The following is a 56,992-nucleotide window of genomic DNA, read 5'->3' on the forward strand; positions in this document are numbered from 1 at the left end:
TCCCCGTCACCCGCGCATACCCATGGTAGAGCGGGGCCCGGCCCCCCCCGGGGGGGGGGGCGGCCCCCCCGGGGGGGGGGCCCCCGGCCCCCCCCCCCGCCCCCCGGCGGGCCCCCCGGGGCGCCCCGGGGGGCCACGGCCGTCGCAGCGGTGCCGGAGGCGCGGGGCGCGTCAGACGTTGAAGCCGAGGGCGCGCAGCTGCTCGCGGCCGTCGTCGGTGATCTTGTCCGGACCCCACGGCGGCATCCAGACCCAGTTGATCTTCAGCTCGTTGACGATGCCGTCCGTCGCGGCCTTCGCCTGGTCCTCGATCACGTCGGTCAGCGGGCAGGCCGCGGACGTCAGCGTCATGTCCAGCGTCGCGATGTTCGCGTCGTCGATGTGGATGCCGTAGATCAGGCCGAGGTTGACCACGTCGATGCCCAGCTCGGGGTCGACGACGTCGTACAGCGCCTCGCGGACCTCTTCCTCGGTCGCCGGCGTGACCGAGCCGGTCCCGCCGACGGCCGCCGGCTGCGCGCCGGCCGTCACGCTCGCCGCCGCCGGCTCGGGGACGGTCGTCTCGCCACCGGCCGCGAGCTCGGCGGCCGTGTCGTTCTCAGTCATGCGCTCTTCCTCTCCGCGCCCTCACCCATCGCCTGGGCCGTCGCGTCCTTCCAGGCCATCCAGCTCAGCAGGGCGCACTTCACCCGCGCCGGGTACTTGGAGACACCGGCGAACGCGATGGCGTCCTCCAGCACCTCCTCCATGGCGTCGTCCGGCTCGATCCGGCCCTTGGACTGCATCAGCTCCAGGAAGGTGCCCTGGATCCGCTGCGCCTCGGCGAGTTCCTTGCCGACGAGGAGTTCATTCAGCACGGAGGCGGACGCCTGGCTGATGGAGCAGCCCTGGCCCTCGTACGACACGTCCGCGACGCGCGTCCCGTCGTACCGCACGCGCAGGGTGATCTCGTCGCCGCACGTCGGGTTGACGTGGTGCACCTCGGCGTCGCCGTCCCGCAAGCCCCGCCCGTGCGGGTTCTTGTAGTGGTCCAGGATGACGTCCTGGTACATCGAATCCAGCTTCACAAGCAGCCGCCTCTACCCGAAGAAGTTACGGACGTGCTCCAGGCCCGCGACCAGGGCGTCGACCTCGGCCGGAGTGGAGTACAGATAGAACGACGCCCGCGTGGTCGCAGGAATTCCGTACCGCAGGCAGACGGGCCGCGCGCAGTGGTGGCCCACGCGGACCGCGATGCCCTGCTCGTCGAGGACCTGGCCCACGTCGTGCGGGTGGATGTCACCGAGCGTGAAGGAGATCGCCGCGCCGCGGTCCTCGGCCGTCACCGGGCCGATGATCCGCAGGTCCGGGACCTCCTGGAAGCGCTGGAGCGCGTACTCCGTGATCGCGTGCTCGTGCGCGGCGATCCGGTCCATGCCGATCGCGGAGAGGTAGTCCACGGCCGCGCCCAGGCCGACGGCCTGCGCGATCGGGGGCGTACCCGCCTCGAACTTGTGCGGCGCGGGGGCGTACGTCGACGAGCTCATCGAAACGGTTTCGATCATCTCGCCGCCGCCGAGGAACGGCGGGAGGTCCTCCAGCAGCTCCTGGCGGCCCCAGAGCACGCCGATGCCGGTCGGGCCGCACATCTTGTGGCCGGTGAAGGCCACGAAGTCGGCCTGGAGGGCCTGGACGTCCAGCACCATGTGCGGGGCGGCCTGCGACGCGTCGATCAGCACCAGGGCGCCGACCTCCTGGGCGCGGCGCACGATCGCCTCGACGGGGTTGAACGTGCCCAGGATGTTGGAGACCAGCACGAAGGAGACGATCTTCGTCTTCTCGGTGATGACCTCGTCGATGCGGGAGAGGTCGAGGCGGCCGTCGTCGGTCAGCCCGAACCACTTCAGCTTCGCGCCGGTGCGCTGCGCGAGCAGCTGCCACGGCACGATGTTGGAGTGGTGCTCCATCTCCGTGATGACGATCTCGGTCTCGCGGTCGACCCGGTAGGGCTCATCGGCCCAGCCCAGCATGTTCGCCACGAGGTTGAGCGACTCGGAGGCGTTCTTGGTGAAGATCACCTCGTCGCGGCTCGGCGCGTTGATGAACGCGGCGACCTTGTCGCGCGCGCCCTCGTACAGCGCCGTGGCCTCCTCGGCCAGCACGTGCACACCGCGGTGCACGTTGGCGTTGTGCTGCTCGTAGTACTCACTGAGCACGTCGATGACCTGGCGCGGCGTCTGCGAGGTCGCCGCGTTGTCCAGGTACACGAGCTTCTTGCCGTCGTGGAGCACCCGGTCGAGGATCGGGAAGTCCTTGCGGATCGCCTCGGTGTCGAGAAGGCCCGGCAGCTGTGTCACGCTGCGCCCCTTTCGTTCGTCTCTCCGCCCGCGAGGCGCACCTGCACGTCGCACGTCGTCTGCGGGCCGGTGGCCTCCCGCGCGTCACTCACTGGGATACGCCGCCCTTCGTGTACGACTCGTAACCCTCGGCCTCGAGCTTGTCGGCGAGCTCGGGGCCGCCCGACTCGACGATGCGGCCGCCGGCGAAGACGTGGACGTGGTCCGGCTTGATGTAGCGCAGGATGCGCGTGTAGTGCGTGATCAGCAGGGTGCCGACCTCGCCGCTCTCGCGGACGCGGTTGACGCCCTCGGAGACGATGCGCAGCGCGTCGACGTCCAGGCCGGAGTCGGTCTCGTCGAGGATCGCGATCTTCGGCTTGAGGAGCTCGAGCTGGAGGATCTCGTGGCGCTTCTTCTCACCGCCGGAGAAGCCCTCGTTCACGTTGCGCTCGGCGAAGGCGGGGTCCATGTTGAGGCGCTCCATGGCCTCCTTGACCTCCTTCACCCAGGTGCGCAGCTTGGGGGCCTCGCCGCGGACGGCGGTGGCGGAGGTGCGCAGGAAGTTGCTCACCGAGACGCCGGGGATCTCGACCGGGTACTGCATGGCGAGGAAGACGCCGGCGCGGGCGCGCTCGTCGACGGACATCTCCAGGACGTCCTCGCCGTCGAGGGTGACGGTGCCGCCGGTGATCGTGTACTTGGGGTGGCCCGCGAGCGAGTACGCGAGCGTCGACTTGCCGGAGCCGTTGGGGCCCATGATGGCGTGGGTCTCACCCTGCTTCACGGTCAGGTCGACGCCCTTGAGGATCTCCTTCGTGGCGTTGTCGGCCTCGACGGAGACGTGCAGGTCGCGGATTTCAAGCGTTGCCATGGGTGACTCAGGACTCCTGGGTGACGGAGACGAGCACATCGTCCCCTTCGATCTTTACGGGGTATACGGGGACGGGGCGCGTCGCGGGAAGGCCGGACGGCTTGCCGGTGCGGAGGTCGAAGGCGGAGCCGTGGAGCCAGCACTCGATCTGGCAGTCCTCGACCTCGCCCTCCGAGAGCGAGACGTTCGCGTGCGAGCAGATGTCGTGGATCGCGAACACCTCCCCTTCGGTGTGGACGACGGAGACCGGCGTGCCGTCGATCTCCACCCGCTTCGGGGTGTCCTCCGCCAGCTCGCTCAGCCCACAGGCGCGGACGTAAGGCATCAGACCGACGCCTCCAGCTCGGCCTCGATCTTGGCCATGAGGCGCTCCTCGACGTCCGGCAGGCCGATCTGCTGCACGAGCTCGGCGAAGAAGCCGCGGACGACGAGGCGGCGGGCCTCGGTCTCCGGGATGCCGCGGGCCATCAGGTAGAAGAGCTGCTCGTCGTCGAAGCGGCCCGTGGCCGAGGCGTGACCGGCGCCGGCGATCTCGCCGGTCTCGATCTCCAGGTTCGGCACGGAGTCGACGCGGGCGCCGTCCGTGAGGACCAGGTTGCGGTTCATCTCGTAGGTGTCGGTGCCCTCGGCCGCGGCCTGGATGAGGACGTCACCGATCCACACGGCGTGGGCGTTCTCGCCCTGCAGCGCGCCCTTGTAGGCGACGTTGGACTTGCAGTGCGGGGTGTTGTGGTCGACGAGGAGGCGGTGCTCCTGGTGCTGGCCCTGCTCGGTGAAGTACAGGCCGAACAGCTCGGCCTCGCCGCCCGTGGCGGCGTACCGCACGCGCGGGTGGAGGCGGACGACGTCTCCGCCGAAGGTGACGACGACCGACTTGAAGGAGGCGTCGCGCCCGACGAGCGCGTTGTGCTGGCCGACGTGGACGGCCTTCTCGTCCCAGTCCTGGATCGAGACGACGGTGAGCTTGGCGCCGTCGCCGAGCAGGTAGTCGACGTTGGCGGCGAGCACCGCGTCACCGGTGTGGTCGATGACCACGACGGCCTCGGCGAACGCGCCGAGCTCGACGACCTGGTGGCCGAAGGCGGTGCCGCCCTCGCCGTGCACGGAGATCCGGATCGGCTCGGTGAGCACGGTCTCCTTGGGCACGGTGACGACCGAGGCCTTCTCGAAGGCGGAGTACGCCTGGGCGGCGACCCGGTCCACCGGGGTGCCGGCCCTGCCGAGCCGCGCGTCGTCGCGGCCGACGGTCTCGACGGTGACGCCCTCCGGCGCCTCCACCTCGACGCGTACGCCGTCGCCGGTGGCGACCGCGGTGCCGTCGTGGAGACCGCGCAGCCGCTCCAGCGGCGTGAACCGCCACTCCTCCTCACGGCCGTGCGGGACGGGGAAGTCCGCGACGTCGAAGGACGGGGGGGCGCTCATGCGGGTGGCGACGGTGGACTCGGCGGCCACCGCGATGGAGCCGGCGGTGGTGGAGCCCGCCGGGATGGTCCCCGTCGGGTTGTTCTGGGCCTCAGCCATGGCTGTCGTGTTGCTCTCTTCCTACGTAAAGACCGGGTACGGACGGCGGGACGGCGTCAGCCGACCGCACCCTCCATCTGCAGCTCGATCAGCCGGTTGAGCTCCAGCGCGTACTCCATGGGCAGTTCCTTGGCGATGGGCTCGACGAACCCGCGCACGATCATGGCCATGGCCTCGTCCTCCGACAGGCCGCGGCTCATCAGGTAGAAGAGCTGGTCCTCGGAGACCTTGGAGACGGTCGCCTCGTGGCCCATCGACACGTCGTCCTCGCGGACGTCGACGTACGGGTACGTGTCCGAGCGGGAGATCGTGTCGACGAGCAGGGCGTCGCACAGCACGTTGGACTTGGAGCCCGGGGCGCCCTCGCCGATCTCGATGAGACCGCGGTAGGAGGTGCGGCCGCCGCCTCGCGCCACCGACTTGGAGACGATGTTGGAGGAGGTGTTCGGGGCCATGTGGACCATCTTGGCGCCCGCGTCCTGGTGCTGGCCCTCGCCCGCGAAGGCGATGGACAGGGTCTCGCCCTTGGCGTGCTCGCCCATCAGGTAGACGGCCGGGTACTTCATCGTCACCTTGGAGCCGATGTTGCCGTCGACCCACTCCATGGTCGCGCCCTCGTAGGCCACGGCGCGCTTGGTGACCAGGTTGTAGACGTTGTTCGACCAGTTCTGGATCGTCGTGTAGCGGCAGCGGCCGCCCTTCTTGACGATGATCTCCACGACGGCGCTGTGCAGCGAGTCCGAGGAGTAGATCGGGGCGGTGCAGCCCTCGACGTAGTGGACGTAGGCGTCCTCGTCGACGATGATCAGCGTCCGCTCGAACTGGCCCATGTTCTCCGTGTTGATGCGGAAGTAGGCCTGGAGCGGGATGTCGACGTGCACGCCCTTCGGCACGTAGATGAACGAGCCGCCGGACCACACCGCCGTGTTCAGCGACGCGAACTTGTTGTCGCCGACCGGGATGACCGTGCCGAAGTACTCCTGGAAGAGCTCCGGGTGCTCCTTGAGCGCGGTGTCCGTGTCGAGGAAGATCACGCCCTGGGACTCCAGGTCCTCGCGGATCTGGTGGTACACGACCTCGGACTCGTACTGCGCGGCGACACCGGCGACGAGGCGCTGCTTCTCCGCCTCGGGGATGCCGAGCTTGTCGTACGTGTTCTTGATGTCCTCGGGCAGGTCCTCCCAGGAGGCCGCCTGCTTCTCGGTGGAGCGGACGAAGTACTTGATGTTGTCGAAGTCGATGCCCGACAGGTCGGAGCCCCAGTTCGGCATGGGCTTCTTGTCGAAGAGGCGCAGACCCTTGAGGCGGAGCTTCAGCATCCACTCGGGCTCGTTCTTCTTCGCGGAAATGTCGCGGACGACGTCCTCGGAGAGACCGCGCTTGGCGGTGGCACCGGCCGCGTCCGGGTCGGCCCAGCCATATTCGTACCGACCCAGGCCCTCGAGCTCGGGGTGGCTGATCTCGGTGGTCATGCGGGGTTCCTCCCGGCCGTGCTTGCGGATGCTGTTGGTGTGGTGTGCGGGATGTACGTCGTGCAGACACCGTCGCCGTGGGCGATGGTCGCCAGCCTCTGCACGTGGGTGCCGAGCAGGCGGCTGAAGACCTCGGTCTCCGCCTCGCACAGTTGCGGGTACTGCTCCGCGACGTGGGCCACCGGGCAGTGGTGCTGGCACAGCTGCTGTCCGACCGGCGCGTTGCGCGCCGTCGCAGCGTACCCGTCGGCGCTCAGTGCCCTGGCGAGCGCCTCGGCGCGCTCCTCGGGCGCCGCGGCCTCGACGGCCTCGCGGTACGCCTCCGCCTGTGCCTCGACCCGGTCCCGGGCGAACGCGGCGACGGCGGCCTCCCCTCCGGCGTTCTGCTCGATCCAGCGCAGGGCGTCGACGGCGAGCGTGTCGTACGACTGGTCGAACGCGTCCCGGCCGCAGTCCGTCAGCGCGAACACCTTGGCCGGCCGGCCGCGGGTGCGGGCGCCGTAGACGCGCTGCTCTCGGGGGGCGACGACGTCATCGGCGACGAGCGCGTCGAGGTGGCGGCGGACGGCGGCCTGAGTGAGGCCGAGCCGCTTGGCGAGCTCGGCCACCGTGGAGGGCCCGTGATCCAGGATGGACCGCGCGACCCGGTTGCGCGTGGAGCGCTCCCCGGTCGCGAGCTCCTCCACCGGAGCGTCGTGAGCCTGTCCGACGTTTTTCACAACGCCATTGTTGCGTAATTCTCCGAAGAGTGACAAGCGAGGCCCATCCGGCACCACGGTGCCGTACGTCACTAAGGGAAACCTAACCTGACCTGCGGAAACGATCATTGGTGGGATGTTTCCGCCGACCCCCTCCCCCGGCCTCTGACCGGCCCTTATCCCACTCGCACCGGTGCCGGGCACCCCCGCCGGGGGCTGCCCGCGGCGCCGGCCCGGGCGGGCCGGGGCGGGCGCGCGGGAGATTCCCTCTTCCGGCCGATGCCCCCACCCCGGCCCCGTCCACCGCCCCGCGCTCCTTAGACTTCCCCGCATGCGATACGAGTCCGTCGTACAGGTCCGGGGCCTCGTCAAGCGGTACGGGACCAAGACCGCCGTCGACGGGCTCGACCTCGACGTCCGCGCGGGTACGGTCACCGCCGTCCTCGGGCCCAACGGCGCCGGCAAGACCACCACCGTCGAGACGTGCGAGGGCTACCGCCGCGCCGACGCCGGCACCGTCCGCGTGCTGGGGCTCGACCCGGTCGCCGACGCCGCCCGTCTGCGCCCCCGCATCGGCGTGATGCTCCAGTCCGGCGGCGTCTACTCCGGCGCCCGCGCCGACGAGATGCTCCGCCACATGGCCAGGCTGCACGCCCACCCGCTCGACGTCGACGCGCTGATCGAGCGCCTCGGCCTCGGGTCCTGCGGCCGGACGTCCTACCGCCGGCTCTCCGGCGGCCAGCAGCAGCGCCTCGCGCTGGCCATGGCCGTGGTGGGACGGCCCGAGCTCGTCTTCCTCGACGAGCCGACCGCCGGACTCGACCCGCAGGCCCGGCGGGCCACCTGGGCCCTCGTACGCGAGCTGCGCGCCGACGGCGTGGGCGTCGTCCTGACGACCCACTTCATGGACGAGGCCGAGGAGCTCGCCGACGACATAGCGATCATCGACGCGGGCCGGGTGGTCGCCCAGGGCAGCCCGGAGGAGCTGTGCCGCGGCGGCGCCGAGAACACCCTGCGCTTCACCGGCCGCCCCGGCCTCGACCTCGGCTCGCTGCTCAAGGCGCTGCCGGACGGCACCGCCGCCGCCGAGCTCACGCCGGGTGCGTACCGGATCAGCGGCACCGTCGACCCCCAGCTGCTCGCCACGGTCACCACGTGGTGTGCGCAGCACGGGGTGATGCCCGACCGCATCTCCGTCGAGCGGCACACCCTCGAAGACGTCTTCCTCACCCTCACCGGCAAGGAGCTGCGCCCATGAGCGCCGGGACCTACACGCCCAAGCCCGGCGCGGCACCCGTCGGCCGGATGATCGCCGCGCAGGCGGCGCTGGAGACGAGGATGCTGCTGCGCAACGGTGAGCAGCTGCTGCTCACCGTCGTCATCCCGTCGCTCCTGCTGGTGCTGTTCTCGACGGTGGACATCGTCGACACCGGCGACGGCGCGGCGGTGGACTTCCTCGCCCCGGGCGTCCTCGCGCTCGCCGTGATGTCGACGGCCTTCACCGGCCAGGCGATCGCGACCGGTTTCGAGCGGCGGTACGGGGTCCTCAAGCGCCTCGGCGCGTCGCCGCTGCCCCGCTGGGCGCTGATGGCGGCCAAGACGCTCTCCGTCCTGGTCACGGAGGTGCTGCAGATCACCCTCCTCACGGTGATCGCGCTGGCGCTCGGCTGGTCGCCGCGGGGCAACCCCCTCTCCGTCCTGCTGCTGCTCCTGCTCGGTACGGCGGCCTTCTCGGGGCTCGGCCTGCTGATGGCCGGCACGCTGAAGGCGGAGGCCACGCTGGCCGCCGCCAATCTGGTGTTCCTGCTGCTCCTGGTGGGCGGCGGGGTGGTCGTCCCGCTGGACAGGTTCCCGGACGCGGCGCGTGCGGTGCTGGAGCTGCTGCCGATCTCGGCGCTCTCGGACGGACTGCGGGAGGTGCTCCGGCACGGCGCCCCGATGCCGTGGGACGCGGCCGCCGTGCTCACCGGCTGGGCCGCCGCCGGACTGGCCGCGGCGGCGCGTCTCTTCCGCTGGGAGTGACCCTCGTGAATCCGTGCACAAGCGGGCACCTACGATGGATGCCGTGTTGACCCCCCTCGCCTTCATCGCCCAGCGCTGGACTCCCTCCCCCAGGACGGTCCGGCGCGCCGCGCTCTCCGCCGTCGTCATGACGGTCGTCATCATCGTGACGGGCGGCGCCGTCCGGCTGACCGGTTCCGGGCTCGGCTGCGACACCTGGCCCAAGTGCACGGACGACAGCCTCTTCACCACGTCCGAGCAGGGCATCCACGGAGCGATCGAGTTCGGCAACCGCATGCTGACGTACGTGGTGTCGGCGGCGGTGGGCTGGTTCATCGTCGCGGCGCGCGCGGCCAAGCCGTGGCGGCGTGAGCTGAGCCGGCTGGGCTGGCTGCAGTTCTGGATCGTGGCGCTCAACGCCGTCATCGGCGGCATCACGGTGCGCCTTGAGCTCAACCCGTGGACGGTGGCCGTCCACTTCCTCGCCGCCAACGCGCTGCTGACGGTGACCACGCTCAGCTGGCTGCGCACCGGCGAAGGCGACGGCGCGGCCCGCCCCCGCGTGCCGGGGCCGGTACGGAAGCTGGGCTGGACGCTGGTGGTCGTCGCCGGCCTGCTGGTCGCGGCGGGCACGGTGGTGACGGGCTCGGGCGAGCACGCGGGCGACAGCAGCGACGTACCGCGCATGCCGTTCGACTACGCCTCCGTCGCCCAGGTCCACGCGCTCTTCGCCTGGGCGGTGTGCGCCCTGGCGCTGGCCGTGTTCTTCGTGCTGCGGGTGGTGGACGCCCCGGACGACACCCGGGCGCGCGCCCGCGACCTGCTGCTGGTGCTGCTGGCGCAGGGCGGGATCGGGTACGTGCAGTACTTCACCGGTGTGCCGGAGATCCTGGTGGGCCTGCACATGCTGGGCTCCTCGCTGATGTGGATCGCCGTGCTGCGGCTGGCGCTGAGCCTGCGCGAGCGGCCGGCCGCCGTGCCGGACGCGCCCGGGCGGCAGCCGGACGCGGTGAGCGTCACGGCGACCGCCTAGACACCCCCCGGGCCGGCCCGCAGCCCGTACACCCGCCGGGCGTTGCCCGCCGCGATCATGTCGGCGACGCGTTGCGCGTCCGTACGGGACCAGGCGCCGGCGCGCACCCAGTCGGCCAGCACGTTCCCGAGCGCCTCGCGGAACACCCGCGCGCCCACCACGTGCAGCTCGGGCAATCCGCCGGCGCCGCTGGAGAACAGCAGCTTGCCGAAGGGCGCCAGCTCCAGGATCTCCGCGAGCACGGCCGACGCCCGGGGGCCGGTGCGGGCCAGGGCGGCCCCGAGGTCTGCGTACACGTGGGGGAAGACGCTCGTCAGGTGGGCGGTCCGCCGGTGGTGCGGGGAGCCGTGCAGCAGCACCAGATCCGTACCGAGCCCGCTGGTGGCGGCCGCGAAGTCGGCGAGCCGTATCGGGTCCTCGACGTCCACGTGGAGCTGGAGCGGCCGCCCGGAGGAGACCGCGATCCACAGCAGGTGGCGCAGCAGGACGGGGTCGGTGAGCGGCTCGCCCGCGCGGCGGCCCGCCAGCCAGCGGCCGGCCGCGCCGCGCACCTCGCCGGGGCCTGGCGGATCGGGGGCGTACACCAGGCCGTGCCGCACGGCGGCGACGGAGGCGAAGGCCACGGCGGAGACGGCCGCGCCGTGGACGGCCTCGGCCAGGTTGGACAGCAGCCCGTCGACCGTGCCGGAGGTGTCGGCGACCTCTTCGGCGAGGAGTTCGAGGCGGACGATCTCGTGGGCCTCCGCGTCAGCCGCGGCGGCGATCTCCACCGGATCGGTGAGGTCGCCCGGCAGTCCGGTGTCCACCAGATAGGTGGAGATCCCGGTCGCGCGCAGCAGTCGCCGGCCCGTCTCCAGGACGCCGAGCTCACGTCGGCGGGCCAGGTACCGGGCGGGCGGGCAGTGCGGCTCCAGGCCGAGGAGCGGCGGGCACCAGCGCCGCACCGCGAAGCCGGTCTGCGTGTCGAAGAACGTGGTGCCCGGCGCGGGCGGACCCGCGGTCGTGCCGAGACGGGCCTCGAACGTGCCGAGGCCCAGTTCCGTGCGGAGCACCCCGTGGCAGTACTGGTCCACCAGCGTCGGGGTGTCGATCATTGCGGGGGCTCCCTGCGGTGGCTGAACCGTCACAGGTCCTAACGGGTGACCCCCGCCCGAGGTGTTGCCCCGGATGCCGCCTCAGTCGTTGGAGGGGCCGCCGATCTGGATGCCGGCCATGCGCGTCCACTCGTACGGGCCGGTGCGCACCTTCGCCGCCAGGTCGCCGTCGAAGTCGTCGTGGAGGGTGAGCCCGGCCTTCTCGGCTGCGGACTTCGCGACCTCGTGCGTGGGGGCGACGAGGTCGCCCCAGCCGCCGTCCTCACCGACGAGCACGATGCGGGTGCCCATCTGGCCGATGTAGGCCAGCTGTCCCTCGGCGCCGCCGTGCTCCTCGGAAAAGGCCCGGATCTGCTTGGCGAGCCGGGAGATCCTGCGCTCGGCCTGCTTGCCGCCCTGCTTGTCCGCCTGCTTGGTGTCTGCCATGAACAGGATGCTACCGACCAGTAGGGAAACTGGCCAGAGTCATCGGCGCCACACGCCTCAGCGCAGGAACGGGTCCACCGCGACCGCCACGAACAGCAGCGACACGTACGTGATCGACCAGTGGAACAGGCGCATCTCCTTGAGCTTCGCGCCCGTTTCGCCCGCCTTCGCGCGCGCCTGGAGCGCGTGCGCCTCCCACAGCCACCAGCCGCCCGTCGCGAGCGCCACCGCGGTGTAGAACCAGCCGGTGTAGCCGAGCGGCGTCAGCAGCAGGGAGACGGCGACCATGACCCAGCTGTAGAGGACGATCTGGCGGGCCACCACCTTGTTGGAGGCGACGACGGGGAGCATGGGCACGCCCACGCGCGCGTAGTCCTCCTTCACCTTCATCGACAGCGGCCAGTAGTGCGGCGGCGTCCAGAAGAAGATGACGAGGAAGAGGATGACGGCGGCCCAGGACATCGAGTCGGTCACCGCCGACCAGCCGATGAGGACCGGCATGCAGCCGGCGATCCCGCCCCACACGATGTTCTGCGCGGTACGGCGCTTGAGGATCATCGTGTAGACGACGACGTAGAAGAGCAGCGCGCCGAGGGACAGCCAGGCGGACAGCCAGTTGACGAGCAGGCCGAACCAGACCGTGGAGACGACCGCGAGGACGAGGCCGAAGACCAGCCCCTCGCGCGGCGAGACCATGCCCGTGACCAGCGGCCGCTGGGACGTGCGGTCCATCAGGGCGTCGATGTCGCGGTCGATGTACATGTTCAGGGCGTTGGCGCCACCCGCGGAAAGGTATCCGCCGAGGCAGGTGTTGACCACCAGCCACAGGTCGGGCACACCCTGCTCGGCCAGGAACATCACCGGAACGGTGGTGATGAGCAGCAGCTCGATGATCCGCGGCTTGGTCAGAGCCACGAACGCCTTGACGCGGGCCCCGAATGGCCGGTTGCCGGTGCTCGTCCCGAGAACACCCTCCCCCAGAGCCCCAAGGGCCTGGGAGGTCCCCCCAGGACGGGATTCGACGGCCGTCACGCACACCCCTGACAGAGACATCCCAGCAAGTCGCGCCGGGCGTGAAGGCCCGGTAAAGACTCGCGCGTACCACGCCACTCTAGACGTTGCCCATACCTCGCCCTCCTCGGGGGTCGGTCGTGTTGGACCGGGTGCCGGAAGGGGCTGCGGAAAGGGGTGTGGAAGGCGTGCGGGAAGAGGTGCGGAAGGGGGTCGCAAAGGGCGGTCGCCATGCTCGGTTGAGCACTCGGCTGAGCGGCTCCGTATTCATATGACAAACGCCGGAGTGGCCGGTCGGGAGGCGGGCCGCACGCGATGCCCGCACTCTGGAATGACTCGAAAAAATGCGCGTTCTCACGGGGGTAGGCTCGACAGCGGCCGGTGAGATCGACGTCACCGGCATTCGACATGTGGAGAGGAGCCCTGACCCAGGGTGAGCACCAAGCCGACCACCACAGACCTCGAGTGGACCGAATTGGACCAGCGGGCCGTAGACACCGCCCGCATCCTGGCCGCGGACGCCGTACAGAAGGTCGGCAACGGCCATCCCGGTACGGCCATGAGCCTGGCCCCCGCCGCGTACACCCTCTTCCAGAAGGTGATGCGGCACGACCCGTCGGACCCCGACTGGACCGGTCGTGACCGGTTCGTGCTGTCCGCGGGCCACTCGTCGCTGACGCTGTACACCCAGCTCTACCTGGCCGGGTTCGGCCTGGAGCTGGACGACCTGAAGGCCTTCCGGACCTGGGGCTCCAAGACCCCCGGCCACCCGGAGTACGGCCATACGGCGGGCGTCGAGACGACGACCGGGCCGCTGGGCCAGGGTGTCGCCAATGCCGTGGGCATGGCGATGGCCGCGCGCTACGAGCGGGGCCTGTTCGACCCGGAGGCCGCGCCGGGGGCGTCCCCGTTCGACCACTTCATCTACTGCATCGCCGGTGACGGCTGCCTGCAGGAGGGCATCTCCGCGGAGGCGTCCTCGCTGGCCGGGCACCAGAAGCTCGGGAACCTGGTCCTGCTGTGGGACGACAACCACATCTCGATCGAGGGCGACACGGAGACCGCGGTCTCCGAGGACACGATGAAGCGGTACGAGGCCTACGGCTGGCACGTGCAGCGCGTGGAGCCCAAGGAGAACGGCGACCTCGACCCCGAGGCGCTGTTCGCCGCCCTCCAGGCCGCCAGGGCCGAGACCTCGCGCCCGTCGTTCATCGCGATGCGCTCGATCATCGCCTGGCCCGCGCCGAACGCGCAGAACACCGAGGCCGCGCACGGCTCGGCGCTCGGCGACGAGGAGGTCGCGGCCACCAAGCGCGTCCTGGGCTTCGACCCGGAGCGGACCTTCGAGGTCGCCGACGAGGTCATCGCGCACACCCGCGAAGCCGTGGACCGCGGCCGCGAGGCCCGCGCCGCGTGGGAGAAGCAGTTCGAGGAGTGGCGCAGCGCCAACCCGGAGCGCGCGGCGGAGTTCGACCGCGTCGCCGCGGGCGAGCTGCCCACGGGCTGGGAGGAGAAGCTCCCGGTGTTCGAGCCCGGCAAGGGCGTCGCGACCCGCGCCGCCTCGGGCAAGGTGCTCCAGGCGCTGGGCGCGGTCATCCCCGAGCTGTGGGGCGGCTCCGCCGACCTGGCCGGCTCGAACAACACGACGATCGACAAGACGTCGTCGTTCCTCCCCGCGGGCAACCCGCTGCCGGAGGCCGACCCGTACGGCCGGACCATCCACTTCGGCATCCGCGAGCACGCGATGGCCGCGGAGATGAACGGCATCGCGCTGCACGGCAACACCCGCATCTTCGGCGGCACCTTCCTGGTGTTCTCCGACTACATGCGCAACGCCGTCCGCCTGTCCGCGCTGATGCACCTGCCGGTGACGTACGTGTGGACGCACGACTCGATCGGTCTCGGCGAGGACGGCCCGACGCACCAGCCGGTGGAGCACCTGGCGTCGCTGCGGGCGATCCCGGGCCTGAACGTCGTGCGCCCGGCGGACGCCAACGAGACGGCGGTCGCGTGGCGCGAGATCCTGCGCCGCTGGACCAAGGAGTTCGGCAAGGGCACGCCGCACGGCCTGGCCCTCACCCGGCAGGGCGTCCCGACGTACGAGTGGAACGACGACGCCGCGCGCGGTGGCTACGTGCTGTTCGAGGCGGAAGGCGGCGAGCCGCAGGTCGTGCTGATCGGCACGGGCTCCGAGGTGCACCTGTGCGTCGAGGCGCGCGAGCAGCTCCAGGCCGCCGGCATTCCGACCCGGGTCGTCTCGATGCCGTCCGTCGAGTGGTTCGAGGAGCAGGACCAGGGGTACCGGGATGCGGTGCTGCCTCCGTCGGTGAAGGCGCGGGTCGCGGTCGAGGCCGGGATCGGCCTGACCTGGCACCGGTACGTCGGTGACGCGGGCCGCATCGTCTCGCTGGAGCACTTCGGCGCTTCCGCGGACGGCAAGGTCCTGTTCCGCGAGTTCGGCTTCACCGCCGACAACGTGGCCGCCGCCGCCCGGGAATCGATCGAAGCCGCAGCGCGCTGACGCCGGTATACGTACGAGTAGGAGATGCAACTCTCATGACAGACGCACTCAAGCGCCTCTCCGACGAAGGCGTCGCGATCTGGCTGGACGACCTGTCGCGCAAGCGGATCACCTCCGGCAACCTGGCCGAGCTGATCGACCAGCAGCACGTCGTGGGCGTGACGACCAATCCCTCGATCTTCCAGAAGGCGATCTCGGAGGGCCACGGCTACGACCAGCAGCTGGAGGACCTCGCCGCCCGCAAGGTGACCGTCGAGGAAGCCATCCGCATGATCACGACGGCGGACGTCCGTGACGCCGCCGACATCCTGCGGCCGGTGTTCGACGCCACCCAGGGCCAGGACGGCCGCGTGTCGATCGAGGTCGACCCGCGCCTGGCGCACGACACCAAGGCCACGGTCGCCGAGGCCAAGCAGCTCGCGTGGCTGGTGGACCGCCCCAACACGCTGATCAAGATCCCGGCGACCGAGGCGGGCCTGCCGGCGATCACCGAGGTCATCGGCCTGGGCATCAGCGTCAACGTCACGCTGATCTTCTCGCTGGAGCGCTACCGCAAGGTGATGGACGCGTACCTGGCCGGCCTGGAGAAGGCCAAGGAGCGCGGCCTGGACCTGTCGAAGATCCACTCGGTGGCGTCCTTCTTCGTGTCCCGCGTGGACACCGAGATCGACAAGCGCCTGGACGGCATCGGCACCGACGAGGCCAAGGCGCTGCGCGGCAAGGCCGCGCTCGCCAACGCGCGCCTCGCGTACGAGGCGTACGAGGAGGTGTTCTCGTCGGACCGCTGGGCCGCGCTGGACAAGGCACAGGCCAACAAGCAGCGTCCGCTGTGGGCCTCGACCGGCGTCAAGGACCCGGCGTACAAGGACACGCTGTACGTCGACGACCTGGTCGCGCCGGGCACGGTGAACACCATGCCGGAGGCCACCCTGGAGGCCACGGGCGACCACGGCGAGATCACCGGCAACACGATCGCGGGCACGTACGAGCAGGCGCGCGCCGACCTCGCCGCGGTCGAGAAGCTCGGCATCTCGTACGACGATGTGGTCCAGGTCCTGGAGGACGAGGGCGTCGAGAAGTTCGAGGCGGCCTGGAACGACCTGCTCAAGTCGACCGAGGCGGAGCTCAAGCGCCTCGCCCCTTCGGAGGCGTAAAACCTTGAACGCAGTTCATGGAGCGAATCCGCTCCGTGACGCCGCCGACCGACGGCTCCCGCGCATCGCGGGGCCGTCGGGCCTGGTGATCTTCGGCGTCACGGGCGATTTGTCCCGTAAAAAGCTGATGCCCGCGGTGTACGACCTCGCCAACCGCGGCCTGCTGCCGCCGGGCTTCTCGCTGATCGGGTTCGCCCGTCGCGAGTGGCAGGACGAGGACTTCGCCGACGAGGTGTACCAGGCCGTCAAGCAGCACGCCCGCACGCCCTTCCGCGAGGAGGTGTGGCAGCAGCTCAGCCAGGGGATGCGGTTCGTCCAGGGCAACTTCGACGACAACGAGGCCTTCGAGACCCTCAAGAAGACGATGGAGGAGCTCGACCAGGCGCAGGGCACCGGGGGCAACTTCGCCTTCTACCTCTCCGTGCCGCCGAAGTTCTTCCCCGTGGTCGTCCAGCAGCTGAAGAAGCACGGGCTGGCCGACCAGAGCGACGGCTCCTGGCGGCGCGCGGTCATCGAGAAGCCCTTCGGGCACGACCTGGCCTCCGCCAAGGAGCTGAACTCGATCGTCCACGAGGTGTTCGCCCCGGAGCAGGTCTTCCGGATCGACCACTACCTGGGCAAGGAGACCGTCCAGAACATCCTGGCGCTGCGGTTCGCCAACACCCTCTTCGAGCCGATCTGGAACCGGTCGTACGTCGACCACGTGCAGATCACGATGGCCGAGGACATCGGCATCGGCGGCCGCGCCGGGTACTACGACGGCATCGGCGCCGCCCGTGACGTCATCCAGAACCACCTGCTCCAGCTGCTGGCCCTGACCGCGATGGAGGAGCCCGCCTCCTTCGACGCGGACGCCCTCGCGGCCGAGAAGACCAAGGTGCTGGGTGCGGTGCGGCTGCCCAAGGACCTCGGCAAGTCGACGGTGCGGGCCCAGTACTCCGCCGGATGGCAGGGCGGCGCGAAGGCCGTCGGTTACCTGGAGGAGGAGGGCATCGACCCCAAGTCCAAGACCGACACGTACGCCGCGATCAAGCTGGGGATCGACAACCGCCGCTGGGCGGGCGTCCCCTTCTACCTGCGCACCGGCAAGCGTCTGGGCCGCCGCGTCACCGAGATCGCGGTGGTCTTCCAGCGGGCCCCGCACTCCCCCTTCGACCACACGGCGACCGAGGAGCTGGGGCACAACGCCCTGGTCATCCGCGTCCAGCCGGACGAAGGCGTGACCATGCGGTTCGGCTCGAAGGTACCGGGCACCTCCATGGAGGTGCGGGACGTCTCGATGGACTTCGCGTACGGCGAGTCCTTCACCGAGTCCAGCCCCGAGGCGTACGAGCGGCTCATCCTCGACGTCCTGCTCGGTGACGCGAACCTCTTCCCGCGCGTGGAGGAGGTCGAGCTGTCCTGGCAGATCCTCGACCCCATCGAGCAGTACTGGGACAAGCACGGCAAGCCCGCGCAGTACCAGGCCGGGACCTGGGGGCCGGTCGAGGCGGACGAAATGCTCGCACGAGACGGACGGAGCTGGCGCCGGCCATGAAGATCGACCTTACGGACACCACGTCCGGCAAGATCAACAAGGCCCTGGTGCAGGGCCGGCGGGCCATCGGCACGCCGGCCGTCGGCATGGTGCTCACCCTCGTCATCGTCACCGACGAGGAGAACGCGTACGACGCGCTGAAGGCCGCCAACGAGGCGTCCCGCGAGCACCCGTCGCGCACCCTGGTCGTCATCAAGCGGTTCTCGCGCTCGCCGCGGGACCGGGCGAAGGCGCGCCTGGACGCCGAGGTGCGGGTGGGCGCGGACGCGGGCACCGGCGAGACGGTGGTGCTGCGGCTGTACGGCGAGGTCATCAACCACGCCCAGTCGGTGGTCCTGCCGCTGCTGCTGCCGGACGCGCCGGTCGTGGTGTGGTGGCCGGTCGACGCGCCGACCGACCCGGCGAAGGACCCGCTGGGCGCCCTGGGCCAGCGGCGGGTGACCGACACCTACGCCGGTGAGCACCCGATCGAGGAGCTGAAGGCCCGCGCCGAGGCGTACACGCCGGGTGACACGGACCTGTCCTGGACGCGGATCACGCCGTGGCGTTCGATGCTCGCGGCGGCCCTCGACCAGATCCACTGCGAGGTCACGTCGGCCGAGGTGGAGGGCGAGGAGTTCAACCCGAGCGTCGAGCTGCTGGCCATGTGGCTGGCCGACCGGTTGAAGGTCCCGGTGAAGCGCTCGCAGTCGCAGGGGCCCGGGCTCACGGCCGTACGGCTGGCGACCGACTGCGGTCCGATCGTGCTGGACCGCGCCGACGGTTCGCTGGCCACGCTGTCCATCGAGGGGCAGCCCGACCGGGCGGTCGCGCTCAAGCGGCGTGAGACGGCTGAGCTGATCGCCGAGGAGCTGCGGCGGCTCGACCCGGACGACACGTACGCCTCGGCGCTGCGGTACGGGATCGACCGGCTGGGCCGGCACGGGGGCTCCGAGACCGCCGGGCCGGAGCCCGCCGCCGCGGCGGCGTCGCCCGGTGACGGCTCCACCAGGAAGGCGCCGGCGAAGGCCGCGGCGAAGAAGGCGGCCGCCAAGTGAGCGCACCGCAGCTGGTGGTCCACCGCGACAAGGAGCTGATGGCGCGGGCCGCGGCGGCCCGGCTGATCACGGCGGTCGTGGACGCCCAGGCCGCCCGCGGCTCCGCCTCGGTGGTCCTGACGGGCGGCCGCAACGGCAACGGCCTGCTGGCCGCGCTGGGTTCGTCGCCCGCCCGGGACGCGATCGACTGGTCGCGGCTCGACCTGTGGTGGGGCGACGAGCGGTTCCTCCCGGAGGGCGACCCCGACCGCAACGACACGCAGGCCCGCGCCGCCCTGCTGGACGCCGTCCCGCTGGACCCGGCGCGGGTGCACACCATGCCCGTGTCGGGCGGTGCGTACGGCACGGACGCGGACGCCGCGGCCGCCGCGTACGCCGAGGAGCTCGCCACGGCGGCCCGGGCGGGCGGCGCGAGCGCCGAGGTGCCGGCCTTCGACGTGCTCATGCTCGGCGTCGGCCCGGACACGCACGTCGCGTCGCTGTTCCCGGAGCACCCCGCGCTGCGGGAGACCGAGCGCACGGTGGTGGGCGTGCACGGCGCGCCCAAGCCGCCACCGACCCGGATCTCGCTGACGTTCCGGGCGATCCGCGCGGCGCGTGAGGTGTGGCTGCTGGCGGCGGGCGAGGACAAGGCGGAGGCGGCCGCGACCGCCCTGTCGGGTGCGGACGAGCTCCGGGCCCCGGCCGCCGGGGCGTACGGCCTGGCCCGGACGCTGTGGCTGCTGGACGCCGCGGCGGCCGCGGAGCTCCCGCGCTCGCTGTACGCGCCGGCCTGAGCAACGGCCCCCGTCGGGTACGCGCAGAACGGCCCGGTCCACCGCGAGGTGGGCCGGGCCGTTTCGTGCGTGCGGGCTCAGCGCGCGGCGGAGGCGGCGTCGCGGCGGCGCCTGCGCAGCAGCAGGCCTTGTCCGGGCAGCTCCACCGCGTGGTACAGGACCGCCGACAGGGCCAGCGACACGGCGAGGAGGAGCGCGGCCGCGCCGACGGAGGCGAAGCCCTCGGCGTGCGGCGTGCGGCCGAACCACAGCCCGGCGGCGGACAGCACCAGCAGGTGGATCATGTAGAAGGCGAAGGACCACTCGCCGAGCCGGACGAGCCGGCGGCCGCGCCACGGCGACGGCGTGCCCCGGACGTCGGCGACCGCGCCGGCCGCGATGAGCAGGGCGAAGCCGAGCACGGTGGCCGAGGCGTACGCGCCGCGCAGCTCCGGTACGAGGAGGTAGCCCGCCGCCGTGACCGCCAGCGAGACGCCGGGCCCGGGGCCGTACCACCGGCCCAGTGCCACCAGCCGGGCGAGCGCCATGCCGAGGACGAACTCGGGCAGCCGGACGGGCGGGAAGTTGAAGGCCAGCCCCAGGTGCCAGGCCGATTCGACGCCCGGCAGGGACATCACCGTAACGGCGCACAGTGCCGCCAGGACGTGGAGCCCCCCGGGGCCCAGCCGGCGGACCACCGCGAACAGGGCGGGGAACGCGGCGTAGAAGAACGCCTCGCAGACCAGCGACCAGCTGACCGGGTTGACGGCCTGCCACCACTCGGTCCGCCAGGCGCTCACCAGCAGCAGGTTCGCCACGACCTCGACGTGACCGTCCCGCGGCCGCAGCCCCGGCAGCACCGTGAACGCCAGCAGCAGGGTGACCGCCGCCGTGACCAGGTGGACCGGGTAGACACGGGCGATGCGGCGGCGCCAGAACGCCGGTGCCCGGTCGCCCGGCCGGGCCGACCACGCCAGGACGAAGCCGGAGAGGACGAAGAAGAAGGACACGCCGACGAGGCCCGGCGCGAACGCCCGGTTCACCCATGCGTGGTCCCGGCCGCCGAGGTAGCCGGCGTGCCATACGTGGTAGAGGAAGACGAGGAGGGCCGCGGCCCATCTCATCCCGGTCAGCGAGGGCAGCCGGCCGCCCCGCGGGGTCCGTGCACTCCTTTCGGCGGCTCGTGACGTCGGCTCGGCGAGCCGGTGGTCGTGGAGCGAGACAGACAACGCGCTGTTCCGTTCAGCCGTCCTTCGGGTGGGCAGCGCCTGCGGGGGCAGGCGCGGGAGCCAGCCACGATACGTGCCGGAGCACCGGACGGCCCCGCTGGTGCGGCGCCGGATGGCCCAATCTCACCGCTGGAGGAACGGCTCCAGCAGCTCCGGCACCGCGTCCGCGGCGAAGCGCAGCGCCTCGCTCCCGTCGGCGTCGTGGACGTGGTACGCGCCGGCTCCCGCCGCCGTCGTCGCGGTGAGCGTGACCAGTCCGGCGCGGCGCTGGAGCCACGACTGCCTGACCGTCCAGCCGATGACGCCGCCGCGCTGCAGGGCGACCGTCGCGCGGCGGACCGTGCCGGAACGGGTGAGGAGGTAGCCGCCGCTGATGCCGTGGCCCAGGGCGCGGTACGCGTCGAGGGCGAAGGCGACCGCCACCGGCGTCAGGAGCAGGGCGCAGCCGGCGGCCGCGTAGGCGAGGACGTCCAGGCCGGCGGCCACGGCGAGGACCGCCAGCAGCAGGGCGGGGGCGAGTGCGGCTCCCACCGCACGGCGCAGCCTGCGGGTCCGGGCCGCGCGGGGGTGCGCGGTGAGGGGCCGGGCCGTCAGGGGCAGCGCCGGCAGCGGCTGTCCGGTGAGGGGGTGCGCCGGGAGCCGGGTGTCCGTGGCGGCCGGCGCCTCGCGCAGCACCCGGGCGGCCACGTCGTGGGCCAGGGCGCGCGGGACGGCGGGCAGCAGCGCCCGGTGGTCGGCGTGCTGGTCCTCCTCGTCCTGGGTGAGTCCGGTGGCGATGGCGTCGACCCGGGCGGCGCCGCACAGGCGCGCGCCGAGCGGCTCGACCAGCTCGACACCGCGCAGCCGGCGTTCCTCGATGGACAGGGAGCGTGCGGTGAGCAGTCCGCGGCGGACCCTGAGCGTGCCGCCGGGCTCGCGCTCCAGCCGGTAGTTCCACCACATCTCGACCCACAGTCCGAGGGCGCCGACCACCCCGGCGGCCGCTGCGGCCGCGACGAGCACGAGGACGGTCCACACCAGGGGCGTGTCCCGGAACCGGTCGCCGATCCAGTCGATGACCTCCCGCTGGGCCCCGAACCAGTCGCTGACCTGGAGCACGGCCCCGGCCGCCGCACCGCCGAGCAGCGGGGCGACGAACGAGACCGGGGCGTACCGGATCCAGGCGGGGTCCAGCGCGGCCAGCTCGCCGTCGGCCGGGGTGCCGTCGGCGCGGGCGAGCGTGCGGTCGAGCAGCTCGCGCCGCAGCCGCTCGCCCTCGGCCCGGGTGACGGGGTCGAGCTCCAGGGTGGAGTCGCCGCCGGTGTGCTCCCCGGTGCCCATGCGGACCTTGACCAGCCCGAGGACGCGCAGCAGCGGATGGGCCGTCAGGTCGACGCTGCGGATCCGCTCGCGGGGCAGTGAACGGCGCTTGACGAGCAGCAGCCCGGTGTGGAGCTCGGCGCGCTCGGGGCCGATGCGGTAGCGGGTCCTGCGCCAGCGCACATGGTCGACGGCCGCCGCACCGGCGATGAGCGCGACCGCGCCGGCCAGGACGAACGCGCACGCCTGCCACACCGCCATCGCCCCGGCGAGCCCCAGGAACGCGGGCACGGCTCCACCGGCCGCGACACCGGCCGTCACCAGGGCGGTGACGGCGACGGTCCGCCGGTCGAGCCGCCGCCAGTCGTCCTCGCCGCGCCCGCCGGGAACCACCTGCACAGCGGGAACGGCCTGCCCGGCGGATGCCGTGTCCTCGGTGCCGGCGGCCGTCATGTCGCGTCCCCGGGGGTGGCCCGGGTGAGCACGGTCAACCGCTCGGCGAGCTCCGCGGCCAGTTCGTGGTCGAGCCCCTCGATCCGGAGGGCGCCCTTGGCGGAGGCGGTGGTGACGGTCACCGTGGCGAGCCGGAACGCCTGCTCCAGCGGCCCGCGCACGGTGTCCACGGTCTGGATCCGCGACATCGGCGCGATCCGCCACTCGCGCAGGAAGTAGCCGGTGCGGACGTAGACGGCGTCGTCCGTGACCTCCCACCGGTGGACGCCGAACCACCAGCGGGGGAGGAACGCGGTGCAGGCCAGCCCCAGCACGGCCACGGCCGCCGCGGGCAGCAGCAGCCAGGTGCGCACGGGCGCGATGAACACGCCCAGCAGCACGAGGACGGCCACGGGTGCCGCGGTGAGCAGCGCCAGCTGCGCCCGCCACCAGCCGACGGCCCGCTCGCTCGGCGGGTGGGCCGGCGGCCGCAGCCGCACCGCGTTCTCCCCCGTCATCGGACCTTCCCCCTAGTCCTTGCGCCCGCGCCGCGCCCGGTACCGGCCGGCCAGTGCGGCGGTCGAGCTGTCCAGCTCCTCGCCGCCCCTGCCCTCGGTCAGCACGGGCTCGATCCTCTTGGCCAGCACCTTGCCCAGCTCGACGCCCCACTGGTCGAAGGAGTCGATGTTCCACACGGCGCCCTGGACGAAGACCTTGTGCTCGTACAGCGCGATCAGCTGGCCCAGCACCGACGGGGTCAGCTCGTCGGCGAGGATGGTGGTGGTGGGGTGGTTGCCGCGGAAGGTCTTGTGCGGCACGAGCTCCTCCGGGACGCCCTCCGCCCGTACCTCCTCGGGCGTCTTGCCGAAGGCGAGCGCCTGCGTCTGGGCGAAGAAGTTGGCCATGAGCAGGTCGTGCTGGGCGGCCAGGCCCGGCGGCAGATCGGCGACCGGCTCGGCGAAGCCGATGAAGTCCGCCGGGATGACCTTGGTGCCCTGGTGGATCAACTGGTAGTAGGCGTGCTGCCCGTTGGTGCCGGGCGTGCCCCAGACGACCGGACCGGTCTGCCAGTCGACGGGGTTGCCGTCGCGGTCGACGGACTTGCCGTTGGACTCCATGTCGAGCTGCTGGAGGTACGCCGTGAACTTGGACAGGTAGTGGCTGTACGGCAGGACGGCGTGCGACTGCGCGTCGAAGAAGGCGCCGTACCAGACACCCAGCAGGCCCAGCAGCAGCGGCGCGTTCTCCTCGGGCGGCGCGGTGCGGAAGTGCTCGTCGACGAGGTGGAAGCCGTCGAGCATCTCGCGGAAGCGGTCCGGTCCGATGGCGATCATCAGGGACAGGCCGATGGCCGAGTCGTACGAGTAGCGGCCGCCGACCCAGTCCCAGAACTCGAACATGTTGGCCGTGTCGATGCCGAAGTCCTCGACCTTCCCGGCATTGGTCGACAGCGCCACGAAGTGCCGGGCGACGGCCTCCTGGCCGGCGTTCAGCTCGGTGAGGAGCCAGTTGCGGGCCGAGGTGGCGTTGGTGATGGTCTCGATGGTGGTGAAGGTCTTGGAGGCGATGATGAACAGCGTCTCGGCGGCGTCCAGATCGCGGATCGCCTCATGGAGGTCGGCGCCGTCGACGTTGGAGACGAAACGGAACGTCAGGTCCCGCCGGGTGTAGGAGCGCAGCACCTCGTACGCCATCGCCGGGCCCAGGTCCGAGCCGCCGATGCCGATGTTGACGATGTTCTTGATGGGCTTTCCGGTGTGGCCGGTCCACTCGCCCGAGCGGATCCGCTCCGAGAAGGCGGCCATCCGGTCGAGCACCGCGTGCACGCCCGGCACCACGTTCTCGCCGCCGACCTCGACGACGGCGTCGCGCGGGGCGCGCAGCGCGGTGTGCAGGACGGCGCGGTCCTCGGTGGTGTTGATGCGCTCGCCGCGGAACATGGCGTCCCGCAGTGCGGCGACCCCGGTCGCGGCGGCCAGTTCCCGCAGCAGCCGCAGCGTCTCGTCGGTCACCAGGTGCTTGGAGTAGTCCAGATACAGGTCGCCGACCTGCAGGGTGTAGTCGGTGCCGCGCGCCGGGTCGGCGGCGAACAGGTCGCGCAGATGTGTCTGCCCCAGCTGCTCGCGGTGCTTGCCCAGAGCGGTCCACTCGGGCATCCGATTGAGCCTGGTGCGTCCTTCTGCTGCATTCATCTCGGACATCAGCCCACTTCTTCTCGTACCTGCCTGCTTGCCCCGCTGCGACTCCCAACCTAATTGATCTGCGGCGTCAGTGACGCGACGGCGAGCGCGAACAGTCCGGCGGCCAGCAGGGCGGGGGTGTTCAGCCCCCAGGCCGCCGCCACCGCGCCGCCCAGCATCGCGCCGAGCGGGGCGCCGCCGATCGCCAGCGTGCGGAAGGCGGCGCTCGTCCGGCCGATCATGCCCTCCGGGCTGCGCTCCTGCATGAGCGTGACCTGGTGGACGTTCCACACCATGCCCATGAGTCCGAACACCGCCATCGCGACGACGGCGACCCACAGTTCGCGTACCGTGCCCATCGCCACCAGGGCGCCCGTCTGTACGGTCCCGGCGACGAGCACCGCCCGCATCCGCCCGATCCGGGCGCCGATCCGCCCGGCCACCGCCCCGCCGGCCAGACTGCCCGCCGCGTACGCCGTGATGGCCGCCGCGAAGCCGGCGTCGCCCGCGTCCAGCCACCCGGTGATGTGCAGCACCAGCGTCGCGATGAGCGCGCCCACCCCGACGTTCGTCAGGGTGGTGGCCACGCACAGGGCCCGCTGGGTGGCGTCCCGCCACAGCACCCTCAGCCCCTCGGCCATCTCCGCCCGCAGGGTGGAGCCGGGCGCACGCGGGGCGCGCTGCGGCGCCGCCACCCGCAGCGAGGCCACCAGCAGCGCCGCCAGGACGTACGTGACGGCGTCCGCCGCGTACGGCACGGCGGCACCCGCCACCAGCAGCACCGGCACCAGCGGCGCGGCGAGGAACCCGCCGGCGAGCTGCTGCCCCGTCATCAGCCGGGCGTTGGCGCTCGCCAGCGTCTCCGCCGGCACCAGCGACGGCAGCAGCGCGGTGGCGGCGTTGTCGAAGAGCGTCTGGAGCGTGGTGAGCGCGAACGCGAGCGCGATCAGCAGGCCTATCGAGGCGTGCCCGAGGGCGATCGCGACCGCGAAGCCCGCCATCAGCACACCGCGGACCAGGTCGACGGCCCACATGGCGCGCCGCTGGTCGATCCGGTCGGCGACGGCCCCGCCCAGCAGCCCGAAGAGCAGCCACGGCAGATAGCCGCACGCGGACACCGCGGCGATCAGCAGCGGGTCACGGGTCAGCGAGGCGGCCAGCAGCGGCAGCGCGGCGGTGCGCAGCGAGTCGCCGAACTTCGAGACGACCGCGGCGGCCCACAGCCGCCCGAACCCACCGCGCCACGCGGGCACGCCCCGCACCGGCCGTACAGCCTGAGCTTCCGCCACAACTCCCCCTCCGCGCCGGGCCGTCCGGCCCTGCCAACGGTAGGGGGCGGCACTGACAGCGGGGCTCGGCCGGCTGCGGGGGCCCTACGGCGACGGGCTCCGCCGGTGGTGTCCACCGGCGGAGCCCGTCACTCACACATCAGATCTCGCCCCGCAGTTTGGCGAGCGCCTCGGCCAGGATCGCCTCGCCGTCCGCGTCGCTGCGCCGCTCGCGCACATACGCGAGGTGCGTCTTGTACGGCTCCGTGCGCGGCGGGTCCGGCGGGTTGTCCCGGTCCTGTCCGGCCGGGAACCCGCACCGCGGGCAGTCCCAGGTGTCCGGAACCTGCGCGTCGCTGGCGAAGCTGGGCTGGGTCTCGTGCCCGTTCGAGCACCAGAAGGAGATCCGGAGACGCGGCGCGGATTCGCCCCGCTCGGCCTCCCCCATCGGCCCCGCCCCGACCCGGCTTCCCCGGATCGCGTTGCCACTTGCCACGGTCGTAACTCCCTGCGTGATGGTGCTCGAAGATGCCCCAGTCTACGTAAGGCCCAACGCGCGTCCAGTGATTGGAGTTACACCCGGCCACCGGACGCGGAACCGCCGGCTCAGCCGTCCAGCTTCACCAGCAGCGCAAGTACGACAATGCACGCGAACCACAGCAGACCGACCACTACGGTGATGCGGTCCAGGTTGCGTTCGGCGACGGACGAGCCACCGACGGACGACTGCATGCCGCCACCGAACATGTCGGAGAGGCCGCCGCCCTTCCCCTTGTGCATCAGCACCAGCAGCATCAGCAGCAGGCTGAAGACGATCAGGGCGATCGAGAACCCCATAACCACGGCTGGACCCTACTTCCTGGCAATTCTCGGACTTCTGGACTTCTACGGACGACGGGGGCCGGGCTCACCCAGAGCCCCGGCCCCCGCAAGGGTACGACGGATCCGCCCTACCGCATACTCACACCTGCCGGTCCGCCCCGAGGGCTCCGGGGCACCGGCTCACTGGTCGCGGAAACGGACGATCCTGACGAACTCGTCGGCGTCCAGTGCCGCGCCGCCCACGAGGGCGCCGTCGACGTCCGGCTGCGCCATGATCGCGGCCACGTTCGAGGCCTTCACGGAACCGCCGTACTGGATGCGGACCTTGTCCGCCAGCTCCTGCGAGTACAGCTCGGCCAGCCGTCCGCGGATCGCCCCGCAGACCTCCTGGGCGTCCTCGGGCGTGGCGACCTCGCCGGTGCCGATGGCCCACACCGGCTCGTACGCGATCACGATCGACTCGGCCTGCTCGGCCGGGACGTCCTTCAGCCCGCCGTCGAGCTGGGCGAGCGTGTAGGAGACCTGGTCACCGGCCTTGCGGACGTCCAGGCCCTCGCCGACGCAGAGGATCGGGGTGAGCCCGTGCCGGTACGCGGCCTTGACCTTGGCGTTGCAGAGCTCGTCGGTCTCGGCGTGGTACTGCCGGCGCTCGGAGTGACCGACCGCCACGTACGCGCACTTCAGCTTGGCCAGCATGGCGCCGGAGATCTCACCGGTGTACGCGCCGGAGTCGTGCGCCGAGATGTCCTGGGCGCCGTACTTGATCTTGAGCTTGTCGCCCTCGACGAGGGTCTGCACCGAACGCAGGTCGGTGAAGGGCGTCAGGACCGCGACCTCGACGGCGTCGTAGTCCTTGTCGTTCAGGGCGAAGGCGAGCTTCTGGACGTGCGCGATGGCCTCGAGGTGGTTGAGGTTCATCTTCCAGTTGCCCGCCATCAGCGGGGTACGGGTGCTGCTCATGTAAGGGTCAGTCCTCCAGTGCGGCGAGGCCCGGAAGCGTCTTGCCCTCGAGGTACTCGAGGCTCGCGCCGCCGCCGGTCGAAATGTGGCCGAAAGCGTCCTCGTCGAAGCCCAGGATCCGCACGGCGGCGGCGGAGTCGCCACCGCCGACGACCGTGAAGGCCTTGGAGTCGACGAGCGCCTGGGCGACGGCCTTGGTGCCCTGGGCGTAGTCGGGGTGCTCGAAGACGCCCATCGGGCCGTTCCAGAAGACGGTGGCCGCGTCGGCGAGCTTCGATGCGTACAGCTTGCGGGTCTCCGGACCGATGTCCAGGCCCTCCTGGTCGGCCGGGATCGCGGTGCTGGCGACCGTGGTGGGGTGGGCCGGGGCCTTGGTCTTCAGGTCCGGGAACTCGGAGGAGACCAGGACGTCGACGGGGAGGACGAACTCCACGCCCTTCTGCTCGGCGCGCGCCAGGTACTCCAGGCACACCGGGACCTGGTCCTCCTGCAGCAGCGAGATGCCGACCTCGTGGCCCTTGGCCTTGAGGAAGGTGTACGCCATGCCGCCGCCGATGAGGATGCGGTCGGCCTTCTCCAGCAGCTGGTCGATCACGCCCAGCTTGTCGGAGACCTTCGCGCCGCCGAGGACGACGACGTACGGGCGCTGGACGTCCTCGGTCAGCCGCTTGAGGACGGCGACCTCGGAGGCGATCAGGTAGCCGGCGTAGCCCGGGAGCAGCCGCGGCAGGTCGTACACGGAGGCGTGCTTGCGGTGGACCGCGCCGAAGCCGTCGCCGACGTACACGTCCGCGAGGGCGGCGAGGCGGGCGGCGAACTCGGCGCGCTCGGCGTCGTCCTTGGACGTCTCGCCGGCGTTGAAGCGCAGGTTCTCCAGGACGGCGACCTGGCCGTCCTCGAGGTGGCCGACGGCCGAGTGGGCCTCGGAGCCGATGGTGTCGCCCGCGAAGGACACCGGGCGGCCGAGCAGCTCACCGAGGCGGGAGGCCGCGAACCGCAGGGTGTAGGCGGGGTCCGGGGCACCCTTGGGGCGGCCGAGGTGGGAGGCCACGACGACCTTGGCACCGGCCCCGGTCAGCGCCTTGATGGTGGGCAGCACGGCGCGGATGCGGCCGTCGTCGGTGATGGTGGTGCCGTCCATGGGCACGTTGAGGTCGGCGCGGACGAATACCCGCTTGCCCTCCACCCCTTGGCGGAGGAGTTCATCGATCGTCTTCATCTGTCCCTGTTGCTCCTTGGAGAATCGACGCAAGCGACAGGGCCCGTACAGCGCGGCGTTGCGCTGCCCGAGCCCTGTGCTCACACCGGGATGCCTGCCCTGGTGCTCAGACTGTCAGAGCTGACCGCCGACGAAGACGGTGAGGTCGACGAGGCGGTTGGAGTAGCCCCACTCGTTGTCGTACCAGCCGACGACCTTGACCTGCTTGCCCTGGACCATCGTGAGCTGCGAGTCGAAGGTGCACGAGGCCGGCCAGTTGACGATGTCGGAGGAGACGATCGGGTCCTCGGTGTACTCGAGGATGCCCTTGAGCTGGCCCTCGGCGGCCTTCTGGAAGGCGGTGTTGATCTCGTCCTTGGTGACCTCGCGGTCGAGTTCCAGGACGAGGTCGGTGACCGAGCCGGTCGGGACCGGGACGCGCATGGCGATGCCGTCCAGCTTGCCCTTGAGCTGCGGGAGGACGAGCGCGGTGGCCTTGGCGGCGCCCGTGGAGGTGGGGATGATGTTCTCCGCGGCGGCGCGGGCGCGGCGCAGGTCCTTGTGCGGGAAGTCCAGGATGCGCTGGTCGTTGGTGTACGCGTGGACCGTCGTCATCATGCCCTTGACGATGCCGAAGTTCTCGTCGAGGACCTTGGCCATCGGCGCCACGCAGTTGGTGGTGCAGGAGGCGTTGGAGATGATGTGGTGGCTGGCCGCGTCGTACTTGTCCTGGTTGACGCCCATGACGATGGTGATGTCCTCGTCGGTGGCCGGAGCCGAGATGAGGACCTTCTTCGCGCCGCCGGCGATGTGCTTCTCGGCGTCGGCCTTCTTCGTGAAGATGCCGGTCGACTCGATGACGATGTCGACGCCCAGCTCGCCCCACGGGATGTCGGCCGGGTTGCGCTCGGAGAGCACCTTGATGGTGTGGCCGTCCACGGTGATGGTGTCGGCGGTGTGGGTGACCTCGGCCTTGAGACGGCCGAGGATGGTGTCGTACTTCAGCAGGTGAGCGGTGGTCGCGGTGTCACCCAGGTCGTTGACAGCCACGATCTCGATGTCTGCACCCTGCTCCAGCAGCGCGCGGAAGTAATTACGACCGATGCGGCCAAAGCCGTTGATGCCTACGCGGATCGTCACGAACCGATCTCCTCGTTAGGTACGCCGGGTTTCGACGCCGGCGAGTTTTATTAGGGATGTCCCCGACCGCTTACGACCCTACCTCTCCGGCAGCGCCGGAGTGACATCGAGCGCACCCGTGGGAAGCCGGAACCCGTATCTACCGATGAGTACGGGTTCCGGCCCCCCGGGACGGCTACGCAGGGTCAGCGGCGCAGTGCGGTGAGCGCCTTTTTCAGCAGCCGTGCGCGCTCCGCGGGGCCGGTCACGTGCTCCAGTCCGAAGCCGAGCAGCACGGTGTCGCGGGTGGTGACGGCCGCCTGCGAGTGGAACAGCGCGGGCGAGCGGAGCCAGTCCGCCGCGTTGCCGGGGCTGCCGGCCGGCGGACCGGACACGGTCCAGGCGCCGAGCGAGGTCTCGAAACCCTCGGCGTCACGGGCGGCGCCGCCGACGACCAGCTGCGTGTCGTCGACGAAGGTCCCGATCCCGCCGGTGCCCGCGTCGGTGACGTAGGAGAGGGAGAGCTCGACCTTCGTGCCGGCGTACGCGCTGAGGTCGACGGCGGCCCGGCGCCAGCCGTTGGACGCGCCGGTGAAGGCGTGCCAGGCGCCCGTGGTGCCGGTGGCGGTGCAGCCGTCGGTGCCGACGGTGAGGTAGTGGGAGAGGAAGGGGTGGCCGTCGGCGTAGAAGCCCTCCTCGCACTGGGTCGGGACCTCGGTGGAGGTGTTGCCGTGGGCGTCGGGCAGGGTCGTCCAGTCGTCCTGCCCCACGGTGTGGGCCTCGACGATCACGTTGTCGTAGCCGGGTTCGGTGTCGTGGCTGAGGGCGAACCGGAGGGTCGGTGCGGCGGAGGCGTCGACGCCGGTGAGGTCGATGGTGCGGGTGAGCCGCATCCAGGCGTTGTCGGCGTGCCGCGCGGCCCCGAACGACGCGCCGTCGAACGGCTCGAAGGGGGTACGCAGGCCCGGGTAGTCGCCGGCGGCCGCGCTGCGGAACTGCGGGAACCGGTCCGGGGTGAGGGTGTCGGAGGTGACGGTGTAGGCGCCGGCGTCGTCCAGCGGGTTGCCGGGCACGGCGGCGAGGCCGGCCTGCGTGCCGGCGAAGGGTCCGGCGCCGGCGAATCCGGCCGGGTCCTTCAGCCCGGCGCGGTGGTAGGCGCCCAGGTAGTACTGGGCGAAGTCGTCGGACTCGGCCCGTCCGATGTCGATCTGCCCGCCCGCCTGCTCCCCGGCGTTGACGAGCGTGCCGCCCTCGTTGAGGTAGTCGCGCACGGCGAACATGGTGGGGCCGCCGGGACGGCTCGCGCCGGTGTACCAGACGACGGTCCGGAAGTGGCCGAGGACGCCGAGCGCGTGGGGGGTGCCCTGCGTGGCGACGTCCCAGACCGCGGCCCTGCGGCCGGTGTCGGCGACCGCCCTGGTGTACGCGGCGGCGTGCCGCGCGGGCGCGGTGCCGCCCTCCTCGGCGAGCACCAGCACGTCGCCGCGCGGGCGGGCGGCGACGGTGTAGGTGAACGGGGTGGAGGACACGCGCTTGCCGTCGCGGGTGCGGCCGGTGAACCAGACCTCGACGGTGTCGCCCGGTTCACCGTCCTGGACCTCGGCGCGGTACTCGTCGTAATAGAGGTTGTCCTCGCCGCCGTACGTCTCGCCGCCCTCCCAGGCCTCGAGCCGCTGGTCATGGACGCGTCCGCCGTTGACGCGGTACTTCAGCTCCTTGTCGCGCAGCGTCCTGCGGGCGGTGACGGAGACCTCCTGGTCGTCGCCGTCGTACGCGTACGAGGTGGTGAAGGGGTCGGGGACGAAGGGGGGCGCGCCGGCGCCGGTCGGGGAGACCGGGTCGTCGGGGCGGGCGGCGGACTCGGCGACGGCGAGCGCGAAGGGGATGTTCTTGGCGAACTCCTGCTGGATCAGCTTCTCGTCGTCGGGGAAGGTGAAGACGGAGGCGCAGTCGGCGGCTTCCCAGGCGTCGTCGGGGTCGACGCGGGAGGCGGTGGCGCAGGTCGACATCTCCGGGGTGAACATCTGCATGCCGTTGACGTTGGCCGCGTGGCCGTCGGCCTCGCCGTTGGTGGTGTAGAGCTCGGAGGAGAGCTGCGGGCGGTAGCCCGGGACGGCGGAGGCGGCGGGGGTGCCGGCCAGCGCCTTGAGGGGGACGTCGTCGGGGGTGTCGGTGCCGACCTGCCAGCCGACTCCGTAGAGGAGCAACTGGGCCGCCGAGTGGTAGTTGATGCCGTACTGGAAGCCGATGCGCTTCTGGAAGGCGTCGAGCGCCTTCGTCTCGGGCTCGGACGAGGGGGCGGGGCCGCGGTAGGTCTCGTCGGCGGGGTCGGGGGACGAGCCCTCGTTGTCGTAACCCCACTTGTAGGCGAAGTTGCGGTTGAGGTCGACGCCGTCGCCGGGGGTGATCCTGCCGTCGCCGTTGTTGTCGCGGAGGTTCTTGCGCCACTGGCGGTGGGCGGGGTCGGCGTGGGTGTGGTCGTAGCCGTCGGGGTTGGCGGAGAGCACGAACCACAGCTCGGTGGTGTCGACGATCCTCGTGATCCGCGGGTCCTTGCCGTAGCCGGCGAGGTAGTGGTGGAGCAGCCGCCGGGTCATCTCGGGGGTGATCCACTCGCGGGCGTGCTGGTTGGAGAGGTAGAGGGTGGCGGGCTTGGAGCCGTCGGCGGACTTCTTGGCCCCCTTGGTGAGCTTCAGGGCGAGGATGTCCTGGCCGCGCACGGTCCTGCCGATGCTGACGGCCTTGGTGATGCCGGGGTGCGCGCGGGCGGTCGCGAGGATCTCCTCCTTGAGTCCGCCCTCGCCGCCGTAGGGGCGGAAGACGCCGTCCCCGGCGGCGGCGACGCGCTTCTCGGCGGCGGCGGAGACGGTGTGCTCGGTGAGGCGGACGCCCTTGTCGCGCAGGCTGTCCGCCTGCTGCCCGGTGAGGTACAGCTCGACGGTCGCCGTGCCCTTCTCGGGGACCCGTTCGCTCAGCTCGTGACCGTCGGCGCCGGCTTCGAGGAGGAGCGGTACCTGCTCCTTGGCGACCTTCGCGTGCCATACGGAGATGCCGTCGCCGGCCGCATCCGGGTCGCGCGCCTGCTCGGCCCCGGCGACGGGTGCCGCCGCCAGTCCGGCTATCAGCAGTGAAGCCGCGGCGAGGATCGATCTCGCTCTGCGTCTCATTAGCCCCCCTTGCTGTTGTCTGCCACGAAAGTGAACAGATGCCAGGCTCATGACACCCCATGATCATGTCAATACCGCGTGGCACGGCTGGGCCGGAAGCCGGCGGGACGCCCGACGGCCCGCGGAGGCGGCACCGCCCGGGCCGGGAGACGCACACTGCCGGCGCCCCGTGGCGGGGCGCCGGCAGTGTGCGTACGGGATCCGGTCAGCCGACCAGGCCGTCGGCCATCTCCTCGGTCAGGTTCGACTCGGTGCCCGGGATGCCCAGGTCCTGGGCCCGCTTGTCGGCCATGGCCAGCAGGCGGCGGATCCGGCCGGCCACCGCGTCCTTCGTCAGCGGCGGGTCCGCCAGCGCGCCCAGCTCCTCCAGCGAGGCCTGCTTGTGCTCCATGCGCAGCCGCCCCGCCGCCGCGAGGTGCTCGGGCACCTCGTCGCCGAGGATCTCCAGGGCGCGCTGCACCCGGGCACCGGCGGCGACGGCCGCGCGCGCGGAGCGGCGCAGGTTGGCGTCGTCGAAGTTGGCCAGGCGGTTGGCGGTGGCGCGGACCTCGCGGCGCATCCGCCGCTCCTCCCAGGCCAGCACGGACTCGTGCGCCCCGAGCCGGGTCAGCAGCGCGCCGATCGCGTCACCGTCCCGTACCACCACGCGGTCCACACCGCGGACCTCGCGGGCCTTGGCGGCGATGGACAGCCGGCGGGCGGCGCCGACCAGCGCGAGGGCGGCCTCCGGGCCGGGGCAGGTGACCTCCAGCGAGGAGGAGCGGCCCGGCTCGGTCAGCGAGCCGTGCGCCAGGAAGGCGCCGCGCCACGCCGCCTCGGCGTCACAGGTCGCCCCGGACACCACCTGCGGCGGCAGGCCCCGGATGGGACGGCCCCGGCCGTCGACGAGCCCCGTCTGGCGGGCCAGCTGGTCGCCGCCCGCCACCACCCGTACGACGAAGCGCGAGCCGCGCCGCAGACCGCCGGGCGCCATCACGATCAGCTCCGAGCCGTGGCCGAAGATCTCGGCGATGTCGCGCTTCAGCCGGCGCGCCGCCATCGCGGTGTCCAGCTCCGCCTCGATCACGATCCGCCCGCTGACCAGGTGCAGTCCGCCCGCGAACCGCAGGATCGACGAGACCTCCGCCTTTCTGCAGCAGGTCCGGGTGACGGGAAGCCGGGAGATTTCGTCCTTCACCGCTGCCGTCATCGCCATGGGCCGATCCTTCCATGCATCCGAAAAATACGGTCGTACGCGGCGGCCAACAGCTCCGGGTCGTGCTTCGGCAGGCCGTCCTTCCTGGCCACCGGGGCCAGCTCGACCGCGGCACCGAGCCGCTGGGCGGCATCTGCGAGGGACTCGCGGTCGGGTACGGCGGCCTCGTCGGCCAGCACCACGTCCAGGGCGAGTTTAGGGGCGTGTCGTCCCAAAACCTCCAAATGACGCTGCGGTGAGAAGCCTTCGGTTTCTCCGGGCTGCGGCGCGAGGTTGAGCGAGAGGACCCGGCGGGCCTTCGTCTCGATCAGGGCGTCCAGCAGCTCGGGCACCAGCAGGTGCGGTATCACCGAGGAGAACCAGGAGCCCGGCCCGAGCACGACCCAGTCGGCGTCCAGCACGGCGGCGACCGCCTCCGGCACGGCCGGCGGATCGTTCGGCACGAGGTGCACCGACTGGACCTCGCCGGGCGTGAGCGCCACGGTCGCCTGTCCCCGCACGAGGTCCACGTCGTCCGGACGGTCCGGGTCGTGCCCCTTGACCAGTGCCTGAAGCTCCAGCGGAACGGCCGACATGGGCAGCACGCGCCCGTGCGCGCCGAGCAGCTTGCCGACCAGGTCCAGGGCCTGGACGTGATCGCCGAGCTGCTCCCACAGGGCGACGATCAGCAGGTTGCCGACCGCGTGCTCGTGCAGATCGCCCTGGGACTGGAAGCGGTGCTGGATGACGCGGGCCCAGGTCTGGCCCCAGTCGTCGTCGCCGCACAGCGCGGCCAGGGCCTTGCGCAGGTCCCCGGGCGGCAGCACACCCAGCTCCTCGCGGAGCCGGCCGCTGGAGCCTCCGTCGTCGGCGACCGTGACCACGGCGGTCAGGTCGCCGGTGATGCGGCGCAGCGCGGCGAGGGACGCGGATAGGCCCATGCCGCCGCCGAGGGCGACGACCTTGGGCTGCGCGCCGCGTCTGCGGAGCGTACGGACCGGCAGGGTGCTCGTACGCCGGCGGTACGGCTTCACTCGCGCCCCATGTCCCGGTGGACGACGACGGTCTCGACTCCCCCGGCGGCGAGCCGGGCGGCGAGCTTCTCGGACATGGCCACGGAGCGGTGCTTGCCCCCGGTGCAGCCGACCGCGATGGTGACGTACCGCTTCCCCTCGCGACGGTAGCCGGCGGAGATCAGCTGGAGCAGCTCGGTGTAGCGGTCCAGGAACTCCTTGGCGCCCGGCTGGTTGAAGACGTACCCCGACACCTCGTCGTTGAGGCCGGTGTACGGGCGCAGCTCGGGGACCCAGTGCGGGTTGGGCAGGAAGCGGCAGTCCACCACCAGGTCGGCGTCGACCGGCAGGCCGTACTTGTACCCGAACGACATGACCGTGGCGCGCAGCTCCGGCTCCTCGTCGCCCGCGAACTGGGCGTCCATCTTGGCGCGCAGCTCGTGGACGTTGAGGCTGGAGGTGTCGATCACCAGGTCGGCGTCGCCGCGCAGCTCGCGGAGCAGGTCGCGCTCGGCGGCGATGCCGTCGACGATGCGGCCGTCGCCCTGGAGCGGGTGCGGGCGGCGCACCGACTCGAAGCGGCGGACGAGCGCCTCGTCGGACGACTCCAGGAAGACGATCCGGCGCGTGACCTGCTTGGCGTCGAGGTCGGCGAGGGACTCGCGCAGGCTCTCGAAGAACTGGCGGCCGCGTACGTCGACGACGACGGCGATCCGCGCGACGTTGCCCTGGGAGCGGGCCCCGAGCTCCACCATCGTGGGGATCAACGCGGGCGGCAGGTTGTCCACGACGAACCAGCCGAGGTCCTCCAGACACTTGGCGGCGGTGCTGCGCCCGGCGCCGGACATGCCGGAGATGATCACCAGCTCGGGGATGGCCGCCTCGGCGGCCTCGCCGGCTTCGATCGTCGTGCCCGTACTCACGTGTGCTGCTCCGTCTTCTCCGTCTGGTGCCGGCTCTGCCGCCGGGTCGTGATCAATCATGGCTGGTACCCCCGTCGTCCTCTTCAATGATCTCTCCTGTCGCCGTGTTCACGGCGGGAGCGGCCGGAGCGGCCTGGGCGAGGGCGACGGCCACGGCTTCGGCGGTCTTCCGGCCGAGACCCGGCACCTCGCAGATCTGCTCGATTGTCGCCTGCCGCAGCCGTTTCACCGAGCCGAAATGCTTGATCAGCGCCTGCTTGCGCGTGTCCCCGAGCCCGGGGACGGCGTCCAGCGGGCTGGTCCTGATGCGCTTGGTGCGCTTGCTGCGCTGGTAGCGGATGGCGAAGTCGTGCGCCGTGTCCCGGACGCGCTGCAGGAGGTACAGCCCCTCGCTGGTGCGGGGCAGCACCACCGGGTCCTCCTCGTCCGGGAGCCAGACCTCCTCCAGGCGCTTGGCGAGGCCGCAGACGGCGACGTCGTCGATGCCGAGCTCGTCCAGGGCGCGCCGCGCGGCGGCGACCTGGGGCCGGCCGCCGTCGACCACCACGAGCTGCGGCGGGTAGGCGAACTTCCTGGGCCGGCCGGTCTCCTCGGCCGGGCCGGCCGGGACCTCACCGCTCAGTCCGAGGCCACCGCCCGCGCCGGAGCGGTCCGGGCCGCTGCCCGCGCCGGAGCCGTCGGGGCCGGTCGTGGCGCCGGAGCCGTCCGGGCCGGTCGCCGCACCGGAGCCGTCCAGGCCGATCGTGGCGCCGGGGGCCTGCGTGCCGTCGGCCTCCTCCACCGCCCACTCGCCGGTCCTCTCGCGCTCGGCGAGGTACCGCTTGAAGCGACGGCTGATCACCTCGTGCATCGAGCGGACGTCGTCCTGGCCCTCGAAGCCCCTGATCTGGAAGCGGCGGTACTCGCTCTTGCGGGGCAGGCCGTCCTCGAAGACGACCATGGACGCGACGACGTCCTCACCCTGGAGGTGCGAGATGTCGAAGCACTCGATGCGCAGCGGAGCCGTGTCCAGGCCGAGGGCCTCGGCGATCTCCTCCAGGGCGCGGGAGCGGGTCGTCAGGTCGCTGGCGCGCTTGGTCTTGTGCAGGACGAGCGCCTGCTGGGCGTTGCGCCCGACGGTCTCCATCAGCGCCTTCTTGTCGCCGCGCTGCGGAATGCGCAGGGACACCTGGGAGCCGCGCCGCCCGCTCAGCCACTGCGTCACGGCGTCCAGGTCCTCGGGGAGCGCCGGGACGAGGACCTCCCTGGGGACGGCGTCGCCGCTCTCGTCTCCGTACAGCTGCTGCAGCGCGTGTTCGACGAGGCCGGCCGTGTCGACGGCCTCGACCTTGTCGGTGACCCAGCCGCGCTGGCCGCGCACCCGGCCGCCGCGGACGTGGAAGATCTGCACCGCGGCCTCCAGCTCGTCCTCGGCGACGGCGATCAGGTCGGCGTCGGTGGCGTCGGCGAGGACGACGGCGTTCTTCTCCATGGCCCGCTTGAGGGCGCCTATGTCGTCCCGGAGGCGGGCGGCCTTCTCGTACTCCATGTCCTCGGCCGCCAGCATCATGTCCTTCTCCAGGCGGCGGAGGTACGTGCCGGTGCGGCCGGCCATGAAGTCGCAGAACTCGTCGGCCAGTTCGCGGTGCTCCTCCGGGCCGACCCGGCCCACGCACGGGGCCGAGCACTTGCCGATGTAGCCGAGCAGGCAGGGGCGGCCGGTGCGCTCGGCGTTCTTGAACACCCCGGCGGAGCAGGTGCGCACCGGGAAGACGCGCAGCATCAGGTCGACGGTCTCGCGGATGGCCCAGGCGTGGGCGTACGGGCCGAAGTAGCGCACGCCCTTCTTCTTCTGGCCGCGCATGACCTGCACGCGCGGGAACTCCTCATTGAGGGTGACCGCGAGGTAGGGGTAGCTCTTGTCGTCGCGGTACTTGACGTTGAACCGCGGGTCGAACTCCTTGATCCACGAGTACTCCAGCTGGAGCGCCTCGACCTCCGTGGACACCACGGTCCACTCGACGGAGGCGGCCGTGGTGACCATGGTGCGCGTGCGCGGGTGGAGGCCCGCCAGGTCCTGGAAGTAGCTGGCGAGCCGCTGGCGCAGGGACTTCGCCTTCCCGACGTAGATCACCCGGCGGTGCTCGTCGCGGAATTTGTAGACCCCCGGCGAGTCGGGGATCTGTCCCGGCTTGGGGCGGTAGCTGGAGGGGTCTGCCATGCTTCACACCCTACTGGCGCCCACTGACACTCCGGGCGTGCTCCCGGCCCCCGTACCGGTGCCCGCGGAGCGCCCCCGGTGGGGACGGGGGCGCTCCGCGGGCCGGCCCGGGCGGCGGGTGCTTCAGGCGCGGTGGTGGTGACGGCGCCGGGCCCGGAAGCCCGCCAGGGCGGCGGCGACGGCAGCGGTCGCGGCTGCGGCTGCGGGCCCGGCCGGGAAGGGGTTGCCTGGGGTCGCGGAGGCGGCCCCGGGAGCGATGGCGGAGGCGGCCGCGGTGCCGGGGGGCGCGGCGGTGGCCGCGGTTCCGGGAGGCTCGGCGGGGGTGCCGTAGCCGCCGGCCCTGCCCGCCTTCGCGTACGCGGAGCCGGGCAGCTTGTCCCCGTACGCCGCCCGCACCCGGTGGCGGTAGGCGGCGAGCGTGGTGCCGTCCGCCCCGACCGCGCGTATCGCGTCCGCGTCCAGCGGGAGCACCTCGGTGCCCTTGTGGACGTACCAGGCGTCGATCTGGGGCTCACGGAAGACGGTGCCGCCGGGCAGCCGGCGGGCGCCTTCGACGGCGTACCGGACCTCGTCGTCGCCGGTCGCGATGTTCACGACCTGCCAGCCCGCCGCACCCCGGCGGACGGTCCAGACGGACGCCTTCCGGCCGTCCGCGGCGACCGCCGTGGCGGCGTGGAACGCCACGCGGGCGACCGGGGCTCCCGCCTTCCCCGCCACGAAGTCCGGGGACAGGACCCGCACCGGGACGGCCCGCCCGTCGATACGGGGCCGGGTGTCCCGCGCGGCAGCGGCGGCACCGTCCCGGGCGAAGAAGCGGGAGAGCGTGTCGAGGGTGGCGGGAGCGGTGACCGCGCGGTCCGGGGTGTCGCCCGCCCCGGTCGCGCCGGCCCGGGGTGCGGCGAGGCCCAGCAGCGCCACGGTGGTCAGGGCGCCGACGGCAACGGCTCGTATGCGTCGCATGCCGTTCACGCCCCGATCCGGTAGAGGGAGTGCGTCCAGGAGAAGGAGCCGTTGTCCACGTACCAGGCGTGCGAGGCCCAGTTGTAGCGGTCGTTGGACGGCCACGGGTCGCCCCAGTACACCCAGCCGCGGGAGTCGTCGTACCCGTGGAGGACGTGCATGTGTCCGCCGCCGCCGGACCACTGGATGCGGGTCTCCACCGGGCGGTCGGCGTTGATCTCGGTCTGCACGGTCGCGTAGCGCAGCCAGCCGTCGACGTACGAGCCCGGTGCGACGCCGGCCCAGCGCAGCCCGGTCTGCACGTTGCCGAGGGTGGCCTGCCAGTTGGGGCAGTCGGAGCCCTGCCCGCGGTTGAACGCGGCGTTGCAGAACTGGTTCTGGGTGTGACCGCGGCCGAACCAGGCGGCGATGGTGTTGCCGGCGGCGGCCCAGCACCAGTTGGTCTTCTGCTGGGCCTGCATGGTGATGCCGAGGCGCTTGGCGGCGAACGCGGCGTGGTCCTCGGCGGTGGCGGCGGGCACCGGGAGGAGGACGGCCGCGGCGGTGAGGAGCACCGCGAGGACGAGGTTCCTGCTTCTGCTGTCGGCCTTGCTTCTGCTGTCGGCTCTGCTTCTGCTCGTGCGGGGGGTGCGCATCGCGTTCCTCCGGATGGGGATGTGGGGAGGGAGGATCGCGTCCGGACGCTGCTGTTGAGCATCGAACCGTTGTCGGGAGCAGGTCAACGCGCTTCAATGCGGGGTGACACCGCGCCGTGAACGCCTCCGGTCGCGTGTGAACGGCATGCCCCGCCCCACCGGCCCGCCCGCCCTCGGCGGCGCCGTGTCGCACAGCCCCGTCGTGAACGTTCACCGAGGAGTCCCCCATGGCACCACCGGGACACACCGAGGCCGATCTGGCGCAGATCCTGCACACCGGCCCGTTCCACCTGGCGCTGCGCACGGCGCTCGCGGTGCGCGGCCTGCCGCTCCAGCGGGTCCAGCACCATCTCGCGCACCGCGGCATCAAGGTGGGCGTGACGAGTCTGTGCTACTGGCAGCAGGGCGCCCGCCGCCCGCAGCGACCGGAGTCCCTGAAGGCCGTGCGGGGTCTGGAGGAGCTGCTCCGGCTGCCCGGCGGCTCGCTGATCCGGCTGCTGGGCCCGGCCGGGGGCGCGGCGGAGGCGGAACGGCCGGCGACGCGCCCGTACCGCTCCCTGGTCGAGGTGTCGGGAGCCGTCGAGGAACTGCTCGCGGGGCTGGAGTCGCCGGCGGACGGCGGCCTGCACACCGTGGGGCACCACGAACGGGTGCGGATCGGGGCGGCGCGGGAGCTGGTCGGGCGGGACTCGCAGCACGTGGTGCGCGCCCATCGGGACGGCGTCGACCGCTACGTCGCCATTCACCACGGGGATCCGGGGTGCGACGCGGAGCGGGTGGTGGTGCGCGCGGGCGAGAACTGCCGCACCGGGCGGGTGCGCCGGCACCACGGCACGGGTGTCGTCGTCGCCGAGCTGCTCTTCGACGCACGGCTGCGGGCGGGTGAGACGTACGTCTTCGGGTACGGCTTCGAGGACGGCACCGGCGGTGTGAGCGGTGAGTACGTGCGTGGCTTCAGCTTCGCGGGCGGTCAGTACGTGCTGCAGGTGCGCTTCCACGAGGACGCCCTGCCGGTACGGTGCCGGCGCTTCGCCCAGACGTCGGCGGGCGCGCCGCGCGGTGCCCGGGGCGACCTGACGCTGAGCGGCCGGCACCGCACGGTGCACTTCGTGGAGCAGGGCGTGCGGCCGGGGATCCTGGGGATCGACTGGGACTGGGACTGATCGCGTGCCCCGTCCGGGGCGGGGCACGGCCCGGTTCCCAGGACCCGGGCCCCTGGGCTCGCCCCCGGTGCGGGTGGGTCGGGTGCGGTCCGGCACCGGTCCCGATGGCGGCGCCACGCGGTCCGACGATGGTGCCGGCCAAGTGCCGATGCCGCTGCCGACGGTAACCGGATCGGGAGCGGCAGGCTTACGCGTCGGGGCCGGCGACCAGCTTGCCGTCGGTGACCTTGACCGGGACCTCGGGCAGGGCCGCGGTGGCCGGGCCCTTGATCGCCTTGCCGGTGGTGACGTCGAAGCGGCTGCCGTGGCAGGGGCAGTTCCCCTCCGTGCCCTCGACCTTGTCGAACACGCAGCCCGCGTGGGTGCACTGGGCGCTGAACGCCTTGTACTGGCCCTTGGCGGGACAGCTCACGACCAGGCGCTGCTCGCGGTACAGCTTCGCTCCGCCGACGGGTACGTCGTCCGCCGCACCGAGGTCGACCGGGGCGGTCGGCGTCGGGTTCTCGGCGTGACCGAGCTTGGACTCGGTGGAGCAGGCGGCGACACCGAGCCCGGCTGCTCCGGCGAGGGCGGCGCCTTTCAGCACGGAACGGCGGGCGGGCGACTGGCCGGGCATGGGTGCTCTCCAAGGAGGACGTCGGTGACGGAACCCGACGATACCCGCGTAGAACGGAGGGCTTCCCACGGGGTCTGTCCTGGCCGGAGGAGATGGGTTACGTTCGGGCCCGTGATCGTCGTCGCCGGAGAATCGCTGATCGACCTGGTCCCGGAGCCGTCCGGCGCCGCGGGGGCCGGTCCCGTGCCGGCGCTGGTGCCGCGGCGCGGCGGCGGCCCGTACAACACCGCTGTGGCGCTGGGGCGGCTCGGTGCCGAGGCGGTGTTCTGCTCGCGGATCTCGACCGACGCGTTCGGGGAGGCGCTGCTGGACGGCCTGCGGTCGGCGGGCGTCGCGACGGACCTCGTGCAGCGCGGCCCCGAGCCCACGACGCTGGCCGTCGCCACGGTCGCGGCGGACGGCTCCGCCCGGTACGGCTTCTACGCGCAGGGCACCGCCGACCGGCTCTTCGAGCTCCCGGGGCAGTTGCCCGAGCGGGTGCGGGCGGTCTCCTTCGGAACCTGCTCGCTGGCCCTGGAGCCGGGTGCGAGCGCGTACGAGGCGCTGCTGCGGCGGGAGGCGGGGCGCGGCGTGCTGACGGTGCTGGACCCGAACGTCCGGCCCGGTCTCATCCCGGACGCCGACGCCTACCGGGCCCGGTTCACGGGCTGGCTGCCGTACGTGTCGCTGCTGAAGCTCTCCGAGGAGGACGCCGCGTGGCTGGGCGGCTCGCCCGAGGAGTGGCTCGCGCGGGGACCGGCGGCGGTGGTGATGACCCGCGGCGCGGGGGGCCTGTCGGTGTGGACGCGTGACGTGTCCGTCTCCGTGCCGGCGGTCCCGGTGGAGGTCGCGGACACCATCGGCGCGGGTGACACGGTGAACGCCGCCCTCCTGCACGGTCTGGCGGGCCGGGACCCCGGCGGCCTGGACGCGCCGGCCTGGCGCGACCTGCTGTCCTTCGCCGCCCGCGCCGCCGCGCTGACCTGCTCCCGCCCGGGCGCGGAGCCGCCGTACGCGTCCGAGCTGACGGCACCCGCCTGGGGTCCGTTGTGAAAGTGCTGGTCACAGCCTGTGCTGCCGACGGGCATCAAGCCGGGCCGGCCACGGGTGTGGACGCGGCGGCAGTTGATGGACGGCATACGGTGGCGGCCCCGGACCGGTGCTCCCTGGCGGGACGTTCCCGAGCGCTATGGGCCGTGGGACCGGGTCCATGACCTGTTGCGGCGCCGGCAGCGGGATGGCACCTGGGCGAGGGTCCTCACCCGGCTCCAGGCCGAGGCGGACGCGAAGGGCCTGATCACCTGGGATGCATCGCCTGCATCTTCGCCAGCGTCACCAGCTCCGCGTCGCTGAGCTGCGGCATGAGCGCGCGCATCGCGGGTGATCTCGTCGAGCAGGGCCTTGCCCAGGCCGCGGTTGCGCTGTTCCGGGGTGACGTAGAAGTCGGTCACGTAACCGAGGGCGTCGGAGCCAGGGTAGGGACTCGGGACCTTCTCCATGAGACACACGAACACGTGACCACAAGGCTGGCCGCCCACTTCAGCGAGCCAGACACGCCACGGCCCCGCCATCCGGGAACGTAGCCACCGCTCGCATTCGGCGGTGAACCCCTCTTCGTCCTGCGGGACTTCATCTCCGCCGTCCTCCACCTTGAACCGCCAGCGCATCGCTGCCGACGCAGGCGCGTCGTTGGACTCGGCCCGACGGATGACGACGTCACTCATGGCCGCACTCTCGCAGGCCGATCCGCCGGAAGGAAACCGTTTACGAGCGTCCGGAGACCCCTGGAATCGATCATCCAGGGATGTCCTGAGGGTCGGCCCGGTGCGCCGTGCCGGCCCTTGTCCATCCGCCGCCCGCGGGATGACGATGGTCGGGGGGATCCGCTCACGCGAGTGAGGAGAAGCGGATGACGTGGAACCTGAAGGGGCAGCTGTACGAATCATGCAGCTGCAATATGTTCTGCCCCTGCTGGTTCGGGGTGCAGGACCTGATGATCATGGACCAGGGATGGTGTTCCGGCCTGCTGGGCTTCCGCGTCCACGAGGGCAGCTCGGACGGCCTGTCACTGAACGGCCGTGAGATCGTCCTCGCGGTCCACTGGCCGGGGCCGACGCTGTTCGACGCCGACGGCACCGCGCGGCTGTGCCTGGACGACGGCGTGGACGACGACCAGCACGTCGAGCTGGAGTCGATCTTCCAGGGCAGGAAGGGCGGGCCGATGGCGGTCATCGATTCCCTCGTCTCCGCCTGGCTGCCCACGCAGCGGGCACACATCGAGGTGACCGAGGACGGCGATACCGTGTCGCTCGCAGTGGAGGGCGCGGGCGACGTCCGCTCGACGCTTCTGCGTGACCCGGGAGGAACCAGCTTCACTCTGCGGGGCGGTGGCTTCATCACCGGCCTGGGCCTGGAGGAGGCGGAGCTCGCCCCGAGCGGATCCCGCTGGGCCGACGCGGAGATGCCCCACGGCTTCGAGACCAAGTCCGGCGCGCGGGGCCGGTTCGCCTGGGCCGGGTGACGTGACCCCCACCGGTGGACCGGGGCACGCGCACCCCGCCGGCTGACCCGGACCTCACGGGCGCCCCGGGAGACATGCGCCCTCGCCGGGCGACGTCGGCCCTCCACGCCCGGCGGTGGCCTCATGCGTGCAGGCCCCCGGGTCCGAAAGTCCGACCGGAGGCCCCCAGCGGCCGAGGCCCCGCCGGACGGGCACCCGTACCGGGACCGGCACGCGACCGGAGCCCTTCATCCGCCGGAGGGCTTCCTCGGCCTCACGGCCCGGCAGCCGGAGGCCTACGGGCCGGAGCCTGCGTCGAAGGACGCACCCCACGCGACGCGACCCGGCCCGGGGGGGGGGGGCCGGGGGGGGGGGGGGCGCGGGGGGGGGGGGCGCGGGGCGGGCCCGGGGGGGCCCCGGGGGGGCCGGCGGCCCCCCCCCCCCCCCCCCCCCCCCCCCCCCCCCCCCCCCCCCCCCCCCCCGGGGGGGCCCCCCCCCCCCCGGGGGCGGCGCGTCCGGATCCTCCGTGTCAGGCCTTGCGGGCGCGGGCCGCCGTCTTCTTCGCCGTGGCGGTCTTGTTCGTGGACGTCCTGGCCGCGGCCGCCTTCGCCGTCGTCGTCCTGACCGTGGCCGTCTTGCGCGCCACGCCGTCCGCCGCCGCCGTCTTCTTGGCCGCGCGCTTGCGCGCCGCCGGAACCGTCGGCGCCGCGTCACTGATCCGCTCGGCGTCGAGGATGTCGCGCAGGAACTTGCCGGTGTGACTGGCCGGGACGGCCGCGACCTGCTCCGGAGTTCCCTCGGCGACGACGAGACCACCGCCGCTGCCGCCCTCGGGCCCCATGTCGACGACCCAGTCGGCCGTCTTGATCACATCCAGGTTGTGCTCGATGACGATCACCGAGTTGCCCTTGTCGACGAGGTTGGACAGCACCTTGATGAGCTTCGAGATGTCCTCGAAGTGCAGACCGGTGGTCGGCTCGTCCAGGACGTACACGGTCCGGCCGGTGGACCGCTTCTGCAGCTCCGAGGCGAGCTTCACGCGCTGCGCCTCACCACCGGAGAGCGTCGGCGCGGACTGGCCCAGCCGGACGTACCCGAGGCCGACCTCCGTGAGGGTCCGCAGATGACGCGCGATCGTCGGAACGGCCTCGAAGAAGTCCAGCGCCTCCTCGATCGGCATGTCCAGCACCTCGGCGATGGACTTGCCCTTGTAGTGGACCTCCAGGGTCTCCCGGTTGTAGCGCGCCCCGTGGCAGACCTCGCAGGGGACGTACACGTCCGGCAGGAAGTTCATCTCGATTTTGATCGTGCCGTCGCCCGAGCAGTTCTCGCAGCGGCCGCCCTTGACGTTGAAGGAGAAGCGTCCCGGCAGGTAGCCGCGGACCTTCGCCTCCATCGTCTCGGCGAACAGCTTGCGCACGTGGTCGAAGACGCCCGTGTACGTCGCCGGGTTGGACCGCGGGGTCCGGCCGATGGGCGACTGGTCGACGTGCACGACCTTGTCGACCAGGTCGTCGCCGTCCACGCGCGTGTGGCGCCCCGGCACGGACCGGGCGCCGTTCAGCTCGCGCGCCAGGTGCGTGTACAGGATGTCGTTGACCAGCGTCGACTTGCCGGAACCGGACACACCGGTGACCGCCGTGAGGACGCCGAGCGGGAAGGAGACGTCGATGTCCCGCAGGTTGTTCTCGCGGGCGCCGTGCACGGTCAGCCGCCGGGACGGGTCCACCGGCCGCCGGACCTCCGGCGTCGGGATGGACCGCTTCCCGGACAGGTACTGCCCGGTCATCGACTCCTTGTTGACGAGCAGCTGCTTCAGCGGACCGGAGTGGACGACCTTGCCGCCGTGCTCGCCGGCGCCCGGACCGATGTCCACGACCCAGTCGGCGACCTTGATGGTGTCCTCGTCGTGCTCGACGACGATGAGCGTGTTGCCCATGTCGCGCAGCCGTACCAGCGTCTCGATGAGCCGGTGGTTGTCGCGCTGGTGCAGGCCGATGGACGGCTCGTCCAGGACGTACAGCACGCCGACCAGGCCGGAGCCGATCTGGGTGGCGAGACGGATGCGCTGGGCCTCGCCGCCGGAGAGGGTGCCGGCGGCACGGTTCAGCGAGAGGTAGTCCAGGCCCACGTCGACCAGGAAGCGCAGCCGCTCGTTGACCTCCTTCAGCACCCGCTCGGCGATCTTCTTGTCCCGGGCGTTCAGCGTGAGACGCCCGAGGAACTCGGCGCACTCGCTGATGGACATCGCCGAGACCTCGGCGATGGACTTGTCCATGATGGTGACGGCGAGCACGATCGGCTTGAGACGGGTGCCCTCACAGGTGGGGCAGGGCACCTCGCGCATGTACCCCTCGAAGCGCTCGCGGCTGGAGTCGCTCTCGGCCTCGCTGTGGCGCCGCTTGACGAAGGAGACGGCCCCTTCGAAGGCCGGCGTGGTGTACGCCCGCTCCCTGCCGTACCGGTTGCGGTAACGGACCTCCACCTGGGTCCTGTGCCCGTACAGCAGCGCCTTCCTGGCGCGGGCCGGCAGCCCGGCCCAGGGGATGTCGGTGCGGAAGCCGAGGGCCTGCGCCAGCCCGCCGATCAGCCGGCCGAAGTACTCCTTGGTGTGGCCGTGCGACCAGGGGTGGATGGCCCCCTCGTCGAGGGAGCGCTCCTCGTCCGGGACGATGAGCTCGGGGTCGACCTCCATGCGCGTACCGATGCCGGTGCAGTCGGGGCAGGCGCCGAACGGCGAGTTGAAGGAGAAGGAGCGGGGCTCCAGCTCTTCGAAGGACAGGTCGTCGTACGGGCAGTACAGGTGCTCCGAGTACATCCGCTCGCGCTCGGGGTCGTCCTCGGGGAGGTCGACGAAGTCGAGCACGACCATGCCGCCGGACAGCCCCAGCGCGGTCTCGACGGAGTCGGTGAGCCGGCGCTTGGCGCTGTCCTTCACCGTCAGGCGGTCGACGACCACCTCGATGGTGTGCTTCTCCTGCTTCTTCAGGGCCGGCGGCTCGGCGAGGTGGATGGTCTGCCCGTCCACCCGGGCCCGGCTGTACCCCTTGGTCTGCAGGTCGGCGAAGAGGTCGACGAACTCGCCCTTGCGCTCGCGCACCAGCGGCGAGAGCACCTGGAAACGGCTGCCCTCGGGCAGCTCCAGCACCTTGTCGACGATGGCCTGCGGCGACTGGCGCGAGATCGGGCGGCGGCACTCGGGGCAGTGCGGCTTGCCGATGCGCGCGAAGAGCAGACGCAGGTAGTCGTACACCTCGGTGATGGTGCCGACGGTGGAGCGGGGGTTGCGCGAGGTCGACTTCTGGTCGATCGAGACGGCCGGGGAGAGGCCCTCGATGAAGTCGACGTCCGGCTTGTCCATCTGACCGAGGAACTGCCGGGCGTACGAGGAGAGCGACTCGACATAGCGGCGCTGCCCCTCGGCGAAGATCGTGTCGAACGCGAGGGACGACTTGCCCGACCCCGAGAGCCCGGTGAAGACGATGAGGGAGTCGCGCGGGAGGTCGAGCGAGACGTTCTTCAGGTTGTGCTCGCGCGCGCCACGGACGATGAGACGGTCGGCCACGCCGGTCCGCACCTTTCTTGAGAGAAGCGGGGGCACAGCCCCCGTCCCAGACTCTTCAAGCCTACGGGGGGCCGCCAAATGGATGGATGCCTGCATTTCAAGGATGCCTCCACCGAGCGTATAGCACGCGCATTCGATTTACGGCCGCGCTCTGCCACCTTCACCCGATCGTGTGGCGCCGCTAGGGTCAGCAGCATGATCGACCACGCGCATGACCTGGCCTCCGTACGCGAGGCGACCGACCGGCTCCTCCGTGCAGCCGCCTCCCTCGACAACGCGGCCGTCGCCGAGCCGTCACGGCTGCCGGGCTGGACCCGCGGGCACGTCCTCGCCCACCTGGCACGCAATGCCGACGCCCTCGTGAACGTCCTCGAGGGCCGTCCCATGTACGTCAGCGGCGAGGCGCGCGACGCCGACATCGAGCGCGACGCCCCCCGCCCGCTCGCCGCCCAGCTCGACGACGTACGCGACAGCGCGGCCCGCTTCCAGGCCGCCGGCGAGGTACCGGCCGACTGGAGCCGCATGGTCGAGCTCCGCAACGGGGTGACCGACCGGGCCGCGCGGATCCCCTTCCGCCGCCTCGTCGAGGTGGAGCTGCACCACGTCGACCTCGGCATCGGCTACGAGCTCGAGGACCTGCCGAAGGAGTTCACGGAGCGCGAGATCGCGTTCCTCGCCGACCGCTTCTCCGGCAACCCGGCCGTCCCGCCGGCCCTGCTGCTCGCCGCCGGCCAGGAGTGGCGCACGGGCGGGACCGAGGGCGGGGAGGTGACCGTCTCCGGACCGGCGGCGGACCTGCTGGGCTGGCTCGCGGGCCGCCGGGACGGGGCCGCCCTCGACGTCTCCGGTGGCGCACTCCCCGCGCTGCCCCCGCTATAGGCTGGGGCCATGACGTACAGCGGAGCGGTCAAGGTCGGCGGGCCCGCCGATGTGCACGAACTGGCGGACCTGATCATCTCCAAGGTCGCCGTCGGGCCGATGGACAACAACGCCTACCTGCTCCGCTGCCGCACGACCGGCGAACAGCTGCTGATCGACGCGGCGAACGACCCGCGGACACTGCTGCGGCTCATCGGTGACGACGGCATCGCCTCCGTCGTCACCACCCACCGCCACCCCGATCACTGGCAGGCGCTCGGCGAGGTCGTGGCGGCCACCGGCGCCCGTACCCACGCGGGGCGGTACGACGCCGAGGGCATCCCCGTCCCGACGGACGTGCCCGTCGAGGACGGGGACACCGTCCGGGTCGGCCGGGTGGAGCTGACGGCCCGCCGGATGGTGGGGCACACCCCCGGCTCGATCGTCCTGGTCTACGACGACCCGCACGGCCACCCGCACGTCTTCACCGGCGACTGCCTCTTCCCGGGCGGCATCGGCAACACGCACAAGGACCCCGACGCCTTCGCCTCCCTGATCCGGGACGTCGAGACCAAGCTGTTCGACGCGCTGCCCGACGAAGCGTGGGTCTACCCCGGGCACGGCAAGGACACCACGCTGGGTGACGAGCGCCCGCACCTGCCGGAGTGGCGCGCACGCGGCTGGTGAGCGCACGCGCCACAGCGGTGTGCTTCCGTGCGCTCCCGTAACCCCCGCGCACGCCGGGTAGTTGGCGCGGCATGCGCCCACGTCATAATCCTTCCGCACCGTCCTCGGGACGGTCACCCTCCATGAGACGGCTCGCCGCGGCCTCACTCGCCGGGACGGCTGTCGAGTTCTACGACTTCTTCGTGTACGGAACGGCCGCCGCGCTGGTTCTCGGCCCCCTCTTCTTCCCCACCTTCTCGCCCGTCGCCGGCACCCTGGCGGCGTTCGGCACCTTTGCGATCGGCTTCCTTTCACGCCCGCTCGGGTCTGTTGTTTTCGGACACATCGGTGACCGGTACGGGCGGCGTCCGGTCATGCTCGCCTCTCTCCTGCTGACGGGCGCGGCGACGGTCGCGGTCGGCTGCGTGCCGTCGTACGCGACGCTGGGCGTGGCCGCGCCCGTCCTCCTGCTCGTGCTGCGGTTCCTGCAGGGCCTCGGGCTCGGCGGGGAGTGGGGCGGAGCGGTGCTGCTGACGGCCGAGCACGCGCCGGCGCACCGGCGGGCACTGTGGTCCAGCTTTCCCCAGGTCGGGCCCGCGGTCGGCTTCCTGCTGGCGAACGGGGTGATGCTGACGCTGTCGGCCGTCCTCAGCGACGCCCAGTTCCGCGAGTGGGGGTGGCGGGTGCCGTTCTGGGCGGCCGGGCTGCTGGCCGCCGGCGGTCTGCTGCTGCGCAGCTCGCTGGAGGAGACCCCGCAGTTCCGGGACCTGGCCAAGACCGGCACGCGGGCGAACGCCCCTTTCGTGGAGGTGGCCCGCGACCACTGGAGGCTGGTCCTGCTGACGGCCGGCGCGCTGGCCGTCGGGTACGCGATCTTCTACGCGGTGTCCACCTGGGCGCTGGCGTACGGCACGGAGCGGCTCGGGGTGAGCCGTACGGTGATGCTGGTCTGCATCATGGCGGCGGTGGCCGTCAAGGGCGTGGCGACGCCGTTCGCGGCCATGCTGGGCGACCGCTACGGGCGACGGCCGCTGTGCCTCGCGGGGTGCGCGGCCGCGGCCCTGTGGATGTTCCCGATGGTGGCGTTGCTGCACACGGCGCAGCCGCTCCTGATGTTCCTCGGCTTCACGGGCGCGCTGCTCGCGTTCATCACCATGTTCGCGGTGGTCGCGGCGTACCTGCCGGAGCTGTACGAGCCGAGGGTGCGGTGCACCGGCGCGGCCGTCGGCTACAACCTCGCCGGCGTGCTGGGCGGTGCGCTGACGCCGATCGTGGCGACGGCCACGGCGGGCGGCGCGGGGGCGCCCTGGGGTGTGGCGACGTATCTGACGGGTATCGCGCTGCTCAGTCTCGTGTGCTTCGCCCTGCTCCCGGAAACCCTGCCGAGGGCGGCGGCCGAGCCGGTCAAGGAGTCGGCGGCCGTGTGAGACGCGGCTGTGGCCGCAACGGACGCCGGCCGGCGCGGGTCGCCTTGCGGGCCCGCACCGGCCGGGTGCCGTTCGCCTGGACGGCGGGTGCCGTCAGGCCTCGATGCTGTCCTTCGAGGACTTCCCGGCCGCCTCGGCCGCCTCGCGCTCGGCCTGCTTCCTGGACGCGATCAGACTGGTGATCGTCGTGACGATCAGCACGACGCAGATGAACGTCAGGGAGAACGGGATCGAGATCTCCGGGACGTGCACCCCGGACTCGTGCAGGGCGTGCAGCACCAGCTTCACGCCGATGAAGCCGAGGATCACCGACAGGCCGTAGCTGAGGTGGACGAGCTTCTTCAGCAGGCCGCCGATGAGGAAGTACAGCTGTCGCAGACCCATCAGCGCGAAGGCGTTGGCCGTGAAGACGATGTACGGGTCCTGCGTGAGGCCGAAGATGGCGGGGATGGAGTCCAGGGCGAAGAGGACGTCCGTGGTGCCGATGGCGAGCATGACCACCATCAGCGGGGTGAGGACGCGCTTGCCGTTGTTGCGGATGAACAGCTTGGTGCCGTGGTAGCGGTCGGCGACACCGAAGCGGTTCTCGATGGACTTCAGGAGGCGGTTCTCCTCGAACTCCTCCTCCGGCTCGTCGGCCCGTGCCTCTTGGATGAGCTTCCAGGCGGTGTAGATCAGGAACGCGCCGAAGAGGTAGAAGACCCACGCGAAGTTGGCGATGATCGCGGCACCGGCGGCGATGAAGATCGCGCGCAGGACCAGGGCGATCAGCACACCGATGAGCAGCACCCGCTGCTGCAGGTGGGTCGGCACCGAGAACTTCGCCATGATCAGGACGAAGACGAAGAGGTTGTCGACACTGAGCGACTTCTCGGTGATGAAGCCGGCGAAGAACTCGCCGGACGCCTGGCTCTCGCCGAAGACGAGCAGGCCCACGCCGAACAGGGCGGCGAGAACGATCCAGACGACCGTCCAGATTCCGGCTTCCTTGATCGACACATCATGGGGCTTGCGCCCGATGAAGAAGTCGACCGCGATCAGGGCGGACAGACCAAGAATGGTCGCCACCCAGAGGGTCATCGAAACGTCCACTGCGCCTCCGGCGTCGTACGGCTACTGATCAGCGTCGTCGCTGCCGGAGGTCTCTTCCACCCGGGGTCACCCGGTCATCACCGGGCACCGCGCGGGCCGGCGCCCCGGGACCGGTCTCCGTCCGACCGGTCCGTACTGACGGGCACGCCGCAGGTGGGAGTACTCCCCTCCGCGTAAAGAACAGTACCGCAAAGACCAAAGAAAGGTAAAGGGGACGGTAAAGACGCCATCAAATGCCCAGGTCAGCGGCGCCAGTTGGAACGGGCTGCGACGACCTGGGACAGCACGTGGCGGATGATCCCGCTGCCCTCCGGGACACGGGGCGGCTCGTACGTCCAGGCGTGTCCCACCCACGGATCGGCGAGGTGGTCGTCGGGGACGGGGGTGACCCGCAGCAGCGTCCGCCAGAGCGGATCGAGCACCGGGCCGTAGGCGCCGGCGTCCTCACGGTCCGCGATCATCAGCAGATGCACCCCCACGGCCGGGCCCTCGTCGGCGAGGTAGCGCAGCTGGTTGACGGTGCGGTCGTCGAAGCCGTGCGGGAAGTCGTTGACGATCAGCAGCTGCTCCGACTGGTCCAGGCCGGGCGGCAGCGCGTCGGCCGCACCGCCACGCACCGCCATCTGCACCAGGTCGACGCGCTCGGTGAGCCGGCCGAGAACCGCGGCCACTCCCCCGGCGCCGGTCGCCACGGGCCCCGCCAGGACGCCAGTGTCGGTCAGCGGCGCCAGCGCGGCGGCGGCCGTGCCCGCCGGGTCGACGGCGTGGACCGTGTACTCGCCGGCCGGGTGCACCGCGACCAGCCGCGCGGCCAGGGACACGGCCGTGTCCATGGCGAGCCGGCGCAGCTCGGCGTCGTCCGTCCCGGCCGCCGCCTGGGAGCCGGAGCGACCGCTGTCCACCCACAGGCCGCGCTGCAGCGGCAGCCGCATCAGCATGGGGATGCGCAGCTCGGGGCTCTCCGGCAGCCGAAGGTCCCCCAGGCGCAGGGCCATCGGGGCCTCGGTGGGGACGCGGTAGGCGTGCCAGGCGGGGTTGTCCCAGCCCGCGAAGGCCGGCGGCAGGGCCGACTCGACGACCTGCGCCTCGGCGGTGAGCTGTGCCAGGTCGCGGTCGAGGGCCTCGCGGGCCCGCGCGGTCAGCTCCTCGTACTTGGCGCGGGCCGCGGCGCGCGCCTCGTCGCCGGCCGTGCCGATGCGGCTGCGCGGGTCGGACAGGACGCGGTCGAGCTCCTGGTCCATGCGCGACTCCGCGAAGTCCACGGCGCTGCGGTAGGCGGCGGTGGTGCGGGCCAGGTCCTCGAACATGCCCCACACCTGGTTGTAGAGGCGCTCGTCCATGGTCCAGCCGCTCGCGTCCCCGGCCACCGGCGCGGCCGGCTGTCCGGGCGGGGCGGGCGGGACGGACGGCGGCGGGACCGGCGGGGACTGCGGGGCGGCGGCCCTGCGGCTCGGATGCGTGTAGTCGACCGGCCCGCCGGACGCCGCCGGCTGCTGGGGTGCGTCCGACGGCACCTGCGCCGGACGCGGTACGGACCCGGTGGACGGCAGCGAAGAGGCCGGGACGGCAGGAGCCGGGAGCGCGGGGGCGTCCGCCGGTGCGCCGGTGCCGGACGCGGCCAGCGGCGCGTTCCGGCGTACCCGGTCGCCCTCGGCGGTCCGGGGCGGAGGCGCGGCCACGGCGCGGTCCATGCCGTTCGCGACGGCCTCGTGGATCGCCCCGGCGAGCGCGGCGGCCTCGTCCAGTCCCTGGTCGGCGAGCATGGCGGTGAGCCCGCCCGCGTACCCCTGGCCGACGGCCCGGACCTTCCAGGCGCCCTGGCGGCGGTAGAGCTCCAGGGCGGTGACGGCGGACTCGCTGTCGAGTCCGGTGATGGTGTACTGCGCGACACCGGTGCCGTCGAGGCCGGTGACCGCGACGAAGGGAGCGGGGACGGCGCCGAAGCGGTCGGGGCCGCCGACGCCCACGGGCAGGGCGAGGAGCAGCGTGACCCGGTGCACGGTGGCCGGCAGGGCGTCCAGGTCGACGGCCAGCCGGTGCTCGGCGGCGGCCTGCCGCGAGACCTCCAGCCCGGGCAGCGCGGGGGCGCCGGGGTGGGCGACCCACTCGACGCCGTGGACCCTTCCGTCCTCGTCGCCGAGCGTGGCACCGGCCATGACCGGTTCGCCGGCCGACACCCGGATCTCGAGTCGGGTGTGGGGCAGGGGGTGGTTCTGCCCCCGGACCAACTCGGCCGTCATCGCCTGTTCCCCCTCGTGCTGCGGCAGCTGGAACGCTGCGGCAGCTCCCGGGGCCGTGCCTCCGGGAGCTGCGGTCGGTTACGGTGCGCGGCCCGTGGGCGCGTCCTCAGGCGGGGCCTGGGGTCGCCCGCGGGGCGGCTGGGCGGTTTACAGCTGCGGCAGGATCGCCGGCATCAGGTCCTGGAAGGTCCGGCCGTTGGCCGGGTTGCCCAGGGCCGTCATCTGCCAGCCGGAGCCGGCCCGGTGCACCTTCGCCATGATCTGCGCGGTGTACTGGCCGCCGCCGTCGAGCGTGTAGCGGGCGAGCTCCTGGCCGTTCGTCTCGTCCACGATGCGGCAGAAGGCGTTCTGCACTTCCTGGAAGGTCTGGCCGGTGAAGGAGTTCACCGTGAAGACGATCTGGTCGATGTGGACGGGGACCCGCTGCAGGTCGACGAGGATCGCCTCGTCGTCGCCGCCCTGGCCGGCGCCGCCCACCAGGTTGTCGCCGGTGTGGCGCACGGAGCCGTCGTCGCTGACCAGATGACGGAAGAAGACCACGTCGACCGGCTGCTTGTCGGCGAAGAGCACCGCCGAGGCGTCCAGGTCGATCTCGCGGGTGCGCGAACCGAACAGGCCGCGCCGCGGTGCCGCCTGCCAGCCCAGCCCCATCCGCACGGCGGTCAGGGTCCCCCCGTCGCTCTTCTGCAGGCTGATGGCCTGACCCTTGGTCATGTTGACCGTCACGCGCTGTCCCCTCTCGTTGCGTTCCCCCGCGACCGTCTTCGAGTGCGGTTGCCAGCACCCTACGCAGGGGTGCCGGCACGGCAGCAGGCGCGTCCCGGTTTTGTGGCGGTGTTGCAACACACCCGGTCCCCGCGGATCCCCGGCGTCACAGGGGCCGCGGGAACCGGGTGTCGCGGCGTCAGGCGATGCCCGCTTCCTTCATCTGCCGCAGCTCCTTCTTCAGCTCGCTCACCTCGTCGCGCAGCCTCGCCGCCACCTCGAACTGCAGCTCGGCCGCGGCGGCCCGCATCCGCTCGGTCATCTCCTCGATGATGCCGGCGAGTTCGGCCGCGGGCCGGTCGCTGACGAGGGCGCCCTTGGCGGCCGTCCTCGCCGCCTTGCCGCCCTTGGCGTCCGCCTTGCCGGCGCCCTGTGCCGCCCTGCCCCCGAGCGACGGCACGGGGGCCTTGCCGGCCTTGCCGTCCTTCGACTTGCGGTAGCCGCTGCCGAGCAGCTGCTCGGTGTCGACCTCCTCGCGCGCGATGGTCGCGACGATGTCGTTGATCTTCTTGCGGAGCGGCTGCGGGTCGATGCCGTGGGCCGTGTTGTACGCGATCTGCTTCTCCCGGCGGCGGTTGGTCTCGTCGATCGCCTGGGCCATCGCCGGGGTGACGGTGTCCGCGTACATGTGGACCTGGCCGGAGACGTTGCGCGCGGCGCGGCCGATGGTCTGGATCAGCGAGGTGCCGGAGCGCAGGAAGCCCTGCTTGTCGGCGTCCAGGATGGCCACGAGGGACACCTCCGGCAGGTCCAGGCCCTCGCGGAGCAGGTTGATGCCGACCAGCACGTCGTACTCACCGGCCCGCAGTTCGCGCAGCAGCTCCACCCGGCGCAGGGTGTCGACGTCGCTGTGCAGGTACCGCACCTGGATGCCCAGTTCGAGGAAGTACTCGGTGAGGTCCTCGGCCATCTTCTTGGTGAGGGTCGTGACCAGGACGCGCTCGTCCCGCTCGGTGCGCACCCGGATCTCGTGCACCAGGTCGTCGATCTGCCCCTCGGTGGGCTTGACGACGACCTCGGGGTCGACGAGCCCGGTGGGACGGATGATCTGCTCCACGAAGCCGTCCGAGCGGGACAGCTCGTACGTGCCGGGGGTGGCCGACAGGTACACCGTCTGACCGATCCGCTCCTGGAACTCCTCCCACTTCAGCGGACGGTTGTCGAGCGCGGAGGGCAGCCGGAAGCCGTGGTCGACCAGGGTGCGCTTGCGGGAGGCGTCGCCCTCGTACATGGCACCGATCTGCGGGACCGTGACATGGGACTCGTCGATGACGAGGAGGAAGTCCTCGGGGAAGTAGTCCAGGAGCGTGTTGGGCGGGGAGCCGGGCTCGCGGTCGTCGAAGTGCATCGAGTAGTTCTCGATGCCGGAGCAGGAGCCGATCTGGCGCATCATCTCGATGTCGTAGGTGGTGCGCATCCGCAGCCGCTGCGCCTCCAGCAGCTTGCCCTGCTTCTCCAGCTCCGCGAGTCGCTCCTCCAGCTCGCGTTCGATGCCGTTGACCGCCTTCTCCATGCGCTCCGGGCCCGCCACGTAGTGGCTGGCCGGGAAGACGTAGAGCTCGCGGTCGTCGCTGATGACCTCGCCGGTGAGCGGGTGGAGGGTGGACAGCGCCTCGATCTCGTCGCCGAACATCTCGATGCGGACGGCGAGCTCCTCGTAGACCGGGAAGATCTCGATGGTGTCGCCGCGCACCCGGAACGTCCCCCGGCTGAAGGCCATGTCGTTGCGGGTGTACTGGATGTCGACGAAGCGGCGGAGCAGGTCGTCGCGGTCGATCTCCTCGCCGACCTTGAGCCGCACCATCCGGTCGACGTACTCCTGCGGCGTACCGAGGCCGTAGATGCAGGAGACGGACGCCACCACGACGACGTCCCGCCGGGTGAGCAGCGAGTTGGTGGCGGAGTGGCGCAGCCGCTCGACCTCCTCGTTGATCGAGGAGTCCTTCTCGATGTAGGTGTCCGACTGCGGGACGTACGCCTCGGGCTGGTAGTAGTCGTAGTACGAGACGAAGTACTCGACGGCGTTGTTCGGCAGCAGCTCGCGGAATTCGTTGGCCAGCTGCGCGGCCAGCGTCTTGTTCGGCGCCATGACC

Annotated in this window: 49 protein-coding genes and 1 pseudogene (1 of these 50 cut by a window edge); 15 read left to right on the forward strand and 35 right to left on the reverse strand. The window is 71.8% G+C overall.

Going from position 1 to position 56,992, the window contains the following annotated elements:
• Positions 1 to 171 precede the first annotated feature (171 nt).
• The 8 genes from ACIA79_RS12230 to ACIA79_RS12265 form a co-directional block, all read right to left on the reverse strand.
• On the reverse strand, positions 172 to 531 hold the full coding sequence (locus tag ACIA79_RS12230; protein ID WP_399428372.1) for a metal-sulfur cluster assembly factor: 360 nt from the start codon (positions 529 to 531) through the stop codon (positions 172 to 174).
• A gap of 71 nt (positions 532 to 602) precedes the next feature.
• The gene (gene sufU, locus ACIA79_RS12235; protein ID WP_399428127.1) at positions 603 to 1,067 is read right to left on the reverse strand and encodes a Fe-S cluster assembly sulfur transfer protein SufU; all 465 of its coding nucleotides are present in this window, start codon (positions 1,065 to 1,067) and stop codon (positions 603 to 605) included.
• Between the two features lie 12 nt (positions 1,068 to 1,079).
• Positions 1,080 to 2,336 carry a cysteine desulfurase gene (locus tag ACIA79_RS12240; RefSeq protein WP_399428128.1) on the reverse strand — a complete coding sequence of 419 codons (1,257 nt, stop codon included), beginning with the start codon at positions 2,334 to 2,336 and terminating at the stop codon, positions 1,080 to 1,082.
• Positions 2,337 to 2,424: 88 nt separating this feature from the next.
• Positions 2,425 to 3,189 (reverse strand): Fe-S cluster assembly ATPase SufC, encoded by a 765-nt coding sequence (sufC, locus tag ACIA79_RS12245; RefSeq protein WP_399428129.1) that lies wholly within the window; start codon positions 3,187 to 3,189, stop codon positions 2,425 to 2,427.
• Positions 3,190 to 3,196: 7 nt separating this feature from the next.
• On the reverse strand, positions 3,197 to 3,514 hold the full coding sequence (locus tag ACIA79_RS12250) for a bifunctional 3-phenylpropionate/cinnamic acid dioxygenase ferredoxin subunit (protein WP_399428130.1): 318 nt from the start codon (positions 3,512 to 3,514) through the stop codon (positions 3,197 to 3,199).
• A complete protein-coding gene (gene sufD, locus ACIA79_RS12255; RefSeq protein ID WP_399428131.1) occupies positions 3,514 to 4,710 on the reverse strand; it encodes a Fe-S cluster assembly protein SufD in 1,197 nt (398 codons plus the stop codon). Before sufD ends, ACIA79_RS12250 begins: the two co-directional genes overlap by 1 nt.
• A gap of 56 nt (positions 4,711 to 4,766) precedes the next feature.
• Positions 4,767 to 6,182, reverse strand: coding sequence for a Fe-S cluster assembly protein SufB (gene sufB, locus ACIA79_RS12260; RefSeq protein WP_399428132.1), 1,416 nt, complete (start codon positions 6,180 to 6,182; stop codon positions 4,767 to 4,769).
• Positions 6,179 to 6,901, reverse strand: coding sequence for a helix-turn-helix transcriptional regulator (locus ACIA79_RS12265; RefSeq protein ID WP_399428133.1), 723 nt, complete (start codon positions 6,899 to 6,901; stop codon positions 6,179 to 6,181). The genes sufB and ACIA79_RS12265 overlap by 4 nt, the downstream gene beginning before the upstream one ends.
• A gap of 310 nt (positions 6,902 to 7,211) precedes the next feature.
• Between ACIA79_RS12265 and ACIA79_RS12270 the strand changes: the two genes are divergently transcribed.
• Genes ACIA79_RS12270 through ACIA79_RS12280 form a run of 3 tightly spaced genes read left to right on the forward strand, consistent with a single transcriptional unit; the run spans position 7,212 to position 9,914 of the window.
• Positions 7,212 to 8,138, forward strand: coding sequence for an ABC transporter ATP-binding protein (locus ACIA79_RS12270; protein ID WP_399428134.1), 927 nt, complete (start codon positions 7,212 to 7,214; stop codon positions 8,136 to 8,138).
• Positions 8,135 to 8,902, forward strand: coding sequence for an ABC transporter permease (locus ACIA79_RS12275; protein WP_399428135.1), 768 nt, complete (start codon positions 8,135 to 8,137; stop codon positions 8,900 to 8,902). The genes ACIA79_RS12270 and ACIA79_RS12275 overlap by 4 nt, the downstream gene beginning before the upstream one ends.
• A gap of 34 nt (positions 8,903 to 8,936) precedes the next feature.
• Positions 8,937 to 9,914 carry a heme A synthase gene (locus tag ACIA79_RS12280; protein ID WP_399428136.1) on the forward strand — a complete coding sequence of 326 codons (978 nt, stop codon included), beginning with the start codon at positions 8,937 to 8,939 and terminating at the stop codon, positions 9,912 to 9,914.
• Here ACIA79_RS12280 and ACIA79_RS12285 read toward each other — a convergent pair.
• The 3 genes from ACIA79_RS12285 to ACIA79_RS12295 all read right to left on the reverse strand — a co-directional run bounded on the left by ACIA79_RS12285 (position 9,911) and on the right by ACIA79_RS12295 (position 12,466).
• On the reverse strand, positions 9,911 to 11,008 hold the full coding sequence (locus ACIA79_RS12285; RefSeq protein WP_399428137.1) for an amidohydrolase: 1,098 nt from the start codon (positions 11,006 to 11,008) through the stop codon (positions 9,911 to 9,913). The genes ACIA79_RS12280 and ACIA79_RS12285 overlap by 4 nt on opposite strands.
• An 81-nt stretch (positions 11,009 to 11,089) precedes the next feature.
• Positions 11,090 to 11,434, reverse strand: a complete 345-nt coding sequence (locus ACIA79_RS12290; protein WP_399428138.1) for a hypothetical protein — start codon at positions 11,432 to 11,434, stop codon at positions 11,090 to 11,092.
• 57 nt (positions 11,435 to 11,491) lie between these two features.
• A complete protein-coding gene (locus ACIA79_RS12295) occupies positions 11,492 to 12,466 on the reverse strand; it encodes a heme o synthase (protein WP_399428139.1) in 975 nt (324 codons plus the stop codon).
• A gap of 412 nt (positions 12,467 to 12,878) precedes the next feature.
• On the opposite strand from ACIA79_RS12295, the gene tkt reads away from it, so the two are divergent.
• From tkt to pgl, 5 genes are read left to right on the forward strand one after another with little or no spacing between them, the layout of a single operon-like run.
• Positions 12,879 to 14,966: a transketolase gene (tkt, locus tag ACIA79_RS12300; protein ID WP_399428140.1), complete on the forward strand. Its 2,088-nt coding sequence runs from the start codon at positions 12,879 to 12,881 to the stop codon at positions 14,964 to 14,966.
• 35 nt (positions 14,967 to 15,001) lie between these two features.
• Positions 15,002 to 16,120, forward strand: coding sequence for a transaldolase (tal, locus tag ACIA79_RS12305; RefSeq protein WP_399428141.1), 1,119 nt, complete (start codon positions 15,002 to 15,004; stop codon positions 16,118 to 16,120).
• Positions 16,121 to 16,124: 4 nt separating this feature from the next.
• Positions 16,125 to 17,657, forward strand: coding sequence for a glucose-6-phosphate dehydrogenase (zwf, locus tag ACIA79_RS12310; RefSeq protein ID WP_399428142.1), 1,533 nt, complete (start codon positions 16,125 to 16,127; stop codon positions 17,655 to 17,657).
• A complete protein-coding gene (gene opcA / locus ACIA79_RS12315) occupies positions 17,654 to 18,694 on the forward strand; it encodes a glucose-6-phosphate dehydrogenase assembly protein OpcA (protein WP_399428143.1) in 1,041 nt (346 codons plus the stop codon). The genes zwf and opcA overlap by 4 nt, the downstream gene beginning before the upstream one ends.
• Positions 18,691 to 19,470: a 6-phosphogluconolactonase gene (gene pgl, locus ACIA79_RS12320; protein ID WP_399428144.1), complete on the forward strand. Its 780-nt coding sequence runs from the start codon at positions 18,691 to 18,693 to the stop codon at positions 19,468 to 19,470. Before opcA ends, pgl begins: the two co-directional genes overlap by 4 nt.
• Before the next feature lie 77 nt (positions 19,471 to 19,547).
• Here the strand turns inward: pgl and ACIA79_RS12325 are convergent, their stop codons facing one another.
• From ACIA79_RS12325 to ACIA79_RS12405, 17 genes are all read right to left on the reverse strand, one after another.
• Positions 19,548 to 20,573, reverse strand: coding sequence for an acyltransferase family protein (locus tag ACIA79_RS12325; protein ID WP_399428145.1), 1,026 nt, complete (start codon positions 20,571 to 20,573; stop codon positions 19,548 to 19,550).
• 228 nt (positions 20,574 to 20,801) lie between these two features.
• On the reverse strand, positions 20,802 to 22,430 hold the full coding sequence (locus tag ACIA79_RS12330; RefSeq protein ID WP_399428146.1) for a PH domain-containing protein: 1,629 nt from the start codon (positions 22,428 to 22,430) through the stop codon (positions 20,802 to 20,804).
• Positions 22,427 to 22,927, reverse strand: coding sequence for a PH domain-containing protein (locus ACIA79_RS12335; RefSeq protein WP_399428147.1), 501 nt, complete (start codon positions 22,925 to 22,927; stop codon positions 22,427 to 22,429). The genes ACIA79_RS12330 and ACIA79_RS12335 overlap by 4 nt, the downstream gene beginning before the upstream one ends.
• A 12-nt stretch (positions 22,928 to 22,939) precedes the next feature.
• Positions 22,940 to 24,610 (reverse strand): glucose-6-phosphate isomerase, encoded by a 1,671-nt coding sequence (pgi, locus tag ACIA79_RS12340; protein WP_399428148.1) that lies wholly within the window; start codon positions 24,608 to 24,610, stop codon positions 22,940 to 22,942.
• A gap of 50 nt (positions 24,611 to 24,660) precedes the next feature.
• Complete coding sequence (locus ACIA79_RS12345) at positions 24,661 to 25,878, reverse strand: MFS transporter (RefSeq protein ID WP_399428149.1); 1,218 nt, start codon at positions 25,876 to 25,878, stop codon at positions 24,661 to 24,663.
• Between the two features lie 139 nt (positions 25,879 to 26,017).
• Positions 26,018 to 26,353: an RNA polymerase-binding protein RbpA gene (locus tag ACIA79_RS12350; RefSeq protein ID WP_003957010.1), complete on the reverse strand. Its 336-nt coding sequence runs from the start codon at positions 26,351 to 26,353 to the stop codon at positions 26,018 to 26,020.
• A gap of 110 nt (positions 26,354 to 26,463) precedes the next feature.
• Complete coding sequence (secG, locus tag ACIA79_RS12355; RefSeq protein WP_031072642.1) at positions 26,464 to 26,694, reverse strand: preprotein translocase subunit SecG; 231 nt, start codon at positions 26,692 to 26,694, stop codon at positions 26,464 to 26,466.
• A gap of 165 nt (positions 26,695 to 26,859) precedes the next feature.
• Entirely contained in the window at positions 26,860 to 27,639 is a 780-nt protein-coding gene (gene tpiA / locus ACIA79_RS12360; RefSeq protein WP_399428150.1) for a triose-phosphate isomerase, read from the reverse strand.
• Positions 27,640 to 27,646: 7 nt separating this feature from the next.
• The gene (locus ACIA79_RS12365) at positions 27,647 to 28,858 is read right to left on the reverse strand and encodes a phosphoglycerate kinase (RefSeq protein ID WP_399428151.1); all 1,212 of its coding nucleotides are present in this window, start codon (positions 28,856 to 28,858) and stop codon (positions 27,647 to 27,649) included.
• 114 nt (positions 28,859 to 28,972) lie between these two features.
• On the reverse strand, positions 28,973 to 29,977 hold the full coding sequence (gap, locus tag ACIA79_RS12370) for a type I glyceraldehyde-3-phosphate dehydrogenase (protein ID WP_399428152.1): 1,005 nt from the start codon (positions 29,975 to 29,977) through the stop codon (positions 28,973 to 28,975).
• Positions 29,978 to 30,162: 185 nt separating this feature from the next.
• Positions 30,163 to 33,123 carry a M14 family zinc carboxypeptidase gene (locus ACIA79_RS12375; RefSeq protein WP_399428153.1) on the reverse strand — a complete coding sequence of 987 codons (2,961 nt, stop codon included), beginning with the start codon at positions 33,121 to 33,123 and terminating at the stop codon, positions 30,163 to 30,165.
• A 205-nt stretch (positions 33,124 to 33,328) separates the two neighbouring features.
• Positions 33,329 to 34,318 carry a DNA-binding protein WhiA gene (gene whiA / locus ACIA79_RS12380; RefSeq protein WP_031072652.1) on the reverse strand — a complete coding sequence of 330 codons (990 nt, stop codon included), beginning with the start codon at positions 34,316 to 34,318 and terminating at the stop codon, positions 33,329 to 33,331.
• Positions 34,309 to 35,331, reverse strand: a complete 1,023-nt coding sequence (gene yvcK, locus ACIA79_RS12385; protein ID WP_399428154.1) for a uridine diphosphate-N-acetylglucosamine-binding protein YvcK — start codon at positions 35,329 to 35,331, stop codon at positions 34,309 to 34,311. Before yvcK ends, whiA begins: the two co-directional genes overlap by 10 nt.
• Positions 35,328 to 36,293, reverse strand: a complete 966-nt coding sequence (rapZ, locus tag ACIA79_RS12390; RefSeq protein WP_399428155.1) for an RNase adapter RapZ — start codon at positions 36,291 to 36,293, stop codon at positions 35,328 to 35,330. Before rapZ ends, yvcK begins: the two co-directional genes overlap by 4 nt.
• The gene (gene uvrC, locus ACIA79_RS12395) at positions 36,286 to 38,433 is read right to left on the reverse strand and encodes an excinuclease ABC subunit UvrC (protein ID WP_399428156.1); all 2,148 of its coding nucleotides are present in this window, start codon (positions 38,431 to 38,433) and stop codon (positions 36,286 to 36,288) included. Before uvrC ends, rapZ begins: the two co-directional genes overlap by 8 nt.
• A gap of 123 nt (positions 38,434 to 38,556) precedes the next feature.
• The gene (locus tag ACIA79_RS12400; RefSeq protein ID WP_399428157.1) at positions 38,557 to 39,393 is read right to left on the reverse strand and encodes a hypothetical protein; all 837 of its coding nucleotides are present in this window, start codon (positions 39,391 to 39,393) and stop codon (positions 38,557 to 38,559) included.
• 5 nt (positions 39,394 to 39,398) lie between these two features.
• Positions 39,399 to 40,028, reverse strand: coding sequence for a papain-like cysteine protease family protein (locus ACIA79_RS12405; protein WP_399428158.1), 630 nt, complete (start codon positions 40,026 to 40,028; stop codon positions 39,399 to 39,401).
• Between the two features lie 227 nt (positions 40,029 to 40,255).
• Between ACIA79_RS12405 and ACIA79_RS12410 the strand changes: the two genes are divergently transcribed.
• Entirely contained in the window at positions 40,256 to 41,191 is a 936-nt protein-coding gene (locus ACIA79_RS12410; protein WP_399428159.1) for a hypothetical protein, read from the forward strand.
• 187 nt (positions 41,192 to 41,378) lie between these two features.
• Here ACIA79_RS12410 and ACIA79_RS12415 read toward each other — a convergent pair whose 3' ends face one another.
• The gene (locus ACIA79_RS12415) at positions 41,379 to 41,807 is read right to left on the reverse strand and encodes a Rieske (2Fe-2S) protein (protein ID WP_399428160.1); all 429 of its coding nucleotides are present in this window, start codon (positions 41,805 to 41,807) and stop codon (positions 41,379 to 41,381) included.
• Positions 41,808 to 41,918: 111 nt separating this feature from the next.
• On the opposite strand from ACIA79_RS12415, the gene ACIA79_RS12420 reads away from it, so the two are divergent.
• Both ACIA79_RS12420 and ACIA79_RS12425 read left to right on the forward strand, forming a co-directional pair.
• Positions 41,919 to 42,839, forward strand: a complete 921-nt coding sequence (locus ACIA79_RS12420) for a carbohydrate kinase (protein WP_399428161.1) — start codon at positions 41,919 to 41,921, stop codon at positions 42,837 to 42,839.
• A 54-nt stretch (positions 42,840 to 42,893) separates the two neighbouring features.
• Positions 42,894 to 42,983 (forward strand): annotated as a pseudogene (locus tag ACIA79_RS12425) (transposase); the annotation flags it as partial.
• On the opposite strand, the gene ACIA79_RS12430 reads toward ACIA79_RS12425, so the two are convergent.
• Positions 42,974 to 43,510, reverse strand: a complete 537-nt coding sequence (locus ACIA79_RS12430; protein WP_399428162.1) for a GNAT family N-acetyltransferase — start codon at positions 43,508 to 43,510, stop codon at positions 42,974 to 42,976. The pseudogene ACIA79_RS12425 and the gene ACIA79_RS12430 overlap by 10 nt on opposite strands.
• Positions 43,511 to 43,695: 185 nt before the next feature.
• On the opposite strand from ACIA79_RS12430, the gene ACIA79_RS12435 reads away from it, so the two are divergent.
• On the forward strand, positions 43,696 to 44,307 hold the full coding sequence (locus ACIA79_RS12435; RefSeq protein ID WP_399428163.1) for a DUF1326 domain-containing protein: 612 nt from the start codon (positions 43,696 to 43,698) through the stop codon (positions 44,305 to 44,307).
• Positions 44,308 to 44,815: 508 nt separating this feature from the next.
• On the opposite strand, the gene uvrA is transcribed toward ACIA79_RS12435, so the two are convergent.
• Positions 44,816 to 47,851 carry an excinuclease ABC subunit UvrA gene (gene uvrA, locus ACIA79_RS12440; protein ID WP_399428164.1) on the reverse strand — a complete coding sequence of 1,012 codons (3,036 nt, stop codon included), beginning with the start codon at positions 47,849 to 47,851 and terminating at the stop codon, positions 44,816 to 44,818.
• 195 nt (positions 47,852 to 48,046) lie between these two features.
• Here uvrA and ACIA79_RS12445 point away from each other — a divergent pair, with 195 nt between their 5' ends.
• From ACIA79_RS12445 to ACIA79_RS12455, 3 genes are all read left to right on the forward strand, one after another.
• A complete protein-coding gene (locus ACIA79_RS12445) occupies positions 48,047 to 48,730 on the forward strand; it encodes a maleylpyruvate isomerase family mycothiol-dependent enzyme (protein WP_399428165.1) in 684 nt (227 codons plus the stop codon).
• A 9-nt stretch (positions 48,731 to 48,739) separates the two neighbouring features.
• A complete protein-coding gene (locus tag ACIA79_RS12450; RefSeq protein ID WP_399428166.1) occupies positions 48,740 to 49,396 on the forward strand; it encodes an MBL fold metallo-hydrolase in 657 nt (218 codons plus the stop codon).
• A 122-nt stretch (positions 49,397 to 49,518) separates the two neighbouring features.
• A complete protein-coding gene (locus ACIA79_RS12455) occupies positions 49,519 to 50,802 on the forward strand; it encodes an MFS transporter (protein ID WP_399428168.1) in 1,284 nt (427 codons plus the stop codon).
• A gap of 93 nt (positions 50,803 to 50,895) precedes the next feature.
• Here ACIA79_RS12455 and ACIA79_RS12460 read toward each other — a convergent pair whose 3' ends face one another.
• The 4 genes from ACIA79_RS12460 to uvrB all read right to left on the reverse strand — a co-directional run.
• Positions 50,896 to 51,894, reverse strand: coding sequence for a TerC/Alx family metal homeostasis membrane protein (locus ACIA79_RS12460; RefSeq protein ID WP_399428169.1), 999 nt, complete (start codon positions 51,892 to 51,894; stop codon positions 50,896 to 50,898).
• A gap of 242 nt (positions 51,895 to 52,136) precedes the next feature.
• Complete coding sequence (locus ACIA79_RS12465; RefSeq protein WP_399428170.1) at positions 52,137 to 54,134, reverse strand: TerD family protein; 1,998 nt, start codon at positions 54,132 to 54,134, stop codon at positions 52,137 to 52,139.
• 147 nt (positions 54,135 to 54,281) lie between these two features.
• Positions 54,282 to 54,860 (reverse strand): TerD family protein, encoded by a 579-nt coding sequence (locus ACIA79_RS12470; RefSeq protein WP_399428171.1) that lies wholly within the window; start codon positions 54,858 to 54,860, stop codon positions 54,282 to 54,284.
• 178 nt (positions 54,861 to 55,038) lie between these two features.
• Positions 55,039 to 56,992 carry the 3' portion of an excinuclease ABC subunit UvrB gene (gene uvrB / locus ACIA79_RS12475; protein ID WP_399428172.1) on the reverse strand. 209 nt of this gene lie beyond the right edge of the window, so only the last 1,954 of its 2,163 coding nucleotides appear in the window; its start codon lies beyond the right edge, outside the window — the gene reads right to left on this strand; it ends in the stop codon at positions 55,039 to 55,041.

The organism is Streptomyces sp. NPDC051310, from assembly GCF_044455245.1.
Lineage (GTDB): Bacteria > Actinomycetota > Actinomycetes > Streptomycetales > Streptomycetaceae > Streptomyces.

Bases quoted from the DNA above. Each gene is read 5' to 3' on its own strand.
- sufC (WP_399428129.1), bottom strand. From the start codon at position 3,189: ATGGCAACGCTTGAAATCCGCGACCTGCACGTCTCCGTCGAGGCCGAC.
- ACIA79_RS12250 (WP_399428130.1), bottom strand. From the start codon at position 3,514: ATGCCTTACGTCCGCGCCTGTGGGCTGAGCGAGCTGGCGGAGGACACC.
- sufD (WP_399428131.1), bottom strand. From the start codon at position 4,710: ATGGCTGAGGCCCAGAACAACCCGACGGGGACCATCCCGGCGGGCTCC.
- sufB (WP_399428132.1), bottom strand. From the start codon at position 6,182: ATGACCACCGAGATCAGCCACCCCGAGCTCGAGGGCCTGGGTCGGTAC.
- ACIA79_RS12270 (WP_399428134.1), top strand. From the start codon at position 7,212: ATGCGATACGAGTCCGTCGTACAGGTCCGGGGCCTCGTCAAGCGGTAC.
- ACIA79_RS12275 (WP_399428135.1), top strand. From the start codon at position 8,135: ATGAGCGCCGGGACCTACACGCCCAAGCCCGGCGCGGCACCCGTCGGC.
- ACIA79_RS12280 (WP_399428136.1), top strand. From the start codon at position 8,937: ATGGATGCCGTGTTGACCCCCCTCGCCTTCATCGCCCAGCGCTGGACT.
- ACIA79_RS12285 (WP_399428137.1), bottom strand. From the start codon at position 11,008: ATGATCGACACCCCGACGCTGGTGGACCAGTACTGCCACGGGGTGCTC.
- ACIA79_RS12290 (WP_399428138.1), bottom strand. From the start codon at position 11,434: ATGGCAGACACCAAGCAGGCGGACAAGCAGGGCGGCAAGCAGGCCGAG.
- tal (WP_399428141.1), top strand. From the start codon at position 15,002: ATGACAGACGCACTCAAGCGCCTCTCCGACGAAGGCGTCGCGATCTGG.
- opcA (WP_399428143.1), top strand. From the start codon at position 17,654: ATGAAGATCGACCTTACGGACACCACGTCCGGCAAGATCAACAAGGCC.
- ACIA79_RS12325 (WP_399428145.1), bottom strand. From the start codon at position 20,573: ATGAGATGGGCCGCGGCCCTCCTCGTCTTCCTCTACCACGTATGGCAC.
- ACIA79_RS12330 (WP_399428146.1), bottom strand. From the start codon at position 22,430: ATGACGGCCGCCGGCACCGAGGACACGGCATCCGCCGGGCAGGCCGTT.
- ACIA79_RS12335 (WP_399428147.1), bottom strand. From the start codon at position 22,927: ATGACGGGGGAGAACGCGGTGCGGCTGCGGCCGCCGGCCCACCCGCCG.
- pgi (WP_399428148.1), bottom strand. From the start codon at position 24,610: ATGTCCGAGATGAATGCAGCAGAAGGACGCACCAGGCTCAATCGGATG.
- secG (WP_031072642.1), bottom strand. From the start codon at position 26,694: ATGGGGTTCTCGATCGCCCTGATCGTCTTCAGCCTGCTGCTGATGCTG.
- tpiA (WP_399428150.1), bottom strand. From the start codon at position 27,639: ATGAGCAGCACCCGTACCCCGCTGATGGCGGGCAACTGGAAGATGAAC.
- ACIA79_RS12365 (WP_399428151.1), bottom strand. From the start codon at position 28,858: ATGAAGACGATCGATGAACTCCTCCGCCAAGGGGTGGAGGGCAAGCGG.
- ACIA79_RS12375 (WP_399428153.1), bottom strand. From the start codon at position 33,123: ATGAGACGCAGAGCGAGATCGATCCTCGCCGCGGCTTCACTGCTGATA.
- whiA (WP_031072652.1), bottom strand. From the start codon at position 34,318: ATGGCGATGACGGCAGCGGTGAAGGACGAAATCTCCCGGCTTCCCGTC.
- rapZ (WP_399428155.1), bottom strand. From the start codon at position 36,293: ATGATTGATCACGACCCGGCGGCAGAGCCGGCACCAGACGGAGAAGAC.
- uvrC (WP_399428156.1), bottom strand. From the start codon at position 38,433: ATGGCAGACCCCTCCAGCTACCGCCCCAAGCCGGGACAGATCCCCGAC.
- ACIA79_RS12400 (WP_399428157.1), bottom strand. From the start codon at position 39,393: ATGCGACGCATACGAGCCGTTGCCGTCGGCGCCCTGACCACCGTGGCG.
- ACIA79_RS12405 (WP_399428158.1), bottom strand. From the start codon at position 40,028: ATGCGCACCCCCCGCACGAGCAGAAGCAGAGCCGACAGCAGAAGCAAG.
- ACIA79_RS12410 (WP_399428159.1), top strand. From the start codon at position 40,256: ATGGCACCACCGGGACACACCGAGGCCGATCTGGCGCAGATCCTGCAC.
- ACIA79_RS12415 (WP_399428160.1), bottom strand. From the start codon at position 41,807: ATGCCCGGCCAGTCGCCCGCCCGCCGTTCCGTGCTGAAAGGCGCCGCC.
- ACIA79_RS12430 (WP_399428162.1), bottom strand. From the start codon at position 43,510: ATGAGTGACGTCGTCATCCGTCGGGCCGAGTCCAACGACGCGCCTGCG.
- ACIA79_RS12435 (WP_399428163.1), top strand. From the start codon at position 43,696: ATGACGTGGAACCTGAAGGGGCAGCTGTACGAATCATGCAGCTGCAAT.
- ACIA79_RS12445 (WP_399428165.1), top strand. From the start codon at position 48,047: ATGATCGACCACGCGCATGACCTGGCCTCCGTACGCGAGGCGACCGAC.
- ACIA79_RS12450 (WP_399428166.1), top strand. From the start codon at position 48,740: ATGACGTACAGCGGAGCGGTCAAGGTCGGCGGGCCCGCCGATGTGCAC.
- ACIA79_RS12455 (WP_399428168.1), top strand. From the start codon at position 49,519: ATGAGACGGCTCGCCGCGGCCTCACTCGCCGGGACGGCTGTCGAGTTC.
- ACIA79_RS12465 (WP_399428170.1), bottom strand. From the start codon at position 54,134: ATGACGGCCGAGTTGGTCCGGGGGCAGAACCACCCCCTGCCCCACACC.